The sequence below is a fragment of the Gemmatimonas aurantiaca genome, assembly GCF_037190085.1.
GTDB lineage: Bacteria > Gemmatimonadota > Gemmatimonadetes > Gemmatimonadales > Gemmatimonadaceae > Gemmatimonas > Gemmatimonas aurantiaca_A.
The window spans coordinates 171,800-229,470 of sequence record NZ_JBBCJO010000012.1 but is presented as its reverse complement, the minus strand read 5'-3'; the positions used below and the strand labels follow the sequence as shown (position 1 = coordinate 229,470).

Here is a 57,671-nt window from a genome sequence, read left to right as displayed (position 1 = left end):
GGTCGATTCCGCCATCGAAGCGGAGATCCGGAAGGCCGTCGCCACCCTCATGCAGGGGCGCACCACGGTGGCCATCGCGCACCGGCTCAGCACCATCGTGGACGCCGACGAGATTCTCGTGCTGCATCATGGTGAGGTCGTGGAACGGGGCTCGCACCGGGCGCTCGTGGCCGCGGGTGGCATGTATGAACGCCTGTTCCGGCTGCAGGCTGGCGCTATTGGTCTTCTGGAACGCTTGCCAAGCCCGGCGGCTTCCGGGTAGCTTCGCACAGTTTCGCTTGGCCGCGCTGCCGGGCGAAGGCGCGATCGCGTCGTTCCGCGTCATTCTTCGAGACGAACCACCCTTTCCACGTGCAGCTTTCCGTCGCCGCTGGCACCGACGTTGGACGCATTAGGGCAGGCAACGAAGACAGCCTCTATGCGGACGCCGATCGGGAGCGCGGGCTCTTCATCGTCGCCGATGGTATGGGTGGGCACGCCGCCGGCGAAGTCGCCAGCGAGATGGCCGTGCAGATCGTCGCCCGTGACCTGACCGATGTCCGTGACCTCTCGCAGACCGATGCGGGCACCCGCATGGCCGAAGCGCTCAAGGCGGCCAACCGGGCCATCTACGAGCGGACCATCCAGGAAGCCGAGAAGCAGGGGATGGGCACCACGGCCTCCTGTCTGCTGGTGGGCCAGGGCCGCTACATCATCGGCCACATCGGTGATTCGCGTGTATACCTGCTCCGCGATGGCGTGTTCCGGCAGATCACCAAGGATCACTCTTACGTGCAGGAACAGGTGGATGCGGGCTTCCTGACGCCGGAGCAGGCGCGTTACCACCCCTACAGCAACGTGATCACGCGCTGCGTGGGGGCCAATGCGGCCGTGGAAGCCGACGTGCTGACCGGAGAGATCCGCAATGGCGATCTGTTCCTCGTGGCCTCGGACGGACTCACCGGCATGGTCGAGGATCCGCAGCTCCGACGGATCCTCGAGTCCAAGCAGACGCCCGGCCGTATCGTCGACTCGATGATCACCGAGGCCAACCGTCGCGGGGGACTCGATAACATCACGGCCATCGTGGTGCAGGTGATCAACGTGCTGAGCGGCAACACGGGCGAGCAGGCCACCGTCGGCCGCGGCTGACGGCGGCTTCTTCTTTCCTGCCATGTCCGCCGGCGACGAATCGGTTGGCGATATCGCCACGCTCTACCTGGGAAACCTGCTCTACGCCATCGAGCGCTGTGCGGTCTCGCTGGAGGACGAGGGCAAACCGGTGGACGCGGCGTTCTATCGCGGAATCGGACGGAAGCTGGCGGACGCCCATGGGAGAACGCGAGCTTCGGGTTCGGGGTTTGGGGGTGAACCGCCGGGTGATAGGTCGTGAGTCGCACGACCCGTGACCGTGACGCGTGACCGCTACTTGTGACCATTGACCCGCTGCTCGGCTGGTAGTCCCAAACTCATCGCCCGCCTTCCCGGAACCTTCCCCCCCACTCCCATGACCCTCGCCCGCTCGCTTTCCTTCGCGCTGCTGTTGGTGTTGCCCCTGGCCTCCGCCGAGGCGCGGGCCATGGGCGTCGGTCTCCGTTCGGCGGGGGCCTGCGCATCCGGTGAACTCGCGGCCTTCGGCAGGCCCGGACCGCAGGTCCGGCCCGCCGTGGCCGATTCGGCCATGCTGTCGCTCTTCCAGAGCGGACAGGCGTTTCCCGATTTCCTCGCGGCCGCCAAGGCGCGCCGGGAAGGGTGGCATCGTATCGCCGACAGCGCGGTCATTGCCGACGCCCTGATCGCCCGCGCGCGCGCCGTGGGCGGTACATGGCACATGCTCGTCATTGCCATCGACAGCTGCGGCGATTCGATGAATTCGGTGCCGTACGTGGCGAAGCTCGCGTCCCAGGTGCCGGGGCTCGATCTCCGCATCGTGCTCCCGGCCGAAGGCAAGGCGGTGCAGGAGCGCTTCCGCACTCTCGACGGCCGACCCACGACCCCGACCTACGTGCTGCTCGATGCCGAGGGGCGGGAGCGGGGCTGCATCACCGAGCTTCCCAAGGGCATTCGCCGATGGGCGCACGACGCCCGCGGGGCCAAGGTGGCGTCCGATTCGATCCGCGCCGGGATCAGCGCCTTCTACGCGGCCGATCGTGGGGTGTCGATCGTGACCGAAACCATCGAACTGATGGAAGCGGCACGGGATGGGCGGATGGTGTGCGAACGGGGGGAGTGACGGGAGCTGGAACTACGGGAGCTGGAACTACGGGAGCTGGAACTACGGGAGCTGGAACTACGGGGACGGGAAACCCGTTACCCCCCTAGCACCCGGCCTCCCGTACCAAGCCTCTCCCGCAGCTCCCCGGCGCCCATCCGCAGGACCCGCAGAACCTCCGCTTCCGGAACCGGCGTCCGGCCGGCCGTGAAGACCCGCAGTCGCCGCGCGCTCTGGTACAGCTCATCGCTCAACCGGGGCAGATTGAGCGCCCCTTCGAAGCCCTCCGCGGTGAGGTGCACCACACGTCCGTCCCGCCGCAGCATCGGGATGTCCACGCCGAGCATCTGGGTCTTTGCGGGGTAGTCCAGCAGAACCGCGCCCGGGAGCAGGTCGAGTTCCCGCGCGATGGCGTCCTCCACCTGCCGGGTGAGTCGATAGTCGGTGGCGATCCATTCGCCCAGGTCCTCGCCCAGCGTGGCGGCGGGGCATTCGAAGGCCCGCTTGTGCAGGCGCCGCACGCGCAGCCCGTCGAGCATGGCGCGGGCCTCCGGAACCAGCGCCGGTGTGTCGAGATGTACCAGCAGTTCCTCGTCGGTGAATCGCGACACACGGTCGGTCGCCACCGCTCCCGTGTCGATGGCCACCGCCACCAGACGCTTGTACATCGCCGTCGCGCTCCGCACGGCATGATGCCAGTACACATTGCGATACATCTGGTACTTGGCGAAGAGCAGGGACTCCAGCGCCGACAGCCCCTTCTCGTGGACGCCGATGCCCATGCCTGCCTGATCGGGGGGCTCGACCACCACCAGGGAATTGAGCAGCCGGTCCACGTCGATTTCGCCGTACGGCACTCCGCACATCGTGGCGTCGCGCTTGAGGTATTCGATCTTGTCGAGATCGATGGAGCCGGAAATCAGCCCCTGCAGCGGACTGCGACTCTGACCGGTGATGAGCGCAAAGACCTCGTCGGGCGCGTCGGGACCGAGGGCCTGGCGGAGGATGTCGCCCACGACGCCCGCCGTGATGAGCGGCCGCGCGACCTCTTCATGATCGGTGACCCCGATCTCCTCGAGCGCATGGGAGAACGGGTAGTGCCCCACATCGTGCAACAGCGCCGCGGCCCGGACGATCTGTTGCTCCCGGACCGTGATCTGCGTGAGCGCCCCGCGCTCCTCGAGCAAACGCAGCGCCAGCCCCGCCAGATGCCAGGCACCCAACGCATGCTCGAAACGGGAATGTGTGGCGCCCGGGTAGACGAGGAAGGCCAGCCCCAACTGCCGTACATACCGCAGCCGCTGCAGGACGGGCGTTTCCAGCAATGCCAGCGCCAACGGGTCGAGCCGGATGTTGTTCCAGAGCGGATCGCGCAGAATTTCCATCCCGAAAAATAGAGCGATCCCAGCTCCCGGGCGTCATTTCATCGTACGGAACGGGTTCGTCCCTCGTTCGTGCAGCTCGGCACGGGGGACGAAACGCCCCTCGTGGGGTCCAACGAAATGCGTCACGACCGCATACATGCGGGTTATATGCGGTCATTTCTGTGACCGCGCAGGCACGGCCAATCGCTCCTCCCGATGTGCGTGTGCCGTTAACAAATGCCGAAGCCCTCCGTCTAAGCGTCGTGACCACTACCACGCCTTTTTTCCGAAAACTGATTGGCGCGTTGACCCTGCTTCTCGTGAGCAGTGCCACAGCGTTTGCCCAACAGATCGACATCATCCGCGGTCGGGTGACCGGCACCGATACGCTGGCCATCCAGGGAGTGCTCGTGACTGCCACGACACTCAGTGGCAATGTCAGCCGCACGGCCCGTACCGATCGTAACGGACGTTACACCATCTCGTTCCCCGGCGGCGAAGGGGACTACTGGGTGACCTTCTCCGGCATCGGTCTGTCTCCGCGACGGTACCAGGTGAAGCGCACGGCCGATCAGGAAATTCTCATCGCGGATGCACGGCTGGCGCCGGCGGCCATCACGCTCGACGCCGTGACCGTCACCGAACGTGCCGCGGTCTCCCGCAGCGACACGGTCTCCGACGTCAGCGGCACCGAGAAGTCGGTTGCCGATGAGGCGGCCGGTTTCCTCAACGTCGATCAGCTGGGCGACCTGGCGGCGATGGCATCGGCCATCCCGGGCGTGCAACTGCTGCTCGGCGCCGACGGCGCGTCAGACGCGTTCTCGGTGTTCGGACTCGGGGGTGACCAGAACAACACCCAGCTCAATGGTCTGAACTTCGGGGATTCCCAGTTGCCGCGTGACGCGAGCGTGATGACGTCGCTGTCCACCTCGCCGTACGATGTGTCGCGGGGCGGTTTTTCGGGTGGGCAGTTGCAGGTGCGGACCCGCTCGGGATCCAACTACGTGCGCCGCTCGCTCAGCTCCAACTTCATCGCGCCGCCCATGCAGTGGGCCGACCGGGTGGGCATTGCCACCGGTCAGCAGTACACGAACATGTCGTTCGGCGGCGGTGCCTCCGGTCCCATCAAGCCGGATCGGGCGTTCTACAACTCGTCGTTCCAGTTCGATCGCCGTCTGCAGGATTTCCAGACGCTGCTCAGCACGAGCGACATCGGATTCCAGACGGCGGGTGTCTCTTCCGACTCGGTGAGCCGCCTGCTCGATATTCTCGGGGGCGCGCATGTGCCGGTCACGGTCGATGGCTACTCGCCGCAGCGCATCAACAACCGGGTCTCGTTCCTGTCGAGCTTCGACTACGTGCCGCAGAATTCGTCGCGTGGCAACACGTACGCGCTGACCCTCTCCGGTAATTTCAATCGCACGTCGCCGGTGGGTGGCGGCGGCGGATTCGGTGGCGGTTTCGGCTTTGGCGGCGGCGGATTCGGTGGGGGTGGTCTCATGGCTCCCACGCGCGATGGTGAACGCACCAATTGGGGCGGGGCCGTGCAGCTGCGGCAGAGCGGCATGCTCGGATGGAAGGGGATCTTCACCGAGACCACGGTCGGGTACACCACCAGCCGCAACGACGCCGATCCGTTCCTCGTGCTGCCGTCCGGTTCCGTGCGCGTGAATTCACAGCTCGCCGATGGATCCGCGTCGGTGAACACGCTGCAGTTCGGTGGCGCCCAGGCCATGAACAACGGCAGCGCGTCGTCGTCGTTCGCGGGCAACAATACCCTCTCCTGGTTCTCGAGCGACAATCGCCACCGGGTGAAGCTCACCACCGAGCTGCGCCGCGATCAGTTCTCGAATCTCTTCAACTTCAACGAGTACGGGAGCTTCTCCTACAACTCGCTCGAGGATCTGCAGGGCAACCGGCCCGCATCCTTCACGCGGCTGCTCTCACCGCGCACGCGCACCGGCAGCCAGATCGTCGGCGCGATGTCACTCGGTGATGCCTGGCGCCCCATCAATGATCTCCAGGTCCAGTACGGAGTCCGGGTCGACGGCAACCGCTACAACATGGGTCCGGAAACCAATCCCGACGTCCTGGCGAAGTTCGAACTCGACAATGCGCAGGTGCCCAACCGCTTCTACGTGAGCCCGCGTCTGGGCTTCTCGTGGACAGTCGGGCAGGACAAGCAGATGACGCTCCTGCCGGGCATGGTGCGCGCGCCGCGCGCGGTCATCCGCGGTGGTGTCGGTGTGTTCCAGAACACCCCCGGCACGCAGCTGATCTCCAATGCCATCGACAACACGGGGCTGCCCAGTGGTCTGCAGCAGCTCAGTTGTGTGGGCGACGCCACGCCGGTGCCCGACTGGCAGTCGTATGCCGCCGATGTGAACAACATCCCGCGCACCTGTGCCGACGGCACCAACGGGTCGGTGTTCTCGAACAGCGCGCCCAACGTCGTGCTCTTCACACCCGAGTACAAGGCACAGCGCTCCATCCGAGGCAATCTCGGCTGGCAGGGTGCGGTGCTGGGCAATCGCGCGATGTTCTCCGTCGACGGGACGATGTCGCGCAACCAGCATCAGCAGGGGGGCATCGATCTGAACTTCCCCGGCCTCCAGCAGTTCACGCTGGGCAATGAGCTGAACCGGCCGATCTTCGTGACGCCGGAGGCCATCGTGCCGACCACGGGGCAGGTGGCATGGCGTCAGGCGCGCCTCGTCGATTCCTACGGCCGCGTGACGGCGCAGACCTCCGATCTGCAGTCCGAAAGCAAGCAGCTCACGTTCAGCCTGCGTCCGATGGTGTTCAACTCCAAGTGGGGCTGGAGCCTGTCGTATGTGCTGGCCGATACGCGTGAGCAGTTCCTCGGTTTCAACAGCACCGCGGGCGTGCCGAAGGGCATCGAGTGGTCGAAGGGCACGTTCTTCTCGCGCCATCAGATCCAGTATTCGTTCAGCTACAACGCCTTCGATGCCATCCGCATCTCCTGGAACGGCAACTTCCGCTCGGGTGTGAACTACACGCCGACGATCAATCAGGACATCAACGGCGACAGCTACAACAACGATCGCGCGTTCATCTACGATCCCGCGACGGTCACCGATCCGGCTCTCAAGGCCGGTCTCGAGAACTTCCTCGCCAACGGCACGCGCGAGGCGGTGGAGTGCCTGCGCAGTCAGATGGGGCAGTTCGCCGGTCGCAATTCGTGCACGGGCCCGTGGCAGATGACGGGGAACCTGAACATCTCCTTCAATTCCCTGAAGCTGGGGCTGCCGCAGCGCGCCAGCCTGCGGCTCCAGGTCGCCAACCCGCTCAATGGCCTCGATCGCCTCATCAATGGCGAAGACGGCCTGAAGGGCTGGGGCGCGACGCCGAACCCGGGCAACAACGGCGCGCTGCTCTTCGTGCGCGGCTTCGATCCGGTCACCAACACCTTCAAGTACGAAGTCAACGAGCGCTTTGGCTCGACGCGTCCGCAGCAGACCACGCAGCGCGCCAACCCGACCTCGATCACGCTCTCGATGAACTTCGACGTCGGTCCCACGCGCGAACAGCAGCAGTTGCTGCAGCAGCTCGATCGGGGCCGCACGCGCCCGGGCAACAAGCCCTCGCTCCAGCAGCTGCGCAACACGGCGAGTGTGGGCCTCATCAATCCGATGCAGCAGCTCCTGCTGCAGGCGGATACGCTCAAGCTCACGCGCAAGCAGGCCGACAGTCTGGCCACGCTGAATCGGTGGTACGTGCTCAAGAGCGACAGCATCTGGACGCCGGTGGCGCGTTTCCTCGCCGACCTGCCGGATCGCTACAGCCACTCCGATGCGTACGGCCGCTACCGTCAGGCGCGTGAGGCGTCGGTGGATCTGCTCATTGCCGTGGCGCCGGGCATCCGCCGGATGCTGACTGAAGAACAGGTGCGCATTCTTCCGACGGCGCTCGTGTCCTTCATGGACAAGCGCAATCTCCAGGGGCTCCGTTCCGGCAGCAGCGGCGACAACCGCTTCGGCGGAGGCGGTGGCTTCGGTGGTGGCCGGTGATCCCCGCTGACCAGACGAGAATCCCTTCCATGCAGACTATCATGATCGATGCATCGGTTGCCAGGCGCCTGGCCCGCTGGAGCAGTGTCGGTGTGCTCCTGGCCGCGCTGGTGCCTGCCGTTGCCCACACGCAGGAGCCGACGCCGGCGGCGGCGCAGCCCAATGTGCCCGTGCGCGACGTCTCCGCGGTGGTGGCGCGCTCCACGCAGCCGCTCGGCGGCGTGAATTCCGTGCGCGTGCTGTCCGACGGTTCGCTGTTCGTGAACGACACGCAGCGTCGTCGCCTGCTCAAGTTCGACGCATCACTCGGTAGCCCGGTCGTCGTGGCCGATACGGCGCCCGGTGGGCTGATGCCGTACGGACAGCGGCCTCTCGGATTGATGGCGTACCTGGGTGATACCACCATCGTGGTCGATGCCTCCACCATGTCGCTGGTGGCGCTCGATCCACGGGGACGTACGCTGCGCGTGATGGCGTCGCCGCGACCGAACGACATCAATACCCTCGCCAACACGCCGCTGGCATCGCATGCCTTCGATGCCAAGGGTCGGCTCTACTACCGGCAGGGTGGCATGGGTGGCGGCCCTGGTGCGGGCGTGATGTTCGGCAACGGCAACGACCAGCGCAATCGTGGCGGTAACAACAACAACAATCGCGGCGGCGGTGGTGGTGGCGGATTCGGCGGCCCGCCGGGTGGCGGTGGCGGCGGATTTGGTGGTCCACCGGGCGGTGGCGGCGGTTTTGGTGGTGGGTTTGGCGGGGGTGGCGGACAGGGCGGTCAGGGCGGCAATGGCCCTGGCGGCCGTGGCTTCAACCCCGGCAATCAGCCGGACTCCGTGCCCATCGTTCGTGTCGATTTCGACACGCGCAAGGCCGACACGGTCACCTTCGTGAAGGTGCCGAAGAACGAAACGCAGATGACGCGGGGTGAGGATGGTTCGACGCGTATCACGCTGAAGATCAATCCGCTTCCGCAGGCCGACGACTGGGCGCTGCTCGCTGATGGAACGGTGGCCGTCATGCGCGTGCTCGACTATCACGTGGACTACTATCGTCCCGATGGATCCCACGTGGCGTCGGACAAACTGCCGTTCGACTGGAAGCACATCAGCGACGAAGAGAAGACCAAGATGGTCGACTCGCTGCAGACGCTGGCCAAGGCCGCATCGGAGCGCGCCGGTGCCGGTGGCGGCGGTGGGTTCCGCATGCACATCGAGCCCATCGGTGCCGACAAGTTGCCCGACTACTTCCCGCCCATCCGGCAGGGGTCGAGCATCGCCGACAACGAAGGCAATCTATGGGTGGTGCCGTCCACCTCGAATCTCTCCGCGCAGTTGGCGCAGACCATGATGGGTGGACGTGGCATGGGCCCCGGAATGGGGCCTGGTGGACCGGGTGGCCCGCCGGGAGGCGCCACGGGTGCGAGCGCTCCGGGGGCGGCTGGTGCGCCCGGTGCCAATGGCCGACCGGCGCAGGGAGGACAGGGCCCGCAGGGGTTGATGGGTCTGCTCCCCATGGCCAACACACCACCGCTCGTGTACGACGTGATCAGCCCCGAGGGCAAGTTGGTTCAGCGCGTGAAGCTCCCCGGTGGCCGGCAGATCGTCGGGTTCGGCCCCAATGGCGTACTGTATCTTCAGGCGCGCGAAGGACGTGACGTCTATCTCGAGTCGGTGAAGGTGCAGTAAGACGCCGAGGAACCACGAGTCCGGTTCCTCACCCTGCATATCACGACAAAGCGCCCCCGCACCGGAAGTGCGGGGGCGCTTCGTTCATCCTGCGTGCATCCTCCTACATCGGGAGAGATGCTGGTCAGCCCTTCGGGCCCGCGCCAAGAATGGCCGGCGACACCGCATCGCCGAACTTCTTGATGTTCTCACGGAACATGCCGGCCAGTTTGCTGGCCTGCGCATCGTACGCGGCGCCGTCGGCCCAGGTGCGACGCGGGTCGAGCACGTCGCTCGGCACGCCTTCGACGGCCTGCGGAATGTGGAGCCCGAAGATCGGGTCCGTTCCGAACGACGCACCGGCCAGCGAGCCATCGAGCGCGGCCCGCACCATGGCGCGCGTGTGCGAGAGCTTCATGCGCTTGCCCACGCCATAGGCGCCGCCGCTCCAGCCCGTGTTCACCAGCCACACCTGCGAGCCATGCTGCTTGAGCAACTCGCCCAGCATCTCGGCGTACTTGGTGGGGTGCCATACGAGGAACACCGCGCCGAAGCAGGCCGAGAACGTGGCCTGCGGTTCGGTCACGCCACGCTCGGTGCCGGCCACCTTGGCCGTGTAGCCCGACAGGAAATAATACATCGCCTGCTCGGGTGTGAGCTTCGCGATCGGGGGCAATACGCCGAAGGCATCGGCCGTGAGGAACACGACGTTTTTGGGGTGACCGCCGCGGCCGCTGGGCACATGGTTCTTGATGTACGGCAGCGGGTAGGACGCGCGCGTGTTCTCGGTGATGCTCTGGTTCGCGAAGTCCACCGTGCGCGACGGCTGGTTCAGCACGACATTCTCGAGAATCGTGCCGAACATCTGCGTGGTCGCGTAGATGTCGGGCTCCCCTTCGGCCGACAGATTGATGGCCTTGGCGTAGCAGCCGCCCTCGAAGTTGAACGTGCCTTCAGGCGACCAGCCATGTTCGTCGTCGCCGATGAGGCCCCGCTCGGGATCGGCGGACAGCGTGGTCTTGCCCGTGCCCGAGAGACCGAAGAAGAGCGCCGTGTCACCCGCGGGGCCGATGTTGGCCGAGCAGTGCATGGAGAGCACGCCCTGCCTGGGCAGCAGGTAGTTCATGACCGTGAACATCGCCTTCTTGAGCTCACCGGCGTATCGCGTGCCGCCGATCAGGATGGTGCGCTCGGCGAGATTGAGCACGATGAACGTGCCGGTCCGCGTGCCATGACGGGCCGGATCCGCCTGCAACTCGGGTGCGTGATAAACGGTGAAGTTGGGCGCGAACGTCGCCAGTTCTTCGAGGGCCGGGCGGATGAACATGTTGCGCACGAACGCCGCGTGCCACGCGTTGGGCAGGATGTAGCGCACGCTCAGGCGCGAGGAGGGATCGGCGCCGCAATAGAGATCCTGCACGAACAATTCATCGAGACCATTCAGGTACTGCTGCACATCGGCTTTCAACGTGGCCCAGTGTTCCGGCGAGAAGGGCTGATTGACTTTTCCCCAATCGACATCGGCCTCACTGCCGGGCTCTTTGACCACGAATTTGTCGTTGGGCGAGCGGCCGGTGTGGGGCGAGGTCACGGCGACGAAAGGCCCCATGTCCGCGAGCGTTCCTTCCTGGCGACGGATCGCTGCCTCGATCAACTCGGGAGCGACGAAATTCCAATGCACGGTGCCTTTGGGCGTGATGCCCTGTGGCGCAAGGCCACCGGCACTCTCGCGAACGGGAGCAGACGGGGAGAGCTGCGTCGCCATGATGCAAACCTCACGGAAAGCGGACAGCAGTGCGATCGCCACGCTGGAGGAGCGCGGCCACGTCACCGCAACGGGTTGCCGAACGGGTATCGACGATAGAGAACAGTGAACACGACGCGGACGTCGTATCCGGATTTTCGGTTCACGTTCGGGGCGAGCTTGAACCGAAGGTCGAAACATGTCGAAGCAACAGGCCGTGCTCAAGCGCGCCGGGCGGGTGAATTGGAGGGGATGGACCGAAGAGCCTTCTCGAAGCGCCTTCTCGAAGCGCCGATCAAAGCGGCCGATCGGGTGTATGGGTGCACTGCGCGAGCGCCACGCAGGCATTCCATGCCCACCTCGTGAGCACGACGTGAGCATTGCGTGAGCCGCCCCATTCCGCAACGTTAGTAGTGATGACGCAGACCCCGAGGATATTCGAACGCTTCCCGCTGTTGCGGCGATTGCTGTTCGTGCTGGCCTGCCTGCAGGTGCTTGCACCGGCCACGGCAGCCATCGCGGATAGCCTGAGCCTCGATCGTCGGGTCGCGTATGCGCATATCGAATCGGAAACCGGGAGTGGCTGTGTCGTCGTGCACGCGCACGACTGTGTGTTGTGTGCCATTGCCACCACGCCCATGGCGAGACCGGCGACGCACCAGATGGTGCCGCCGGAGCGACGCTGTGGCTATGTGCCGCCCCGGGCGCCCGAGCTTCCGCGCGAAGTCCGCGCCGCCACGGGCAAGGCGAGCCGCGCACCACCCGCTGCACTGAGCTGAACTCTTCGCTGTCGGGCGTGTCGCCTGCCAGCGCCTCGGTGTGTGCATCGGGAGAACCGATGACAGACCGTTCACTCCGTCGCTTCAGGTGGACCCACTCATGGTTCGTTCGTTCTTCCGTCGTGCGGAAGGTCGGCGCGTATTGGCGCCGTCCCGCATGGCTTTCTTCGCGTTCCTGCTGGGCATTCTCGCCCAGTTCACCGTCGGCACGACCCTCGCTGCGCAGAACGCGTCGGTGATCGGTGTCGTCAAGGATTCCTCAGGCGCCCCGCTGGCCAACGTGCAGGTGGTGGCGTCCGGCAGCAATCGTTCGGCACTCACCGACGAGCGGGGCGAGTTCCTGCTGCAGGGGCTGCCCGCGGGGACGTATCATCTCGACCTCGTACGCATCGGGTATGCCAGTGCGCATCAGGTCGTGACCGTCCCCTCCACTGGAGAAGTGCGGGTGGCCATTGTGATGCGCGTGGCCACCGTGCGACTCAGCAGTGTCAACGTCACCGCCACCCCTACCGGCAGCGATCCGCTCGACGTCACGCAGGCTACGGTACAGTTGGGCGGCAAGGAATTGCAGCGGGCGTTGAGTACGTCCATCGGACAGACGCTTGCCAAGGAACCGGGCATGGCCTCCCGTTTCAACGGACCGATGGCTGCCACGCCGGTGATCCGCGGACTCACCGGCGAGCGCGTGCTCGTGCTGCAGGACGGCGAGCGCACGGGCGATCTCTCGTCCGCGGCGGCGGATCACATGAATGCCGTCGATCCCAGCAGTGCCGAACGCATCGAAGTCATCCGCGGTCCGGCTTCGCTGCTGTACGGCAACAACGCCCTGGGTGGTGTGGTGAACGTCATCTCGGCGGACATCCCCACGAACATTCCGTCGAAGGCCTCAGGATACATCATGGGGCAGGGCGAGTCGGCCACGCCGGGTGGGGTGGCGGGCGTGGGGCTCACCCTGCCGATCTCCTCACGGTTCGCGCTCACTGCGCGCGGGGGGCTGCGCAACTTCAGCGACATGCGCGTCGGTGGTGGAGACAAGCAACCCAACACCAACGGTGACACGCAGCAGTTCACCGTGGGTGGTGGGTACGTGGGCCCGAAGCTCTCGCTGGGCGGTGTGTACCGGCAGATGGACTTTGAATACGGCCTGCCGCACGATCCCGAGGAAGAGGCGGTCCGTATCGACGGGGTGCGTCGTGCGGGTTCGTTCCAGGGCACCCTCAACACCGGACGCATCGGGCTGTCGTCCATCCGCCTCGATCAGACGGTGCAGAGTTATCGGCACGCCGAGATCGAGGAGGACGGCGGGGTCGGTACGCGCTTCAGTCTCAACACGCAGACCACCAATCTCGTGGCGCGCACGCGAGCCGGTCGTGTGAATGGTGCGGTGGGTGTGCAGGGGATCTTCCGGCAGTACACACCGGTCGGTGAGGAAGCCTTCACGCCTGCGGCCGACAACAAGAATCTGGCGGCCTTCGTGTTCCAGGAGTTTTCGCTGTCCGGCAATCCCGATGCGGAGCACGCACCGCGCCTGCAACTGGGGGCACGCTACGACCGCTTCACGATCGATACACGTCCCGGTGAAGAGGCCGAACGGTTCGGGGCCCCACGGACGCGGGACTTCGACAATGTGGCCGCATCGGTTGGTCTGAGCATACCGGTCACCGACGGGGTGTCGTTGTCGGGGAACGTGTCGCGCGGCTTCCGCGCGCCGGCGGTGGAAGAGCTGTATGCCGACGGATTCCATGCGGCGGTCGGTACCTACGATGTGGGCAACCCGAATCTCGAGGCCGAACGCAGCACCGGACTCGAAGCAGGGCTGCGCGCCCAATCGCCGCGGGTCTTCGCGCAACTCAACGGGTACTACAACCGCATCGACGACTACATCACGCCGGTTGCGTTGGCGGAGCCGAAGGAGGTCGACGGAGAGGAGGTGCCCTCCGTGACGTTCGAAGGACGCAACGCGGTGCTCGCGGGCGTGGAAGCCCAGGTGGAGTCGAAGCTGGTGCATCACCTGGTGGGCGGATTCATGGGTGACTACACCCGCGCCTCCATTCGTGGCAGCGACGATGTCCTGCCGTACATTCCGGCCGGCCGTATCGGCGCTTCGTTGCGCTACGACAACGGCCGCATGTCCGTGGGTGGTGATGTGCGCCGCGTATTCGCGCAGAACCGCGTCCTCGACGACGGTCTGGATGTGCCAACCGGGGCCTACACATTGCTGGATCTGTCCGCTGGCTGGTTGTTCACGGTGGCGGGCCGTCAGGTGCATTCGGTGACGCTGCGCGTGGACAATGCGCTCGACGAGCAGTACCGCGATGCCACCAGCCGCATCAAGCGGTTCGCATACAACCCGGGCCGCAACATCGCGCTGGTGTACAAGCTGCTGTACTGAAGGTCCTTGACCGAAGGATCCATTCACTGCGCGGGGGCACGCCGACATCGGTGTGCCCCCGCCGGTGTATTGCTCAGCTCCGGGATGCGTTCGTGCGCTCCACCAGCGCTTCCAGCTTGTCGAACGAACCGGTCCAGCCCTGTGTCATCCCCCCACGTTCCGCCACGAACGCCGCGATTTCCTCCGGCGTGGCGGCACCGTACACCTCCCACCGCACCGTGACCCGTGTCGTGGCCGGTCCTTCTTCCGACAACAACACGGTGGTGAGCATCTTCTCCGGCCATGTGGGGGCGCCGGGGTGACGCGAGATGTTCTCCTGCGCGTCGGTGAAATACTGCACATACACGATGCGGTCGGGGCGGTGCAGATCGAGATAGGCCACCCGGCCGTACATCGTGAACTGGCCGTTGGTCATCGAATAGAATCCCTCGCCGCCGGGCCGGATGTCGAGACGATGGAATTCCATCGTGAAGTCCGTGGGCGGCAACCACTGCGAGAAGTGTTCGGGTCGGGTCCACATGTCGAACATCGTCCCGATCGGGGCATCGAAGCTGCGATTGATGACGAAGATTTCCTGATCCGACGTCTTTTTCTCCAGATACTCGGCCAGACGATCCCACGTGCCGTTACCACCCGCCGTCTTGATGAACGCGCGGGTCTGCTGCGCTTCCTCCGCCGTCGCCAGCGTCATGCGCATGTCGAGTTCCGTCTTCCCGTCCAGTTCCCGGAACTCGGCGGTGACCCGGAACAGCGGCTTCGCGTCGCTCGCGGAAGCGCCGTGATCGTACACGAGACGTCGTTGCGGCTCCACTTCGTGATAGCGCGTGAAGTTGGGCCAGTCCTTGCCATCGGGGCCATGCATGGTGTACACCCAGGTGCCTCCGACGCGCAGATCGCGGCTGTGAGTCGTCACGGTGAAACCACGGGGACCCCACCACTGGATCACCTGCGCCGGATCCGTCCAGGCGTCCCACACCATGCCGATGGGCGCATCGTACACACGGATGATCCGGATCTCGTTGGCGTTGGCATCAACTGTTGCAGTCATCGTTCGTTTCTCGCGGTGAGGCGCCGGTGGCGGCGTTGGGTGAAGCGTTGAGTGAGGCGTGAGCGGACGCGCCGCTGAGGGTCTTCAGATACTCGCCCAGTCGATCCAGACTCTCCTCCATGAAGGCGCGATAGTCCTCCATCCAGGCGGATACATCCTTCAGGGGATCGGGGTTGAGCCGGCACGGCCGCCACTGCGCCTCGCGCCCCTTCGTGACGAGTCCGGCCTTCTCCAGCACCTTGAGGTGCTTGGTCACACCGGGAAGCGTCATGTGCCCCAGGAAGGGTTCGGCGAGCTCCGTGACACTGGCCTCGCCCTGCCTCAGGCGTGCCAGTATTGCGCGTCGGGTTGGATCGGCCAGCGCCGAGAAGGTCTGGCTCAGGGTGTCGTGCATGATATACCTGAAAGTTAATTAACCTTTTGGTATAATATTGTACAAATGGCACGGCGCAAGAGGGGAGCGCAGAGACCGTCGACCACCCGGCCACCCGGCTATGTCGTTCGCCTATTCGCGATCTGCAGGGCCTACACTCGCCGCCGCATCCCCGGCCGCATAGGCCCGCAGCCGATGCAACATGCGCCCATCCGTCTCCGCCGGCGTATCGCCCTTGGGCGTCTCGATCACCTTCGGAATCGGTGCCAGCCGTTCGTCGGTCATGATGCGGCGGAACATATCCGCGCCGAGACTGCCTTCGCCGATGAGCTCATGGCGATCGAGATGTGAACCGAGGCGGGCTTTCGAATCGTTGAGATGCAGACAGCCCAGCGCACTGAATCCGATGGTATCGCCGAAGTGCGACCAGACCTCGTCGTAGTGCGCGACGAGATCGTACCCGGCGGCCCACACGTGCGCGGTGTCGAGACACACTCCCACCCGATCGCGCAGTGCCGTGGGAATCTGCGCGAGCAATGCGGCCATTTCTTCGAAGGTCGATCCCAGGACCGTCCCCTGACCGGCGGTCAGCTCCATGAGCAGACGTGTGGGGCCGGGCTCCGCTTCCAGAGCCGCCACGATACCATCGACGTTGCGCGCCAGACCACTGGGACGATCGTCGATGAAGTTGCCGGGATGAGACACCAGCGCGTCGAGGCCGAGCGCATGACATCGCCGCAGCTCCGTGCGGAAACTCTCCAGGGAACGGGCGCGCAGTTCCGTGTTGGGCGAAGCGAGATTGATCAGATAGGAGTCGTGCGCACAACACCACCGTACCGACGTTTCCGCCATCGCCTCGCGGAATCGTAGGGCTTCGGTGGCGTCCACTTCACGTTCCGCCCATCGATTGGCCTGCTTGGTGAAGATCTGCGCGGCCGTGGCGTCGATTTCACGGGCCCGTGTGGCTGCTTCCCAGGTGCCCCCGGCAATGGAGAGATGGGCTCCCAACGGTGCACGATCCCGGCGGGCATCGCCGGCATCCACCACGGGAAACGTTCGTGATGTCAGCGCTGTCCGCGCAACCATTCCAACGGATCCACGGCCCGCCCCTTGGGACGGATCTCGAAATGCAGATGTGGCGGCAACTCGGGATCTGTGTCACCCACGGTGCCGATCACCTGTCCCTTGCTCACCTGCTGGCCTTTACGCACATCGATGCGCTGCAGCGAACCGTACACGGAATAGTCGCCCCCGCCATGCTGCACGATCACGGTGGGTCCGTACGTGCCGACGTTGTCGGCGAGCACCACTTCACCCGCCGAAATGGACTTCACCGCGGCGCCGGTATTGGCGCCGATGCCGATGCCATTCCAGCGCGTCGTGGTGTTGTTGGGATTCACGACCCGCCCGAATCGATAGAGAATCGTGCCGTCCACCGGCCAGTCGAGTTTGCCGAGATCCGAGGTGCGGATGGACGACGGCGCGGCGGGACGGGCATTGGGTGTCATCTCGGCGCGGCGCCGCGCGGTTTCGAGCGCCGCGATCGCGCCGGCAATACGGGATTCGTCACGGGCGAGCTGCTGCAGACGCGCGCGGGCCTGCTCCGTCGAGCGTTGCACCGTCGCGAGGTTGCGCTGACTCCGTGTCTCGAGATCGGCCAGACGCCGGGCTTCGCGGTCCTTCTCCTGACGATTGCGCGCGACGTCCTCCTGCAGACGCACCAGCAGCATGCGCTGGTTGATGATCTGGTCGCGCAGCCCCTCCACCCGCCGCACGAGACTGCGATCGCGCAGGGCGAGTTCGTGCAGATACTTGTAGCGCGCCACCAGGCTGGCAAAGGAGTGCGCCGAGAGCATCGCTTCCACATCGTAGAGACTGCCGCGCTTGTAGATCTCCACCATGCGTCGCTGCAAGGCCGAGCGTTTGTCGCCCAGCTCCTGCTCGGCCTTCACCAATCCCGCACCGGCCTTGGTGACTTCCTCGTTGATGGTGTTGAGTTGCCGATCGAGCGCCAGCACCAGACGCCGCGTGGTCTGACGCTGCGCCTCGAGGTTGTTCACTTCTTCGGCGAGCGTGCGGGCCGAGCGCTGCAATTGGTTCATGCGCGCCTCGAGATCGCCGCGTTCCTTGCGCAGCTTGTCGAGTTCGCTCTGCTGTTGACGCAGGCGTTGATCGGCGTTGGGGGGCGGTTGATTGCCCGTCGCCTGCGCCGCGAGCCCGGCGGTACCGACAACACACCATGTCGCCACGCTCAGGAGCGCGCACCTCCATCCCCACGACCGGGTTTGCACCGGGCGCCCCATCAGGGTTCGCGCCACACCTGGCGCAGATGGCGGCCCACGGAGAGCCAGCTACCGACCAGGCCCAGTGCGCCACCGGCAAGAATGCCGAGCGCGATCTGCTCACCCGTGAAGAACGTGGTCTGCATGAGATTGCGCGAGACCAGTTGCGCCGTGGCCCAGGTGAACAGCACGGCGAGTGTGCCGCCGAGCAGTCCTTTGATGGTGCCATCGAGGAGGTAGGGCAATCGCACGAACCAGTTCGTTGCGCCGACCAGGCGCATGATCTCGATTTCCCTGGTGCGCGCGAGAATGGCCATGCGAATGGTGGCTCCGATGATGATCACGGCCACGAGCGCAAAAACCCCGCCCAGCACCGAACCGGCAAGACCCGCGATGTTGCGGATCTTGTACAGCTTCTCCACCCACTCGCGACCGTATCGCACTTCTTCAACCACGGGGTAGGTCTGCAGCTTCCGGGAGAGTTGCTGCACCGTTTCGGGATCGCGGTACCCTTCCTTGAGGCGCAATTCCACGGAGCCGGGCAGGAACGTGCCTTCCATCACGTCGCGGAATTCCTCCAGCTCGGCCCGCGCGCGTTGCAGCGCGGAGTCTGGCGAGACGTATCCCACGTCGGCGACTTCGGGGAGGTTGTTGATGCCGCGGATCAGTTCCTCCACCTGGGCATCACGCGCGCCTTCCACGAGGAAGGCGCGGATCTCCACCCGGTCTTCGATCTCGCGCAGCGCCGAGCGGATGTTGAGCGCCACGAGTCCGAACAGCCCGAACGCAAAAAGCGAGAACGCGATGGTGACGACGCCCAGCACGGCCAGCAGCGGCGCACGGCGAAACGCCAGCACCACTTCACGAAGCGCGAGTCTCATCGCCGCCCCCGCATGTCGGCCAGCAGACGGGCGGTGTCCGTGCCATCGAACACCAGCTCGCCCGCGGCGAGTTCGAGGAACCGCAGGTTCGCGCGCTGGATCATGCTCACGTCGTGCGTGGCCATCAGTACGGCGGTACCACGCGCATTGATCTCGCGCAGCAGCAGGAAGATGGCGTGCGTGGCCCGATCATCGAGATTGCCGGTGGGTTCGTCGGCCAGCAGCAGGAACGGATCGTTGGCCAGCGCGCGCGCGATGGCCACACGCTGCTGCTCGCCACCCGACAGTTCATGCGGATAGGCGGTGGCCTTGGAGGCCAGTCCCACCTGCGTGAGCAGACGCGCCACCCGGGGGGCGATCTGTGCATGCGGAGCGCCGGTCACTTCGAGCGCGAACGCGACGTTCTGTTCCGCCGTGCGATCGGGGAGCAGACGGAAATCCTGGAAGACGATACCGATGCGTCGCCGGAGGTGCGGGATCTCACGCTGCCGGATGGTCTTGCTGGAGAAGCCCGAGACGCGCACTTCTCCCTGCGTGGGACGTTCGGCCATCGACAGCAGCTTGAGCAGCGTGCTCTTGCCGGCTCCGCTGTGGCCCACGAGAAAGACGAACTCCCCTTTACGCAGTTCGAACGACACGTCGCGCAGTGCGGTGCCGGAACGGGCGTATTCCTTTGATGCGTTCGCGACACGGACGATGCCCGCGGTTTGGGGCTCCACCACTATGCGAGTGCCTCCGTCAATCGTTCGATGAGCAGGTCCGGCGCTTCGAGGCCCACCTGGAGACGCAGGGCCGACGTCCCGGGCACCGGCTCGGCGAGAGTCGTGTACGTGCCGGGCCACGGTGCGGGGCGGGAATCGCCGTGCTCGAGGAATCGCGACGCACTGTGGATGGCGTGCTGCGCCGACGCGAGCGTGAGACGCAAGGTGATACCAACCACGGGCGCCTGTGTGCCTTCGGTGTCGCGTTCGACGCCTTCCGGAATGGTCGGGAAATCGACCTGCGTGATGGCAGGGTGTTCCACGGCCCAGGCGGCTAGGGTGAATGCGGTGGCGCTCTGTCGACGGACACGGACATCGAGCGTCTCCAGTCCGCGTTCGAGTGCGACGAGGGCGTGCGGATGCGGCACCGCTCCCCACACCTGCATCTTCGCGCGCACTTCTTCCACCAACCCTTCCGAACCGCACACCACGCCCGCGGCATAACCGCCGGCGCCGTCGAGCAGGAAGCTGGCGTCGTGCAGCACCACGTCGGCGCCATGACGGATGGGACGCAGCAGCACCGGAGACGCCGCGGTGCTGTCCACCAGCAGAGCGATGCCCAACTCCCGTGCCAGCGCCCGCGGCGGCTGACAGTCCACGAACCGCGCTTCTTCCAGCGAAGGGGTTTCCAGCAGCAATGCCCGGGTGGTGCGTTCGATGCCGCGGCGCCATCCGCGGGTGTCCTGCGGATCGATGAAGGTGACCGCGACCCCCAGGGCGGGCAGTTCCTGCTCGAGAAAACGGCGCGTCGATTGCCGCACGCCGCGACTGGCCAGCAGATGATCGCCGGGACGGAGCAGCGCCAGGATGGTACACGCGGTTGCCGCCATATCGCTCGCCAGAACGAGCGCCGCTTCGGCGCCCTCGAACTCGGCGAGGCGCCGCGACAGAGTATCAGGCACGTGGGCGGGAGTCGGTATCCACGCGAAGGATCCGCACGATCTCGGACGGCGACGCGCCGGCGACATCGCGCAGCACGATTCCTCCTCGCGGGAGCGTCTCGTCGAGCTCGAGCACTGCCAGCTCCGACCGCCGCTCCGATACCACACGCACCAGCTCCCCTTCGGTCACGAGACGGACCAGGGCATCGTCCGGGCGCATGCGCACGAGCGGGCCACGCTCGGCGTCGCTGGCCCGCGTGGCGATGAAGCCCACCACCTGCAGGGGCGGCGCGAAACCGCTGAACACCCCCAGCTTGCGTGTCCCCGTGGGACCGTCTTTCTGACTCATGGAGTTCCTCGCACCGTACGGGATCCCGTATGGGGCACTGTGCCGGGCACCGCATAGCCGGCATCGTCGCACATCAGGAGGCGGCGGTGCACCAGGTGATCGAGCTGCGCGCGCGTCTGCTCCACGAGCCGCGTGTCCAGCACCCGGGCATCGGCCGCCGATTGATCGACCGTGGCCTGCAGATGACGGGCCACGTCACTCGCGGAGAGGGGGCCGTGATCCCGCACCACGTCCCAGTGCACACGTTCGATCTCTTCCACGTGTCCGAAGAGTTCCGCCTCGCCCTCATGCCACGATACCAACGCCAGCGCGTGACGTTCCAACACGGTTTCGATGGGATCGATGTGCCCTTCGTGGATGCCGCGGAAGGTGAGATATCCCTTGGGGCCTTCGTCGCTCGTGAAGCGCAGCAGCAGCTTGGCCACGATCTCGTCGGCACAGGAAAAATCGAGGAGATTCACCTGCGAGAAGTCGATCGTGGTGACGATGGGGGTGGCGACCTCGTTCACCTGCTGCTCGATGGCCGTGCGCACGGCGGCGCCCGTGGGCCGCGTGACCAGATTCGAATAGAGATCGCAGACCGTGCCGCGCAGCACCGTACCGACGTCGATGTGCATGCTCATCGCACACTCCGGCCGCGGGGGCGCGCCGTGCTGCCGGCCGGGCGCGCCTGGTCCGCGGCATCGCCGATGCGCTCGGGCACGATCACCTGCATCTGCGCCCCGGGGAAAAAGGGCAGCGATTCCTGGAGGGGAATGTCCTCGTCCCAGTCCGGCGTGATGGCGATGCGCGCCGTTCCGCTGCGGACGGTGAGTTTGCCATTCCACCGGCTGATGAACCGACGGATGCCCGCGATGCCCTGACCGCGGCCATTGTCGCGGAACCGATGCCGACTCACGGCGCGCAGCACCGCATCCTCGAGCGCCATGGCATCGTCCCAGCGGTCGCTCCGGCGGTGCGTGGGCGAACTCTCCAGCGACTGCCGGAAGCCGATACCCGCGTCACACACCGCGATCACGACCACGCGGCGACCCAGACGGCGCGTGTACTTGTAGGTCTGCACCGCGACCCAGCCGCCCAACTCGGCGTGCTCCACGATGTTCTGACAGGCTTCACTCAATGTGAGCCCGAATGCGCCCGTGGCCGCCGTCTCGAGATTGAGCTGTCCATGGAGAATGTCGGCCGCCTTCTGGTGAATGCGGCCCACCACGCCATGCACGTCCTCGGTCTGCGTGATCGGCGTGATCTCGAGCAACACATCGCTCTCGTGGGCTTCGCGCGCCCGCGGCACCGCTCCGTGCAGTTCGTACAACTCCGCGGCATACCGGAAGAACCCCGTGCGCGACCAGTACGACAGCGTGTCCGGATGTTCGGGCACCGCGAAGTCCATGCGGTCGGTGCGCGATTGCGCCACGCACAGCAGCGCCGTCAGCCCGTACGGTGAAGCCCACCGGGCATGACGGGCATCGACCAGGATCTTCTCGCCCGGCGGCACAGAGGCCAGCTGCTCGATGACCTGCTCGAAGCTCTGCTCATCGAGTGACGGCGGCACGCTGATGACGGTGGTCACTTGGTGCTGAGCTCTCCGCGAAGATGATTCGCGAGCCCCGTGGCTCCGCGATGTTCGACGTTGCGCGCCGCCGCCCTGTTGGCGGCGAGCATCGCATCAGTCAACATATCACCGGCAAGCAGCCGTGAGAAATGGGTGGCGCCCCAGACATCACCACATCCGGTGGGATCTCCCGGACCATCCACCCGCGCGATCTCCGCCGGCACCAGCGCCGTTCGCAGCGCGCCCAGCGCACCCGCTCCGCCCCGCGGTGATGTGGAGAGCGCAATGTTGTGACCTCGTCGAGTGGGAAGATGCGCCAGTCGTTCGAAGCCCGGGGCCGCGAAGTAGGCCGCGCCCCGTTTGCCGAGTGTCACGCAGAGCGCGGACACACCCGCCGCCATGGCCGTTGCCGCCAGCGCCATCGAGTCCGGCGCCATCAGACGCATCTCGTCTTCGTTCACCTGCAGGATGTCGAAACACGCGCACCACGCGGCCACATTGGGCAGTGGACGGGGCACCCGCAGCCCGTCCGCCTGCACGGCCATCACCAGCATGTGCAGATCGCAGTAGATGGGGCCGTGGAAATGCGCGCGGATGAGCTGCATGGTCTCGAGATCGAGTTCCCAGCCACTCAGCAGATTGATGTACAACGCGTCGATGCGCGCGTGTTCCAGCACCGGCTTGAGACCGAGCCAGTTCCATCCCGGCACGCCGCCGGTGAGATGCTCACTGCGGCGCTCGTCGTCGAGATAGCGGAGTTCGACGCGATTGTTGGGGTAGGGGACGCCGATCAGTTCGATGTCGGGTGCCATGTGCCGCAGACCGCGGCAGAACACACGCGCCCGATCCACGAGATCGTTGCCCACCTTGGCGATGGGCACGATCTCCCAGTCGTCCGGCAGCGCGGCATCGAGGGCGGAGAGGGAGTAGGTGATACCGCCCCACTCTTCGATGGGAACGCTGCGTCGGTCGCGTCCGTGCAGCACGTCCCAGACGAACGACCCGATGACCCCGAGACGTCGTGTTCGACCCGTTGTGTTCATCGACCAGCGCGGAACGGGAATCAGACGGGAGGCCGGCCGGTGGTCTGCGCGATGAAAGCGGCCACGGCGCCCACCACACCGGCCGTGCCGGGAAGCGTGCCGGGCACGATGCGGCAACTGTCGGACACACTCTTGAACGCGCGTCGGCGCACTTCCTTGCGCAACGGTTCGAAGAGCGCGTCACCGGCCTGCGTCACGCCGCCCGCGATCACCACCACATCGGGATTGAAGATGTTGAGCAGGTTGGCGATGCCCGCTCCCAGCACACGCGCGGTGTCCCGCACGATTTCCAGCGCCACGACGTCACCTTCGGCGGCGGCCGCGTACACCAGCGCCGCCGTGATGCGGGAGAGGTCGCCGTCCACCATGCGCCGGAGCGCGGACGACTCGTCGCTGGCGAGCGCCTCCTGCGCACGACCGGCGATGGCCGTGCCCGAGGCATAGGCTTCGAGGCATCCGTAGTTGCCGCAGCCGCACCGACGACCATCGAGGTCGATGGTCGTGTGTCCGATTTCGCCCGCGGCATAACTCGAACCGCGATACAGTCGGCGGTCGATGATGACACCGCCGCCCACACCGGTGCCGATGGTCACGCCGATGACGTTCACGCCGCCACGCGCCGCCCCCAGCCACCACTCGCCGTACGTCGCACAATTGGCGTCGTTGTCGATCTCCACCGGCAGTCCGGTGAGCCGGGCCATCGGATCGTTCAGCGGACGGTCGTGCCACCCGAGATTGGGCGCCTTGAGCACACGCCCCGTTTCGCGGTCCACGGTACCCGGTGCGCCGACCCCGACCCCGATGAATGCCTCGCGCGGCACGCCGGTTTCGCGCATCGTGGCCTCGATGGTGTCGTTCACCATGCGCGCCATGCGCGCGATCACGGCATCGGCGCCTTCACTCGCGTGTGTTGGCACGCTCTGCAGCCCATGCAATTGCGCGCCATCGAACGACATGGCGCCCACGACGATGTTGGTGCCGCCCAGATCGACGCCGACGGCATACTGCGGAGCGTGTGCTGACAAAGATGCTGACGCGGGTGCGGACATGTACCGGAAAGATAATCGGCTATCGGTGAGGCCGTTGGAGGACCAGCTCCAGCGCGGCGTCGGCCACCGCAATGGGGGACAGCGTGCGCATGCACTGCCAGTGCCCCAGTGGACACTGCTGCGGACCATGGGCATGACAGGGGCGGCAGGGCAGCGTGACGCCCATCGACACCGAACGTTCGGCCAGCGGGCCGAACCCGAACGCGGGCACAGTCGGGCCGAAGAGCGCCACCGTGGGGGTGTTCATGGCCGACGCCAGGTGCAGTGGCGCGGAGTCGTTGGTGACCAGCACGCGGGCGCGGGCCAGGAGCGCCGCCGAGCCGAGCAACGTCAGCGCGCCGGTGGCGTCGATGAGGGTGGGGACGACCGTCCCGATGGCCGCCGCGAGTGGCGCGTCGCCGGCAGCGCCGATCACCACAAGCCGCGCCTGCGGCCAGGTTGTCGGCAATGTCTCCGTCAGGCGCTCCATCAGCAGGGCGGCCAGGTCGGGGAAGTGCGGCCAGCGCTTGGTGGCCCAGACGCTGCCGGGCGCCAGAACGATCAGCGGCGTCTCGCTTTCCACTCCCGCCTGGGCGAGCAGCGCGTCCACCTGCGCGATGTCGGCGGCGCCGGGATGAAGGGAAGGGCGCAACGGCGACGGATGTGACCCGGGCGGGAGGGGCTCATCGACCACCGACGCCAGTGAACTCCCCAATGACCACAGCCGCATGGCGTGATGCCACGATGCCTGATACGGCACACGACGGGTGTACAGCATCCGTCCCGCCGATCGATCGAAGCCGATGCGTTCGGGGATGCCGGCCATCAGCGCCAGCGCGGCCGTGCGCAGCGATCCCTGGGCGAGATACGCGCGCCGGGCTCCAACCGCGCGGAGACGGCGCGCCACCCGTCGGAAACCGCGCCATCCGGCGTCGGCACCGCGTTTGTCGAACACGATGACACTGGCCACCGCCGGATGATTGGCCAGGATGCCGGCATTGGCTGGCGTGGCCACCACATGGACGGGGCCCTCACGCGCCAACCGCTCCAGGAGCGGCGTCGTGAGGACCATGTCCCCCAGAAAGCTCGTTTGCAGGACGGCGCTGACCACCCGCGTGGTTACTCGACCTGCAGAACCGCGAGGAAGGCTTCCTGCGGGATCTCCACACTGCCCACCTGCTTCATGCGCTTCTTGCCCTCTTTCTGCTTCTCGAGGAGCTTGCGCTTGCGGGAGATGTCGCCGCCGTAACACTTCGCCAGCACGTCCTTCCGCAGCGGCTTGACGGTCTCGCGGGCGATGACTTTCTGGCCGATCGTGGCCTGGATGGCCACTTCGAACAGCTGACGGGGAATGAGTTCCTTCAGCTTCTCGGCGACTTTACGTCCCCATTCGTACGCCTTGTCCTTGTGCACGATCACGGAGAAGGCGTCGATGGCATCGCCGTTGATGAGCATGTCGAGACGCACCAGCTCGCTCGACCGATATTCCAGCATCTCGTAGTCGAGCGAGGCATAGCCGCGACTCACCGTCTTCATCTTGTCGAAGAAGTCGAGAATGATTTCGCCCAGTGGGAACTCCCAGTCGAGCTCCACACGCACTGTGTCGAGAAAGCGCGTGTTCTTGTAGATGCCGCGACGCTCCATGCCGAGCGTCATGATGGGCCCGATGTACTCGGCCGGGCACATGATGCGCGCGCGCACGTACGGTTCCTGCACGTCGTCGATGACGACGGCGGCTGGCATGAGCGCCGGATTTTCGACCAGCAGCTCCGTGCCGTCCGTTTTGGTCACGTGGTACTCCACGCTCGGCACCGTGGTGACGAGATCGAGGTCGTACTCACGCTCGAGACGTTCCTGCACGATTTCCATGTGCAGCAGTCCGAGGAAGCCGCAACGGAAGCCGAAGCCGAGTGCCGTGGACGTTTCCGGCTCGTACTGCAGCGACGCGTCGTTGAGCTTCATCTTCTCGAGCGCGTCACGCAGCGTTTCGTATTGCGTTGTGTCGGTGGGGTAGATACCCGCGAACACGAACGACTTGACTTCCTGATAGCCGGGCAGCGCTTCGGCGGCGCGGTTGTCCTTGTCGAAGATCGTGTCGCCGGCGCGCGTTTCGCGCACGGAGCGCACGGCGGCGAGCACGTAGCCCACTTCGCCGGCACGCAGCACATCTGTTGGAACCTGCCGCAACTGCAGATATCCCACTTCGGCCACCTCATACACGTTGTCCGACGTGCCGAAGGTGATCTTCATCCCCTTCCGCAGTTCGCCGTCTACCACGCGGATGCTGGGAATGGCGCCGCGGTACTTGTCGTAGTACGAGTCGAAGATCAGCGCACGCAGCGGTCCGTCGAGCTCACCTTTCGGCGGCGGCACCCGCTTCACGATTTCCTCCAGCAATTCCGGCACGCCCGTGCCCTCCTTGCCGCTCACACACAACACGTCCTCGGGCATGCAGCCGATCAAGTCCACCACTTCCTGACGCCGACGTTCCGGTTCGGCACCAGGCAGGTCGATCTTGTTGAGCACGGGAATGATCTCGAGCCCCGCGTCCATGGCCAGGAACAGGTTGGACAGCGTCTGGGCCTGGATGCCCTGCGAGGCGTCCACCACCAGAATGGCCCCTTCACAGGCGGCCAGCGAGCGCGAGACCTCGTACGTGAAGTCGACGTGTCCCGGGGTGTCGATGAGATTGAGCTCGTACGGCTGTCCATCGCCGGCCGTGTAGCTCATGCGCACGGCGTTCAGCTTGATCGTGATGCCGCGCTCACGCTCGAGATCGAGCGTGTCGAGCACCTGCGACTTCATTTCGCGTTTCTGCAACGTGCCCGTCTTCTCGATCAGCCGGTCCGCCAGCGTGGACTTGCCATGATCGATGTGTGCGACGATGCAGAAGTTGCGGATGTGACTGAGATGCAACGGAGGCCGGGCTGATAGGGAACAGATGAATAGCCCTGAAAGCTAATCAGCCCCCGTTGCCGACCGGTAATGCACGGGTTCGGATACGGTCCCGGCGCCGCGGGGCGCTCGGGCCGCCCACGATGCCGGGCGTGAAACCGCCCCCGCCGGTACACGGTGGAGGCGGATGGGAGGCAGAGTGCGGTCAGTTCTGCCGTGAATCCGGTTGGCCCCCAGGTTGACCTGTGGATTGCCCCGCCGGCGAGGGTGGGATGATCGCTCCGTCGGCCCGGGCCGGTGGTGGTGCGGGCTCGGCCCGTTGAGGCGGCGCTTCCCGACGGCCACTCTCCCAGCCCTCGGTTCTGGTCGTCTCGGGAGTACCACGATTGGGAAACTCACGGCCCCGGGTGGGCGAGGCCGCGCGGGGCTCTCCATGTGCTGCCGACGGGAAGCGCGATCTGCCGTTGCGGTCGAACGAACGATCGCGATCAGACCGATCGTAGACCCGATCGGTGTTTCGGTCGGTGTTTCGATCGGTCCGATGATCCACGCTACGGTCGGCGTTCTGCTGCCACGCTCTTTCGCGCGCGGTCGCATTGGCCGATGTCCCTGTCCATTGTGATGGCAGGGCCCGCGTGACGTTCCACGGACGCTCCTCCGCCATCACGGCAGGGAATCGCTTGTTGCTGCCCGTCTCTCCACGACGCCAGGCAGAGGCCTCGAAGCGGCCGGCCGGGTTCTCCGAGCGTTCCGCCCGGAGCCCGCGCATCTGCTGGGCATGGCGAGCCCCGGCCCCCGACGCTCCGGGGGTTCCCGGTGTTCCATTCCCCGAATCGGACGGCACGGTCACGGAATCGGACGGTATCCGGGGCGGAGGGATCACCGGGGCGATGATCGGCGCCCAGGCAATGCGATAGTCCCGGCAGAACTGGGTGCCCATGGTCACCGGCGCCACCATCGAGAACAGCCCACCCGGGAACATGGAGAAGGCGCCCAGCGACGACAGGAATGAACCGTAGCCCTGGAATGCCCATCCCGGCTCACGCGCCAACATGAAGTCGTTGATCATCACGCCGCCGAACCAGCCGAGTGCCGAACGTCGTCCGTAGTAGCTGGAATAGCCCGCGCACATGTTGTCGAAGTACCACGACTCGGCGTAGCGGCTCAGTGGCGTGGGATTGGGGGCCGTCGCCACGGCCACGCTGAACTCGGCGTCCGGTCCGAAAACCGTTCGGCCAAGCACTTCCAGCAGTTCCTCCTGGCTGGAGACCAACGTGTCCAGCAGAAGATCATCCGCCCATTCGGGGCCGAACTGGAATTGGTCGAGATCGGGCTTCACCGTCGACGCAAATGCCACCACCAGCGGTGCTTCACCGAAGTTCACGAGATGCAACATCTCGCGACGCCCCAGCGGGCGCGCCTGGACGGTGCGGCCCTCACGCACGCGGGTGTCGAGCCGTGGTCGCCGTGGGGACAGCACCTGCAGCGGAATATCATGACGACCGCGGGTCACCGCGAACATCACGACATGGGACTCCCGGTTGGCCGTGATCGAGACACCGGGCCATTCGGCCAGGGAGCGCACCGTCTGCACGCCATTGATCCGTACGGCCGGTTGGAGTGCTTCCTTGTGAACCGCCGGAATGACGGGGGGCTGCTGCGCCTTCGTGTTGGCGGGCAGCGCGACCAGCAGAGCGGCCAGGGCAATGGTGCCGGCCTTCCGTGGTGGATGCAGTGGCGGGATACCCAGGGGAATACGCATTCGTGCCTCCGCAGACCGGCGGGGAGTGTTGCGTGGACGACCCGTTACGCGACGGTGGGCCCAATGTACGACCTTGGGCTTATCTGTCAATTGGACCTCATCGATACGCCGTTCGTCACATGGACGTGGGGACGAGCCCTGAAGGCTCCCACAAAACGGGTGCCCCCCGCGTATCCTTCGATCATGACACAGCCCCGCGCCGACCAACTCGATCCTGCCGTCCTGGCGGCCCTGGGTCATCTCGAACTCGTGGCCCGCTGGGTGGTGGACGGGTTCATCACCGGGCTGCACCGGTCGCCGCGCAAGGGGTTTTCGGTGGAGTTCGCCGAACATCGCCCCTACATGCCGGGCGACGATCTGCGGTATCTCGACTGGCGTATCGCCGGCCGGGCCGACCGCTGGGTGGTGAAGCAGTTCGAGGAGGAGACGAACGCCCGGGCCATGCTGGTGCTCGACGTGAGCGCCTCCATGCAATGGACGGGCGATCCGGCGCGGCTGACCAAGCTGGCGTACGCCGAACGGCTGGCGTCGGCCATGGCGTTGCTGCTGCTGCGTCAGCGGGATGCCGTGGGCCTGATTCGTTTCGACGCCGAGTTGCGGGACGTGGTGCCGCCGCGCTCGCACCGGACGCAATGGCGTCGACTCGTGGCCGCGTTCAGTGAACCGGGTGGCGGCTCGGAGTCGCAGGTGGCGTCGGCGCTGCTGCAAGCCGGCAAGCTGGTGCGGCGCCCGGGGTTCGTGGTGCTGCTGTCCGATCTGCTCACCGATCCGGAACCGGTGGCCGACGCCGCCCGCACCCTGCGCGCGCGCGGCCACGAGGTGCTGGTACTGCATGTGATGGATCCGGCCGAACGCGATTTTCTCGAGGCCGGTGAAGCCAGGTATCGCGATCCGGAGTCGCGGGCCGAGGTGCCCGCGTCACCGGGTGATGTGCGCACGACCTATCAGACCACGGTGCAGGAGGCGTTGGCCGACTGGCGCGCCGCCCTGGGCCGTGCCGGTGCCCGCTATGCGATGGCCTTCACCGACGAGCCGTTCGGGCGTCCGTTGCGGCATCTGGTGGGTGTGAATGGGCGGGGCGCACTGGTGTGAAATCACTGCACGACGGGCATGAGATCCTGATCTCCGCCCGGATGCAGGAATATGTTCGGCGCGAGATCAGGGCCGGGAAAAATTCCCTGATTCCCTGATTTCCTGCTGGTGTCGCACCAGGGATGAGATTCACCAACGTCCTGAACGACAATGTCTTACGACGTCATTGTGAATTGGCATGGGGGTTGCCCTACACGAACGGGGAATGGAGAGACCGATCGGTTTCCCCCATCACAACACGCCAATTCTTTTGTAGCCGGAGGCTATATGCACAAGGGACTTTCTGCCGGACTCGCCAGTGTCTCGATGGCGGCGGTGCTGTTTGCGGGCAACGCGTTGAGTGCCAAATCCGCGCCCGTCGTATCATGGGATGCGTGCACCGCAACGCCTGCTCAGCAGGTGGCCGTGCGCACGGGGGAACAGGATGTGCGCGTGACGGTTTCGGAAGCACTGACGGATTCCACTGTCGTCGCGAACGTGGCACGGGAAAGCAATCTGCGCGTCATCAGTGTCACCAGGGACTCGGACATGAGTGTCACCCTCAAAGTCGATGCGAGCGCGGCGACCGCGGGGGCGTGGGCACTGACCCTCACTGCGGGCACGACCGTGTGCACGGGTGAAGTGAAGGTCGCCACGGCCGAATAAGCCAGGTGGCCACGAGTCGAACGTGGCGTCGTTTCCGCTCGATGGGAATTGGCGCCACGTCTTTCGTGTCCGCTATTCCGGCGGTCTCGCGGGACGGGAAAGATCGATGGCTTTGAGGCGCTCGAGCTCCGAACGCAACGTGCCCAGTTGATTCTCCCGGTCGCGAAGGTCGGACTCCAGGCGTGTCACCAGACGCTGCAGCAGCACCCGTTCCGCTTCGTTTGTCGCGCTCACGGTGCGCAGCTGTTCGCTGTCGCGCTGCAGCCGCTCCATCTCCATGCGCTGATCGTCGAGTGAATCCCGGAGACGGAGGTGCTCTGCCTCATGGGTGCGGCGTTCACTCACGATGAGTTGCAGAAGACGCTCCAACCGCACGTCGCCCTCGGGCACCGTGCGTGTTTGAAAATACGTGCGCGATGCGCGCAGCAGTTCGAGCGCGCGCTGGGGATCCCAGGTACTGCTGTCCGGCATCGCATGAATACGGGCCACGCGACGAATGGCCCCGACATCCCGCAGCAACAGCGAATCGTTGCGGAATATCGTCGCGGCCTCCTCCCAGCGGCCGGCCCGCAATTGTCGTTCGAACGCGCTGTGGGCACAGGCGGCGATCGCACCGCACAGTACGACGACGATCGTCCAGCGCGCGGCAGGAGCAATGAATCTCATGCGGCCGCCTCCCGTGTCGCCGGAAGCCGGGCACCCGGGAGTTCCACCATGAAGACGCTGCCACCGCCTTCACGTGGTACCACGGCAATGCGTCCGCGATGTGCCTGAACGACTTCGCGGCAGATGGTGAGGCCGAGGCCCGCGCCCCGGCCGCTCACCGCGCGTCCGACCGAGGTCTGATGGAAGCGCTCGAAGATGCGTTCCGCGTCGTCGCGATCGACACCGGGGCCCCGGTCGGCCACCGAGAGCAGCAGACGATCGCGCTCGATGGTCGCATCCACGTCCACGGTTTCTCCCCGGGGCGAGAATTTCACGGCATTCTCCAGCAGATTGTCGATCAGTTGCCGGAGACGATCGGCATCGGCCCGGACTTCCAGTGCTTCGGCGATATCGTCGGCCAGGCGGACCTGCACGCCCCGCTCCCGTCCGGAGACCTGCGCGTGCCTGACCGCATTGTGCAGGAACGACCGTACGCCGATGGGCTCGAAGCGCAGCGAAAGACCTGCTTCCATCCGGGACAGCTCGAGCAGCTTGACGATCATCACGCCGAGTCGGTCGGCGCTCTCCCGCTGCAGCAGCAGGACGCGGCGCTGCGACTCCCGCAATGGACCGGGCACTTCGTCGAGCAGGAGCGAATTGGTCTCGCGCAGGGAGGCCAGTGGTGATTTGAGATCATGCGACACATTGGTCACGAACTCCTGCTTCATGCGGTCCAGTTCCCCCAGCCGTGCCGTCATGGCATTGAACGCCGTGGCCACCTGGCGGAACTCGTCACTCCACGTCGTCTGCAGCCGATGATCGAACTGACCGCGGGCCACGGACCGGGTGCCGGTACTGAGCGCCCGGAGCGGCTTGGTGATCGATCGTCGCAGCAGCAACCCCGAGATCAGCGCGAAGAGCAGCGCCGCACCGGCCACGATCCAGGACACCTGTTCCATCGTGTCGACCTCCACCATGGTGGCGGCAAGGCCACCCCGCATCGTGGCCTGCGAGGCATCTCCCAGGGCATCGATCGCCACACGCAACGTATCGAACGCCGCGCGCAGGGCACCCGGGCTGCCGTTCATCGTCGCCCGCGGCGTGCCTCTTTCATACCGGGCCGCGGTCTCGTCCACGTGGGTCCATGCACGCTCCACGTCGGCGAGTGCGCGACGTTCGTCGGCGTGCATGGGCAACGTGTGCATGCGCGCGAGTTCTTCGGCGAACTCGATGCGCAACGTCGTGGATTTGTCCAGATACCCCCGATCCCGCGTGATGACGTACTTGGCCAGCGTTTCATCCAGCGAGGCGACACGCTCGCTCTGACGCGCCTGCGACAACACGACACGCGCCGAGACATCGGTGAGTTGCTCGGTGGTCCGGACCACACGATGCAGCGCACGCAGATGGTACAACTCCACCGCGCCCAGCAGCAGCGCGTTGCACCCCAGGACCACCCAGAGTCGACGTGCGACGGTCATGATGGGGTCACTCCTCGCGGGACCAGCTGCGCAGTTTGTTCCGGACGGTCTTGACATCCAGTCCCAACTGACGGGCGGCTTCCGCCTTGTTGTTGCCCGTGCGTTCGAGTGTGGTGCGGATCAGCAGGCGTTCGGCTTCGGCCAGCGTGGTGTGGGCCGGCAATTCGAGCGTCCGGCCAGTCGATCGGGCCGAGGTGATGTAGGGCGGCAGATGGGAGAGGTCGATCCAGCCCTGCCGGGCAATGACCACCGACCGCTCGATCACATTGCGCAGCTCCCGCACATTGCCCGGCCAGTGCCACTGTTGCAGACGATCCATCGCCATGTCGCGGATGGCGCTCACCTGGGCGGCGTGTTTCCCATTGAAGAGATGGATGAAATGCCGGGCCAGCAGGGGAATGTCCTCGATCCGGTCTCGGAGCGGCGGCAACGTGATGCTGAACACGTTGAGCCGGTACATGAGATCGGAGCGGAGCTGACCGTCCTGCACGGCGAGCATCGGATCGCGGTTCGTGGCAGCGATGACGCGGACATCGAATGTCGTTTCGCGTGAGGCGCCCAGTCGACGGACCCGTCCATCTTCGAGAATGCGCAGCAATTTGGGTTGCAGTGCGATGGGCATCTCGGCCAGCTCGTCGAGCAGCAGGGTACCCAGGTTCGCGAGTTCGAAACAACCCGCGCGGGTGCTCACGGCCCCGGTGAACGCCCCGCGTTCATGGCCGAAGATCTCGGACTCCATGAGTCCTTCGGGAATGGCGGCGGCGTTGACCGCCACGAACGGTTGGCTCGCGCGGACACCGAGTTCGTGAATGGTGCGGGCGGCCACTTCCTTGCCCGTGCCGCTCTCGCCGGTGATGAGCACCGCCGCGTCACTCGAAGCCACGAGGGCCAGTTGCGCGCGTACGTCACGCATGCCCCGGCTGCCGCCGAGCAGCCCTCCGAGCGTGGGCTCCTGCAGCATCGTGTCCAGTGAGTGAGCCGCTTCACGTTCACGATGATCGGCGCTCACGGATTCGAGGACCGCCCGCAGCGTGGCGGGGTCGATCGGTTTGGTGAGGAAATCGGTGGCACCTGCTTTCATGGCTTCCACGGCGGCATCGACATTGCCGTGCGCGGTGATGAGCACCACCGGCAGGGCGTTGTTGCGCGCCTTGAACCGGCGCAGCAGATCCAGCCCCGACAGTCCGGGCAGGACCACGTCACTGAGCACGAGATCGGGCTCCGCATGCTCGAGCAGCGCTTCAGCCTCCCGCGCATCAGCGGCGGTGGCGACCCGATATCCCCAGCCCGTCAGGCGCTGGGACAGCACCTCGCGCAACGCGGGCTCGTCATCGACGACCAGAACATACATGAGTACGACGGCTATGGCGGAATGCGGCTACTCGATCGATACTCCTTACCACAGGGTTGATACCGTCAATCGCCGTGATCGAGGCCGCGATTCGGTGACAGGAGGCACGTTCGCGGTGATGTTGGCCCGATCGTTCGGGACCGCGGGTTTCTTTCGCGGCCTGCCCGGTCGGCAGGGCGCGCAGCTGCCACGGTCTCGCCTTGCCCGCCGCCGCGCCCCGTAGGCACTATTGGCGGATACCCTTTGTTCCCGCTGATGGCCTTTCTCGCTCCCGCCTTTCTTGCTCTCGCCGCTCTGGCGGGGGTGCCGCTGCTGGTGCACCTCCTGCGCCGCCGCATCGGGCGCACCGTCGACTTTCCGGCGGTGCGCTATCTCATGCGCATGGAGCAGGAGCACAGCCGGGATCTCAAGCTGCGCAACCGGCTGCTGCTGCTGCTGCGCATTCTGGCCGTGCTGGCCCTGGCCCTGGCCGCGGCGCGCCCGATCGCACGGCTGTTCGGGGTGGGTCATGCTCCCATGGCACTCGCCGTGGTGCTGGACAACTCGATGAGTACGGGTGTCGTGCACGACGGACGCATGCTGTTCGATTCCCTGCGGGCCGATGCCGGCGCGGTGCTGGGGCAACTGGCCAGCAACGACCGGGCATGGATCGTGACGGCTGATGGACGGGTCATCGGCGGCACGCCCAATACCCTGCAGGAAGCGCTGGCCACCCTCACGCCGCTCGGAGGACGGGGAGACCTCGCCCTCGCGACGCAGCGTGCGGTGGGGCTGGCGCGCAGCGGGGCGCCACGCACGCCGGTCGTGGCCATGGTGAGCGATGGACAGCCGTCGTCGTTCCGCACGGACTCCGTCGTCGACGTGGCCAATGTCCCCCTCGTCCTGCTGCACCACGGCGTGACCAGCGCGCACAACCGGTCGATCGTGTCGGCCGAGCCGTCGCCGATCCGCTGGACGCCGGGAGGTGATGTGTCGCTGGCCATCGTGTCGCCCGATTCGGCCGCCTGGCGACTGACGCTGGATGGCCGCACCGTCGCCCGGGGCACCACCCCGGCCGCCACGGCGCAGGCGCCGGCCCGTGTGACGCAGCGTCTGGCCAGCACCGCCAATGGGTGGGTGCGGGGCAGTGTGGAACTCGACGCCGACGATCTCCGTGCGGACGATACGCGCTGGTTCGCCGTGCGCGTGGCGCCGCCGCCCGCCGTGTCCGTGCGCACGCAGGGTGGGCCCTTCCTGTCCGCCGCGTTGGGCACTCTGGTTGACGAAGGACGACTGGCCCGCGGCGCCGACGGTGACCCGCGTGTCGTCAACGTGGCCGGCGCCGACGCCGACGGTACCCGCAAGCCGGTGTTACTCACGGCGCCCGCCGATCCCTTGCAGGTGGGAGCGGCCAACCGGCAACTCGTGCGGCTCGGCATCCCCTGGCGCTTCGGCGCTCTGGCACGCGGTTCGGTCGTGGCGCGGGTCCCGGCACGTGGCGCGACCAGGGCCACCGCCGATTCCACCAGCCCCACGGCGCTGGCCTTCGACGGCACGCCCGTGCGCTGGCGTTTCCCCCTGGTCTATTCGCCGGGGTCTGCAGCCGCATCGGTCGCCCCCGCTCCCGGCGCAGCGCCCCAGACCGCGGCGTCGGCGGCCCCCACGGCTCCCGACACCGTCGCCACCGCCGGCGGCACGCCCTGGGTCGTGGCCGGCGACGGCTATGTGCTCATCGGCTCGCCGCTCGATCCCGATGCCACCGATCTGCCGCTCAAGGCCGCCTTCGTGCCGTGGCTGCTGGAGGCGCTCGCCCGGCGGCTCGGCGACGACGGCCGTCTCATCACCGCGGCACCGGGCGCCACCGTGACTGGACTGCGCGATGTGACCGCCCTCGAACGACAGGACGGGACCCTGATTCCCACGTCCGGCGATCGTGTGACGGTGCCGGGGCAGGCGGGGGTGTATTTCCTCCGCCGGCAGGCCGCGCGGGTGGGAGCGCTGGTGGTGAACGGGGAGCCGGCCGAATCGGAGCTGTCGCCCGTCGGCACCGCGCCTGTGTCGGGAGGCACCCTGCTGGCCTCACTGGCACGGGGCAAGGATCTCCGTGCAGAGACGACCGTCGGGGCCTGGCAGCGGACCGTCTTCTCGCTGGCAGAAGGGCAGGCGTTGTTGCTGCCGCTGGTGGCGCTGGCGCTGCTCGCATTGATTGCCGAAGCGTGGATCAGCGGGCGCTAGTCGGTCTGTGCGGTCGGTGCCGCCGGTCGCTGATCCGGACTTCTCGATGAGTGGGTGATGGGACTACCGCGGTTGGTTGATGCGATCGCCGGGTTGCCGGCGTTCGATCGTTTGCTGAAGGGGTTGCCGGGAGCAGGGGCCTCGCTGCGTCTTGGTGGACTGGCGGGTTCGTCCGATGCGGTGCTCGTGGCCGGCCTCGCCCGCGCACTGCCGCACCGGCTGGTGGTCGTCATCACCGACCAACTCGGCGACGCCGAACGCTGGCTGGCCGATCTGCAGGCGCTGCTCGACGACGTACCGGTGGCGCTCTACCCGCCGCGGGAAGGGTTCGGCGAGGTCGAGCCGCATGCCGAGGTGGCGGGCGAACGGGTCGAGACGCTGGAGAAGCTGGGACGCAGCGCCGTACGCATCCTGCTCACCACGTCCCGCGCCGTGCTCGAACGCACCGCGCTGCCGAAGGCGCTGAGCGGCGCGCGACTCGAACTGCGCAAGGGTGATGTGCGTCGTCCCGAAGAACTCGCGCAGCATCTCGAGTCCATCGGGTTCGAACGGGTCCCGATGGTGGAGGACGTGGCGCAGTTCTCCGTGCGTGGCGGCATCTTCGACATCTACTCGTTCGGCATGGCCGAGCCGGTACGCCTCGAGTTCTGGGGCGACGACATCATCGAACTCCGGCATTTCGATCTCAACACGCAGCGTTCCACGCGGGATGCCGACCTCGCGCTCATCCTGCCGGTGGACGGCCGCGTGGAAGGGCAGACGGAAAGTGACGAACGGGTGTCGCTGCCGGCGCTCTGGCCTTCCGATTCGCTGGTGGTGATGCCCGCGGGCAGCAGTGTGCTCCCCGAATTGGTGCGCACCTGGGACGAGGCCGCGCATCACATCGAACTGGCTCTGCGTCGCGGCGACGAGTACACCCACCGCGACCGGCTGTTCGTGCCACCGCCGGAGATGGCGAGCACGCTCGCGCGGTTCGGCACGCTGCGCATCAATCCGCCACCGCAAAAGGCCGCCAGCACCAACGCCGCCGATCTGCAGCCGGTCGGTCCGGAACCCGACATCACCTTCCCGGTGCGTCATCCGGAGACGATCTCGCGCGATCTGCGCGTGCTGCGCCGTCTGCAGCGGGATGGTCTGCATACGGTCATTCTGTGCGACAACGCCGGTCAGGCCGAGCGTCTCGAAGAACTGCTGGGGGAAGACGGTCCCGTCGCGGCTTCGCTGGCCATCGGCGTGCTGGGCGGCGGCTTCGTGGTGCCGAACGTGGTGCGGGTACTCACCGACCACGAGATCTTCCGTCGTGATCGTCGTCTGCGCCGTGCGCGCCGCTACAGCACCGGTGCGTCGCTCGATACGCTCGGCGCGCTCAAGCCCGGCGATTATGTCGTGCATCTCGAGCACGGCATCGGCATCTATCGGGGCATCGAAAAGGTGTTCGTGCGCGAGAGCACCATCGAGTCGGTGGTGATCGAGTACGAAGGCGGCGACCGGCTCAACGTGCCGCTCTATCGCATCGATCAGATCGAACGCTATCGCAGCGCGCACGACGTCAATGACGACGCGCCGGCGCCGCGCCTGCACAAACTCGGCGGCAAGCAGTGGAAGGCGCAGCGCGAGAAGACGCGCATGGCCATCCTCGAGATGACGCAGGAACTGCTGGAGCTGTATGCGCGTCGCAAAGTCACCACGCGACCGCCCTACGGCCCCGACGGCGCCTGGCAACGGCAGCTCGAGAGCAGTTTTCTATTCGAGGACACGCCCGATCAGCGCAAAGCGACCGAGGATGTGAAGCGCGATCTCGAAGGCGAGCGCCCCATGGACCGGCTGCTCGTGGGCGACGTGGGCTACGGCAAGACCGAGATCGCCATCCGCGCCGCCTTCAAGGCGGTGCAGGGGGGACGGCAGGTGGCGGTGCTGGTGCCCACCACCATCCTGGCCGAACAGCATGCCCGCAGCTTCGGCGACCGCCTGGCCGATTTCCCGGTGACGGTGGAGGTCATGAGCCGCTTCCAGACCGCCAGTCAGCAGGCGGCGGTGGTGGAAAAGCTCAAGAAGAAACAGATCGACATCGTCATCGGCACCCATCGCCTGTTGAGCCCCGACGTGGCCTTCGCCGACCTCGGACTCATCATCGTGGACGAGGAACACCGCTTCGGCGTGAAACACAAGGAGCGTCTCAAGCAGCTCAAGCTCAGTACCGATGTGCTGACGCTGACCGCCACGCCCATTCCGCGCACGCTGCATCAGTCGCTGGCCGGGCTGCGCGATCTCACGCTCATGCAGACCCCGCCGCGCGATCGGTCGCCGGTGCTCACGTTCGTGGAGCCGTTCGACGACGCGCTCATCGAGGAAGCCATCTCCCGCGAACTCGATCGCGGCGGACAGGTGTTCTTCGTGCACAACCGCATCGAGACCATCGAAGCCATTGCCGATCATCTGCGCCGCATCGTGCCGCGGGCCAGCGTGGCGGTGGGCCATGGGCAGATGAAGGAGCGCGAACTGGAGAAGGTGATGCGCCAGTTCGTGGAGGGGCATGTGGACATCCTGGTGTCCACGCTGATCGTGGAGAGCGGGCTCGACGTGCCCAACGCCAACACGATGTTCGTGAACCGGGCCGATCACCTCGGACTGGCGCAGCTGTATCAGCTGCGGGGGCGCGTGGGGCGGTCGCATCGCCGGGCCTATTGTTTCCTGCTTGTGCCCGACCGGGTGGACGAGGACGCGGAGCGCCGCCTGGCCGTGCTGGAACACCACACGGAGCTGGGCGCCGGGTACCGGGTCGCCCTCAAGGATCTCGAGATGCGTGGGGCCGGCAATCTGCTGGGGCCCGAACAATCGGGGTTCGTGCACGCGGTGGGTTTTGATCTCTATCTGCGGCTGCTCGACGAGACGGTGCGCCTGCTGTCCGACGGCGGCGGTCAGAAGCCGTGGATTCCGGCCGATGTCAGCCTCGATTTCCCGGCCTACCTCCCCGACGACTACATCACCTCGCAAGAGGCCAAGCTGGACGTGTACCGTCGACTGACGGCCATGCGGGACGTGGGGGCCATCGAAAGCCTCAAACGGGAGGTCCGCGACCGGTTCGGGGCGCTCCCGCCGGCGGCCGATGCGCTCTTCGGCAGTGCCATGCTGCGGGTGCTCGGGGCGGTACTGGCCGTGGACGGGGTGCTTGTGCGAGCCTCCGAGGCGCGTATTACTTTCAGGGCTGACGCTGTTCCGCGGCTCAAGGGGCTGTCGGCGGCCTTCCATGAAGTCCAGTTCCAGGTGGAAGTCCGACGGACACAACCGCTTGCGCTCAAGTTGACCCGCCTAGGCGGAGCCGAGATGCTCGAAGGGCTGAACCGGGCCCTCCGGGCACTGGTGCCCTGATCTGGCTTTGAAGGCAACCGTCCTGCGGTCGCCGGGGTCTCAACTTCACCCAACTTCTCCGTGGTCGGAGTTCGCCTGATGAAATCGTCCCGTTTGTCCGTCCTTGCGCTCGTCGCGTTTGCCGTCGCCTGTGGCGCCGCGTCCAACCCCGACGTAGCCGCCAAGGCCGGCGACCAAGAGCTCTCGGCGACGCGGCTCGCAGAGGTGATTGCCCATTCCGGTGCGCCCCTCGAAAAGGATGTGGCGCGCAACATCGCGGAGCTGTGGGTCAACTATCAGCTCGCCGGCCTCGCGGCGGCCAGCAACGACTCGCTCAGCGACGCCAAGGTGATGCAGGACGCGCTGTGGTCGCAGATCGACAACATCCGCGTCAAGAAGTTCTACGAGAACGTCTCGAAGGGGTGGGATTCGCTGTCGCCGGGTTCGGACGAACAGCGATATGCCAACGGCGAAGCCTTCGCAGCGCGCCACATCCTGGTGAAGATCGACCCGAATTCCACGCCCGAGCAGATCGGCGCGGCCAAGAAGAAGGCCGAGAGCATCCTGGCGGAAGCGACGCCGGCGAACTTCGCGGCGCTGGCCGCCAAGAGCGACGAGCCGGGCGCCAAGGAGCGGGGTGGTGATCTGGGCCTGTTCGGCCGGGGCATGATGGTGCCCGAATTCGAGAAGTGCGTCGTGGCCATCAAGCCCGGTGAGATCTCGAAGGAAGTCTGCCAGACGTCGTTCGGCTTCCATGTCATCTACCGCTCGCCGTTCAGCGACGTGGCCGACAAGTTCGCGCCCATCGCCAAGCAGCGGAACGTGGCCATCGCCGAGAGCACCTACCTGGCCAAGCTCGAGACCTCGCGCAACGTGAAGGTCGAGGGCAGCGCGCCGGTGAAGGCCAAGGCCATCGCCAAGAACCCCCTCGGCTACATCAAGGACAACTCGGCGCTCGCCACCTATAAGGGCGGCAGCCTCACCGCGGCGCGTTTCGCGCAGTGGGTGATGGCCTATCCGGCCCAGGCCCAGATCCGTCCGCAGCTCGTGGCCGCGCCCGACACCCTCGTCGACAAGTTCGTGAAGCAGATCGTGCGCAACGAGCTCGTGCTCCAGCAGGCCGACAGCGCCAAGGCCCAGGCCGACACGGGTGAGCTCCAGGTGATCTTCATGAACTTCAAGAGCGACGTCCCGCGTGTCTGGGCGGGCCTGGACGTCGACCCGACGAAGCTGGTGGACAGCGCCAATGCGAAGGCCGGCAAGCCGCAGATCGCTGCCGCCCATGTGGATTCGTTCTTCAGCAAGCTGGTGAAGAACGAAGTGCCGTTCGTGGAGATCCCCTACCCGATGGCCCACGCCCTGCAGCAGAAGTACTCGTTCTCGATCAACGAAGCCGGACTCGACAAGGCCATCGAACAGGCCAAGACGCTCCGTGCGTCGGCCGACTCGGTGAAGGCGCAGGCGGCGCCGACGGGCGCGACCCCGCCGGACACCACCCGGAAGTAATCCCTGAACCTCGATTCCCTGATCGGGTACCACTACGGCATGAACCGATCCTCGTTGTACTCGCTGTTGACCGGCGTCGCGATTGTCGCGGCGCCGGTGTCGCTTTCCCACGCGCAGGACACCACGGCGGCCAAGGCCGCCAAGGCGGCCGCGCACGACACGGTGCGGGGCATCCCCGTCGACGGCATCGCCGCCGTCGTGGGAGACCAGGTCATTCTCGTGTCCGAGATGATGGCCTCGGTCAATTCCGCACGCGCACAGGGCGCGAAGGTCGAAAACGCGCGCGATCTCGCCCGTCTCGAAACGGATGCGCTCCAGCAGCTCATCGAAGCCGAGCTGCTCGTGCAGAAGGCCAAAGCCGAGAAGGTGGAAATCAACGACAACGATCTGCAGTCGCAGGTCGATGCCCGTGAGAAGCAGGCGCGCGCCAACTTCGCCACCGAGTCCGAATTCCGGCAGGCGCTCAAGGAGAACGGCTTCGGCACCATCGAAGAGTGGCGCAAGATGCAGATGGATGCGGCCCGCCGGAACAAGCTGCAGCAGGACGTCATGCAGAAGCTCCAGCGCGACGGCAAGGTGACGGCCGTGAACGTGACCGAAGCCGAGATCAACGAGGCGTACGAAGAAGCCAAGAGTCAGTTGCCGCGCAAGGAAGCCCGCGTGGGCATGCGGCAGATCGTGGTGGCCACGAAGCCCACCGAAGCGGCCAAGAAGAAGGCCCGCGCCAAGATCGATTCGTTGCGCGCGGAGCTGGACAAGCACCCCGAGGATTTCGAGAACATCGCCAAGCGCGAGTCGATGGACGGTACGCGTGAACTCGGCGGAGATCTCGGCTGGAATCGCCGCGGGCGCATGGTGCCCGAGTTCGATCGCATGATGTTCGCGCTCAACCCGGGCGTGATCAGTCCCGTGGTGGAGACGGGCTTCGGGTACCACATCATCCGTGTGGACCGGGTGCAGCCGGCCGAAGTGAAGGCCCGCCACATCCTCATCCGTCCGTCCGTCGATTCCGCCGACGAAGCGCGCACGCGTGTCCTGGCCGATTCGGTGGCCAACGCCTGGCGGAAGGGCGGCAGCTACGACTCCCTCAGCGTGCGGTTCCACGACGAAGCCGGCGGGGAGGAGAAGAACATCCCCGAGTATCCGCGCAGCGAGCTGCCCGAGGCGTATCGCAACGCCCTCGAAGGCGCGAAGCTGAACGACATCATCGGTCCGTTCGCCATCCCCGATCCGGCCGCGGGTGCCAACAAGTTCATCATCGCGCAGGTGACGTTGCTCGATGAAGGCGGCGAGATGACGCCTGCGGAGGCGCGCACGCGTATCCGGGAGCATCTGGCCGGCGAAAAGAAGATGCGCCGTCTGATCGACTCCCTGAAGGCACAGACGTATGTGTCCATCCGGTACCACCCCGACCAGCAGGGCGCGCCCTGAGGGACGCCTGAGGTGACGGCAACCCCGGCACGGCTGGGCATCACCCTCGGTGATCCGCGGGGGATCGGGCCGGAGATCGTGAGCAAGGCGCTCAGGGACCCCCGCGTGGGCGCCCTGGGCGCCTTCTGGCAGGTGATCGGGCCGTCAGAAGCCGGCGTGCCCGTCTCGGTCGATCTCGGCCCCTGGCGGCCTTCCGGACACGCCGCCGACGAGGCGACCGGCGGACGATTCGCCGGGCAGGCGGTGGAGCGCGCGGCCCGCTTGGCACTCGAGGGACAGCTCGACGGGATCGTCACCGCTCCACTCGACAAGGCGGCGCTCCAAGCGGGCGGATACGACTACCCCGGCCATACCGAGATGCTGGCCGCCCTGGCCGGCGTGCCGACCACGATGATGCTGGCCTCCGACCGGCTCCGGGTGGTGCTGGCCACCACCCACATCGCGTTGCGGGAGGTCCCGGCGGCGCTGACGGCGGATGTCATCCGGCAGGCTGCCGTGACCACTCTGGCCGGCCTGCGCGACGACTTTGGTATCGCCGAGCCCCGGATCGCCCTCTGCGCCCTCAACCCGCACGCCGGTGATCATGGCCGATTCGGGCAGGAAGATGACGTCCTGCTGACGCCTGTCGCCCGGGAATGCGGGCTGTCGGGACCGTTTCCGGCCGATACGGTCTTCGTGCGGGCACTGCGGGGGGAATTCGATGCGGTGATCGCGCCGTATCACGATGTGGGCATGACGGCCATCAAGGTGGCGAGCTTCGGCAGCGCGGTGAACGTGACCCTGGGGCTGCCGTTCGTGCGCACGTCGCCGGATCATGGCACCGCGCTGGATATCGCCGGCCGGGGCGTGGCGAGCGCCGAGAGCCTGGTGCGGGCAATGATGATGGCGGTGGAGCTGGTGGGCCGGCGTCGGGCCCGGGCGGAGCATCAGGCCGTGCCCCCGACCGCGCCGGGCTGAACGCCGGGCTGAACGCCGGGCTGCATAGCGGGCCGCATACCGGGCTGAACGCAGAGCGGGCTGACGCATGTTGCGCCAGCCCGCCGATTCCATCGCGGAAGGTGGAAATGGGGAACCCGTGTGTTACGAGCTCTCCGGTGGGCGTTCGCCACGGGTCTGCTCGTACTCCGGTCGAGCGCTGTAGCCGTAGCCTCCGAACACTTCGCCGCCACGCATGTAGTCGTGGCCGTAGCCTCGTCCCAGCGGGTATCCCGACGCCATGCGCGCGGATTCTGCGCTCTGTGGCTTCCGGGGGTCGCTGGCACTGCTGCCGTGCTGCTCGTCGTGCATCGGTCCCTCCAGCAAGGGTGTTCAGGGAGGGTACGACGTATTTCGCCGGAGGGCAAGCTGAACCGCGCCGGCGGCCGGGAAAGGGCGCGGCAAGGGGTGAATCGCGCGGATCGTGATGCCAATGTGATGGGACTGTGATGGGATTGTAGTGGAATCGGGGGAATCCACCCAGTTGAATCCCTGTCCAGGAGCTTGCTATCTTCAAGGGCTATGGAAATTCGCAACGTCGCCATCATCGCGCACGTCGACCACGGGAAGACGACCCTCGTCGACAAGATGCTCCGGCAGGCCGGAGCCTTCCGGGAAAACCAGGTCGTCGAAGAACGCGTGATGGATTCGAATCCGCTCGAAAGGGAGCGGGGCATCACGATTCTCGCCAAGAACACCTCCATCCGGTGGAAGGACACGAAGATCAACATCGTGGACACGCCCGGACACGCCGATTTCGGCGGTGAGGTGGAGCGTATCCTGCGCATGGTGGACGGTGTGCTGCTGGTCGTCGACGCGTTCGACGGGCCGATGCCGCAGACCCGCTTCGTGCTGCGCAAGGCGCTCGAACTGGGCCGCACGCCGATCATCGTGATCAACAAGATCGATCGGCCGGGCGCCGATCCCCTGCGGGTGCACGACGAGGTGCTGTCGCTGTTCATCGAACTCGAGGCCAGTGAGGAGCAGCTCGAGTCGCCGGTGGTGTACTGCAGCGCCAAGCAGGGCATTTCCACACTCGACATGGATGTGCCGGCCGTGGACTTCGATCCGCTGTTCGAGACCATCGTGAAGACGGTGCCGCCGCCGCCGGACGATGCGGCCGGCCCGTTCCAGATGCTCGTCTCGACGATCGACTATTCGGCGTATCTGGGACGTCTGGCCATCGGGCGTATCGAACGGGGCACGGTGAACATGGGCGATGCCATCACGCTCGTGACCACCGACACCACCAAGGCGCCGGTTCGTGGCCGCGTGACCAAGCTGTACGGCTACGAAGGCCTCGACCGCGTGGAGATCGCGTCGGCCTCGGCCGGTGAGATCGTGCAGCTGGCCGGCTTCGAAGATGTCGACATCGGCAACACGCTGACCGATCCGGCCACACCGGAAGCCCTGGCGGGCATCAGCGTGGAAGAGCCCACCATCAGCGTGGACTTCGTGGTCAACAACTCGCCGTTCGCCGGTCGCGAGGGGAAGTTCGTGACGTCACGGCAGATCCGCGAGCGCCTCTACAAGGAGCTCGAGCGGAACGTGGCGCTGAAGGTCGAGGACAGTGACACCACCGATGCCTGGAGTGTGTCGGGACGTGGTGAACTGCACCTGTCCATTCTCATGGAGACCATGCGTCGCGAAGGCTTCGAGTTCCAGGTCTCGCGGCCGCGGGTCATCACGCGCGTGGACGAGCAGGGCCGGAAGCTCGAACCGTTCGAAGAACTGTCCATCGACGTGCCGGAAGACTACATGGGCGTCGTCATCGAGAAGCTCGGTCCCCGCAAGGCCGAGATGATCGAGATGAAGAACCCGGGGCAGGGGCTCGTGCGCCTGCTGTATCGCATTCCGGCGCGCGGTCTGTTCGGCTTTCGCAGTGAATTCCTCACCGATACCCGTGGCACGGGCATCATGCACCACCGGTTCCTGGAGTACGGGCCGTGGGCGGGGGCGCTCAGCGGCCGCTCGCGCGGTGTGCTGGTGTCGATGGAAGCGGGCACGATCATCGCGTTCGCACTGTTCAATCTGCAGGATCGTTCCACGCTGTTCGTCAGCCCCGGTGATGCCGTGTACGAGGGCATGCTGGTGGGGGAGAACTCGCGTCCGGGCGACATGGACGTGAATCCCACGAAGGAAAAGAAGCTCACGAACATGCGCTCCAAGGGCGCGGACGAAGCCATCGTGCTCGAACCGCCCCGGCAGCTCACGCTGGAAAGTGCGCTGGAATACATCGAGGATGATGAGCTGATCGAAGTCACACCACAGAGTATTCGGCTGCGCAAGCGTATGCTGGCCGCCAGCGACCGCAAGCGGGTGAGCCGCGAAGTGAAGCGCGACCGCGACCGCGCGTCGGCGTAATCAGGTTCGCCACGGCGGCCGCCACGTCGGTCGTCAGTCCCTGACGATGGCAGGGGTGGGAAGACGGCCGGACCTCCCGGCCGTCTGAACATTTCGCGCACATAGCCGTATCACTGGCACGCGGTCGCCGACCGGACACCCATCGGGGCGTTTTTTCGGGTACGCGTGCAACGTTTCGGGTTGCGGACTGGAGTTTCCCTGCCGATACTCCCGGTCGGTTGCCCCATTCTTTCTTCACACTCGCAGGAGAATCGTCCCATGTTGGAGCTGTTCGGGTCGTCGTCGCTGGACGCGCTCGAAGAGAAGGTATCGTCGACCGTCTTCGCGCTGGCGTCCGACGATGAGGATTTCGATGACGAGGACCTCGCCGAGGACGAACTCGACGAGGATGATGACGACGACGTCGATTTCGACGACGACGATCTCGACGAGGATGAACTCGACGACCTCGACGACGATGACGACTACGATGATGAGGACGACGACGAGGAAGATGAGGACTTCGAGGAGTACGACGACCTCGATAGTGGCTTCGGCGACGAAGACGATCCGGACGCCTGAGGCTTGATGCCTCGGGCAGTGGTTATACCGGTGGCCTTGTCGACGGCGTGAGCGGTGGCTACATTATGCGGCTCTGGTGGATCGGCGTAGCGAATTCGGAAACGAAGCCGTTGCGCGGTGCCCCCGGGCCTGTAGCTCAGGTGGTTAGAGCGCACGCCTGATAAGCGTGAGGTCGGAGGTTCAACTCCTCCCAGGCCCACTTGCTGTGATTCTTGCGGTAAACTGTGCAAACGGCATCGCTTCGGTGATGCCGTTTGGCGTTTCCGGTCGGTTCTTCCCAACTCCACCATGAGTGTCTATCACCAGTGGCTCTCCGCTCCGGTGCGGGTGGAGGATGTGGCCGTCACCGTGGCCACCAAACCCGGTGTGTTTGCCCACGGAAGCGAAGACCCGGCGGCCCGCATGCTGGCTGGGGCCATCGCCAATGCCGAATCGCCAGGCGGCGCACCCGCCGAGCGCACGCCGCTCTGCAGCGTGCATCTGCACGCGGGGAATGGGCTCGTGCCGGCGGTGGCCGCGGCCCGCGGCTATCGGGTCATTGCCTGCGACCGTTCAAAGCCCAACGCCACCGCCACCGAGCGCACGCTGGCTCTCTCCGCAGCCCCTGCGGCATCGCAGAATGCGGGGAATGCGGCCGAGGCGCAGGTCCATCATATCGCTGTTCCGGGGGCCTGCATTCCCGATGGTGTGGCCTCGCTGGTCACCGTCCGCATTCCCACGGACCGTCTCGGTGTGCAGATCGCCGTGGCCGAGGCATTCCGGGTTCTGGCCGTCGGCGGACACTGTCTGCTGGCCGGCGCGAATGACGAAGGGGCGAAACCGGCCGCACGACTCCTGCAGTCGGTGTTCGGCAATGCCATCGTCGAAGCCCAGCACAGCGGGCATCGACTCGTCCGGGCCACGAAAGAAACGGCCACACCCGCCGACGCCACGATCTTCGCGCTGCCCTGGCTCGATCCCGAACGATTCCACGAGGTGCCGCTCGATGTCCCGTTCGAGGCGGAGTTGGAACGTACGCCGCTCGTCCAGTTCACGCGCCCCGGCGTCTTTTCGTGGGAGCACCACGATGAGGCCACGGCGCTGCTCATCGACACGATGAATATCCGGCGCGGTGATCGTGTCCTCGACCTCGGCTGCGGCGCCGGTGGACTGGGCGTCGTGGCCGCGTTGCAGTCGGGCGCACGGGTGGTGCTGGTGGACGCGGATGCCGATGCGGTGCGCTGTGCACGACGCACGGCACATCATGCGGGCGCGTCCAACATCGACGTGCGTGCCAGTGATGTGGCCGAAGCCGTGGATGGCGAATCGTTCGACGTGGTGCTGACGAATCCGCCGTTTCACGTGGGCAAGGCCACCGATCTGACGGTGCCGCAGGCGTTCATCGACGATGCGTATGACGCACTCGCCCCCGGTGGCCGTCTCTATCTCGTGGCCAATCGCACGCTGCCGTACGAGCGGCTCATTCAGGCCCGCTTCGGGGAAGTGCGCACCGCGCACGATGGGCGTCGCTTCAAGGTGCTCGGCGCGGTGCGCACATGAGCGATACGCGCGTGAACGGACGCTGGCCAAAGTGGCTTCCGGCCTGGTTCACGTGGCCCAATCTGCTCGTCCTCGTGGTGGGCATCTGGGCAGCGCCCCGCTGCTGGCCGCACGTGGAAGCGTTGGTGGGGGTCTCGGCGCGCGAAGCGAGACGGCCGGTGTATACCGTGACCACGCGCACGGGCCGCGTGTTGACCGCGGACAGTCTGCGGGGCCACGTGGTACTCGTGAACGTGTGGGCCACCTGGTGTCCACCATGCCGCGCAGAGATGCCGGCCCTGCAACAACTCGCCGATGCCTATGCCGCCGAGGGGGTGATCGTGCTCGGACTGTCGGTGGATCGTGGACCGGCGGCCCAGGTGGATGCCTTCCTCGCGGAACGGGGCATCACGTATCCGGTGGCCATCGTGGGCGACCGGATCATCCAGGCGTTCGGCGGTGTGCGTGGTTATCCCACCAGCCTGTTGCTCGATAGACGGGGCGTCGTGCGACACGCCGTGATGGGGCCGGTGGGACCGCTCACGCTGCGTCCGGCGCTGCGTCGTCTGCTTGCCGAGTCGGATTCAGTGCCGAATGCGGGAGATGCCGGAGAGTTTACACCGGACTCCGGGGCGTACTCTGCGTCGCATTCTGTGTCGCACTCTGCGTCGCGTTCCGCAACGCCGTCACTTCCGGCTCACTGAGTACGCGCCAGGCGCCCGCGGGCAGCCCGTCGAGTGTGAGCGGACCGAGCGCGATGCGCTCCAGGGCCACGACATGATTGCCCGTGGCCGCGAACATGCGGCGCACCTGATGGTATCGTCCTTCGGTGATGGTGAGGTCGGCGAGGCATGGCCCATGCACCACCAGCGAGGCCGGCCGGAGCGCGGTCTCCTCGCCTTTCAGTACGAGAGTGCCGCTGGCGAACAGCGCGTCTTCCGAGCCGGTGAGCGGCTCTGCGAGGGTGGCCCGGTAGGTCTTGGGCAGATGAGTGCGCGGAGACGTGACCCGATGATTCAGCGCACCGTCGTCGGTCAGCAGCAGCAGCCCGGACGTGTCCGCGTCGAGGCGCCCCACCGTGGCCATGACCGGCGAACGGTGGGGAAAACGCGCGGGCAGCAATTCGTATACCGTGGGCGACCGGTCACGTGTGGAACACACATATCCCACGGGTTTGTGGAACAGGACCACCGATCCTTCGGGGGGATCGAGTGGGGTGTCGTCCACCAGAATGTCGTCGTGCGGCGGGACCTTCCCGTCGCTCAGCGTGATGCCGCTGCGTGAGGTGACCCGTCGGCTCGCCAGCAGACGTTCCACTTCCTTCCGGCTGCCGTAGCCGAGACGCGCGAGATAGCGGGCGAGAGACATGCCAAGAGACATGCGGAAAAGTATCGCCCGCCATCCCGTGCGAGGTACTCGGAGAGACTCAGCGATCGAGGCCGTACACCACGGTGGTCACGACGCGCACTTTCTTGACGACCTGGCTTTCTTCGCTGATGCCCATGGCCTGATCGCGGGGCAGGATCTCGAAGACACCCTGACTCGCGGTACGGATGCCGCTCAACGAGCTCTGGGAATCCTTGGCGAATTGTTCCGCGCCTTCCCGCGCGCGAGCAGTGGCTTCGGCGATCATGGCCGGCTTGAGATCGTTCAGCTTCGTGAAGACGAACGTAGGTCCGCCACCACCGTATTCCTGACCGGAGGAAAGCACCACGCCGTTGCGCACGAGTTCGGGCACCCGCTGACTCGCGGCCTGCACGACGTCCACATGAATGGATCGCACGACCAGCGTCTGCCGGATGACATAGCGGGCACTGTTGCCATAGCCCCCCATGGTGCGCCCGTCCTGCACAGAGAACTCCTGCATGGTGACTTCGGTGCCCGCGGAATCGAGTCCGCTTTCCTTCAGGAAGGCGCGGACCTGTTGCACGTTCCGTTCGAGCGTGGCGTTGGCGCGGGCCAGATCATCGTCGGTGGCCACCAGGCGCAGCGGCCAGATTGCGAGATCGGCGCGGGCTTCACGTTCCGCAACGCCTTTCACGGAAACCGTGCGATCGGCCGTGCGCATGCGCGCAAACCCGTTGCCGATGAGAAAACCACCGGCGAGCACGCCGATGGCGAGGATCGCCGCGGCGAGTGGACTGCTGCTGCGGGGAACGGAGTCGGATGTCATTGCAGGGGAGAAATTGAGTGTGTGACTGCGGGCGGTGTGCGTGGGTATGGCCTCCACCTGATCGCCGACCTCGACCGGCAGGAACTGCGGGTCGTTGGCGCGACTATCGATACGAATTACCCCGAGGGGCTCATGTTGTCACGTCCCGTGAAGTCATTGTGTCGTTCCCTGTGCATTTCCCTGGTTGCGGCGCCGCTGCTGGCTGCCTGTGCCGGCCACACGGGCGCCACGCTTGGCAGCGGCGTCGGGGATCGCATGCTCCGCGATGCGCCCTGGGTGGCCGGCCGGGCGCTGCCGGCACAGCGGAACCCCCTCGCGGTGTTCCCGGTGGCCTGGCAAGCGGGCGCCACGCAACCCGTGTTCATGGAGCCGGAAGCCGATTCCACCGCACCGCTCGGGCAATTGCGGGTGGCGGTGCAGCGGCATCTCGATTCGCTGACGGTGGGAGCGGCGACGGCGCCCCTGGTGGGCACCGGCCTGATCCCGCCCGACGTGCGGTTCGGGTGTCCGTCGACGAATCAGCAGGAGTGTGATGCGTCGGCCTCCGACGCCGCGATCGGCCGCGGGGCCACCTGGCACCGGCTGGCGGTGGCCAATCCGTCGCCGGCCTGGCGGGCCGCGCTTCGGCAGCGCCTGGACAGCCTGCAGGTCACCCACGCGGTGTTTGTCACGCTGGAGATCGGGCAGTATCTGCCACGCCAGCGGGGAATCACGGGCAGCAAATATGTCACCCTCGGCCGCGATCACGAGGTGGCCTTGCCGTGGCTCACCTCACTCGAAACGCCGGTGAGTGTGATTCAATTGACGGGCGTCGTGGTGGACGCCGACGGCAGGGCGGTACGTATCGCGGCCGAGGGGTTGTCGGTCAAGCGGACACCGCTGTTGCTCAGCGCGGTCGATGCCCAGGCGTTGATTCGCGATGACGACGTGCGCACGCTGCTGCGTGCGCCCCGCAACGACCTGCCCGGGCAACCGCTGGTGTGGCAGGCGGGACTCGAGGCGTTGTTGCGCAGCCTCGCCCTCCGCTGACGGCGGGATCTCAGCGCTGCTCCATCGGCAGGCGGATTTCCACGCGACACCCCCCGGTGGGCAGGTTGCTCATACGGAAGGCATACCGGTCGCGATACAGCATGGTCAATCGCGACCGGGTGTTGGTGAGGCCGATGCCCAGGCCGTCCACCGAGGGCACCGCGGCGAGAAATCTCCCGCTGGTGGTCAGTAAACCATCCAGGCCCTTGCCGTTGTCTTCCACTACGATGTCGATGCTGTTTCCCTGCCGGCCCACCCTCACCTCGATGCACTGATCCCGATGTCCCGGAGCGAGACCGTGCTTGAGGGCATTCTCCACGAGCGGCTGGAGCAGAAAGCTGGGGACCATCTCGTCGACGATGGAAGGGTCGACGGTGATGTCGGCTTCCAGCCCGCTGCCATAGCGCACGCGCGCGATCTGGAGATAGAGCTCCACCAGTTCGATCTCCTGCCAGACGGGGATCATCGACTGGCCGGCGGAGCGCAGCGACAGACGCAGCAGATCGCTCACCCGGGTGAGGGTGCGTTGCGCTTCCCGCACGTCCATCTCCATGAGCTCGGCCACCGAGTTGAGCGCATTGAAGAGGAAGTGCGGATTGAGCTGCATGCGCAGCGCCTCGAGCTGGGTGTGCGCGAGTTTCTGTTCGAGTTCGGTGGCGGCGCGGTCGCGTTCGCGGTAACGGCGGACATACTCGACCATGTACGCGGCGCCGAGCACGGCCCAGTAGAGCACCACCTGGAAGTCGAGGTGGTTGACCAGCACGACCCGCAGCGTGAACGCGTACGAGGTCACCTGACCCACGGCGCTGAAGATGTGATCGAGCCAGGCGATGACGAACACATCGACGATGCACACGAGCGCGCTGGCGCCGATGTGGACGGTGAGCCACGGCAGGATGCGCGCCGTATCCAGTTTGACGCGATCGACGAGCGTGAGAATCAGCAGCGACCAGAGGCTCCACAGCAGCCACGTGGCGCCCTGCCAGACGAACGCCGTGGCCAGCGTGTAGTGCGCACCGGACGCATCGCCCACGAGGGCCATCTGCAGCGAGGCCAGCACCGCCGGCACGATCCAGACGACGGCAAAGAGCAGACGGGTCAGCCGACGGAGGCGCAGGCCTTCGTCGGCAATGGTCAACGGCTGAGTGGGAGAGGCCATGAGGGCAACAGGAGGCAACGGCGTCGCGTGAAAAGCGGCAGTCGGGAAGGGAGCCCGGGCGTGAAAAAAACGAATCATGCGCCGGTCTGGAACCCGTACCGTTCCGACAACGTAGTACGACTCGGAGAGGTCCGTGCAGTCCGGCCAGCGCGTTCCGTGGTGATGCCGACCAGTCAACCGGAGGAGAGAAAGTGAGCGTTCGAGTCCTGATTGTCGACGACGAGGCGTTGGCTCGTCAACGCGTGCGGCGACTGCTGCAGAACGAAGCCGATGTCGAGATCGTGGGGGAAGCCGAGAGCGGCCATGAGGCCGTCGGGATGATCCGGGATCTCCAGCCCGATCTCGTCTGTCTCGACGTGCAGATGCCCGGGCTCGACGGCTTCGGCGTGCTGCGGGAGCTGGAGGGGGGGCATGTCCCCATGGTGCTGTTCATCACGGCGTATGACGAACACGCGCAGCGGGCGTTCGATGTCCATGCCGTGGACTACGTCCTGAAGCCGGTCGATGCCGATCGGTTCCGGGCGGCTTTCGACAAGGCGCGTCGGCAGCGGGCTCACGCCGTGGCCGCGGAACGGCTCGGTGAGCTGCTCGAGACCGTGCGTCGTCTGGCCGACGGCAACGCCGACGGACCGAACGCGCTGCTGGGCGGGGCGCTGGGTGGTGGGCTCGGGCTCTCCGGTTCGGGTGGCGGAACGGCGCTGGCCCCGGCGCCCGCGGCCACCGGCGCGGCAGCGCCCGCCGGAAACGCCGCCGGCACCGGACGGTATGCCAGCCGCATTCTGGTCAAGCAGGATGGACGCATGTTTTTCGTGAAGACCACGGAGATCGACTGGATCGAAGCCGATCGCAATTATGTGCGGCTGCATGTCGGCAAGCAGGCACACACCATCCGCGAGCGCATCAGTCACCTGGAAGAAACGCTCGATCCCCGTTTGTTCGCCCGCATTCACCGCTCCACGATCGTGAATCTCAATCGGGTGCGCGAGATGCAGCAGTGGTTCTCGGGCGACTACGTGGTGATTCTCGAAGACGGCACGCGGCTGCGCCTCAGCCGGCACTATCGCGATCGGGTGGAGAAGCAGGTCGGCGTCTGATCGTCCGCCCAACGGTCGCGTTGGGAAAGGATCGCACGCGAAGACGCGCCTCCGAAGAATCGCACTCGAACGATCGTTGTCCCGAGGGTATCATGGGGCATGGCGACATCGGCGAGTTGGCAATCGTATTGGATCCGTTTGCTGGTGCGGGCGCGTATGCGTCCGCACGCGCTGCGTCCGATCGACCCGCAATGGGTGCGCGCGAACATGGGTCGCCCCCGGGCGGCCCGCCGTTTCATGGCCCGGTCCACGGGCGCACGGTGTGTGATGCTGAGTGCCCGTGCGTCCTGGGTGGGTGGTGAACAGCTCACCGCTGCCACGTTCGACGAACAGAACGGACCGGTGGTGCTGTACCTGCATGGCGGCGGATTCATCGGATGTTCACCCGAGACGCATCGCTCGCTGGCCGGATCGCTGGCGCAACGTCTCCGGGCGCGCACATACGTGCCTGCGTATCGGCTGGCGCCGGAACATCGATTCCCCGGTGCGCTCGAGGATGCCCTGAGCGCGTACCGGTATCTGCTCGACGATGAACACATTGCCCCTCATCGTGTGATCGTGGCAGGTGATTCCGCCGGTGGGGGATTGGCGCTGTCGATGCTGCTCGCGGCCCGCGATCGGGGCATGCCACTGCCGCGCGCGATCGTCACCTATTCGCCGTGGACCGATCTCGCCGCCACCGGTGCGTCGCTCGAAGAGAACAGCGAACGATGTGCGATGTTCGCGGCCATCACCATCAAACGGGCCGCCACGTTCTATCTTGGCGATGCCGATCCGTACTCGCCGTATGCGTCGCCGTTGTATGGCGACTTCCGCGGATTTCCCCCGATGCTGATTCACGCGAGTACCGACGAAGTATTGCGCGACGATTCGGTGCGTCTCGCCGAGCGTGCGCGGGCCGTTGGCGTGTCGGTGGAACTCCGGCTCTGGCCACGCGTGCCGCATGTCTGGCAATTCTTCCCGGCCGTCCTGCCCGAGGCACGTCAGTCCCTCGACGACACACGTCGATTCGTCGAGCATATATGCGCCACGCATGTGTGCCCCACACCACACTCCACGCACGCCGCGGTCACCGTCTCCGAACACCCTCGGCCCGTTACGTGACGATCCGTGACCTGCCTTCGCGCGATGCGTCCAGCGGGCAGGTTATGGGTGACTCCGACATCTTTCCCGTGTACCGGCCGCCGGACTGGTATCCACTGCAGCGTGTGCTGACGGTGGTGTTCGGTGCCGCCGCCGCCGAAGCCGCGGCCGCCTTCTGGTTCGTGGGGTTCGTGGAGGGACCCGTGGACGTGGGGGAACTGCGATTGTACGAGCACTCCACCACGCGCCGGCAGATTGCGCTGGATCGCGATGGTGGAGCGTACCGCTGGCTCGACGAGGTGCGGGGATACATCCGGGTCGACGAGGAGTCGGCGCTGATCGAAGCGCTGGTCTGACCGGGCTGGTCTGACCGCGCCGCGGAGCCCCCCGGGGCCGGCCCCGGAAGCTGGGGATGACCGGCTATCGGGTACAGGTTCGTGGGGCCGGCGTCGATACTGCTCCGTATGTCCTCCAACCTGAACGGCGTGCACGGCCTGCGCGGCACACCGATCACACCGCCCTCCCCTGCGAGAGCGGTGGGGACTTCGCGCGCCGTAGTGCGTGTGACGCCGGCGGCACCGGGTCAGGGAGTGGACACCGGTCAGCCACTCTCCCGCAGCGGGCTTTCGCTGGAAGCGCTGCTCGGGGCCGACGATCTCCTCGAGGCCCGGCCCGAAGTCCGGCAGGGCGCCACGGCCATGGGGCTGTCGCAGGCCCGCACCGCGTTGCTCCGGCAATTGCCGGGTGATGCCCTGGCCGCACTCGACGACGTGTGGAGCGGCGCGCAGCGGAGCGAAGAGGGATGGTACCTGCGCGCCGGGGCCCTCACCGTGCTGGGACTTCCCGGTGAAGGCGATCGGGTGGCTACCGAAGGACTCGCGCAGCGACCGGCTTCTCTCGCGCTGCGCTATCTGCAGTCGGTGGCGCGGTCGGTGAACGGCGACTGGCAGGGTGCGCGCGCCGCGCTTGCGGAGGCACTCGACGCGGCGCCGGCGGACCCGGTGCTGCGCCTCCAGCAGGCGGTGGTCCTCGGCCGGCAGGGCCATCTGGCCGATGCGAGCGAGATCATCGCCGAGGTGCAGCAGCAGGGCATCGAACACCCAGCCGTGGATTGGGCACGTGGCATCGTGCGCGGACTGACCGCGGACCGGGCCCGGGGTGAGGCGCGGCAGACCATGCGCATGGCCAGTGGCGAGTTCGCCGTGATCGATGTGGATGACCTGAACGGATCAGCCGGTACTGCCGCGACGGGTGGCGTTCGGGAGGCCCAGCCCGGTGTGCGGCCGGACATGCAGGACGCGGTTCAGGATGTTCTCGCCGACGACACCGTGCGCTGGTCGCCCGCCGATGGCGGAGATCTCGTGGAGCATGCGTTTGCATCGCTTGGTGCGCGCATCGTTCAACGAGGCGATGGATTGCCGGCCAACGACATGCGTGTCCTCATGCGGGCGCTCTCGGCGGGCGGCACGCTCATGGGCAGCTGCACACCCGATCAGGCCCACGCAGCGCGCACGTTGCTCGGCCAGTTGCTCGAGTCCATCCGGCAGCTCGAAGCGTCCACGGTGATCCGCCCCACGCCATCGGTGGGATTGGCCGCATTGTTGGCGGCCCTGCGTCGTGATGATCACGCCGAAGCGGGGCGACTGTGGCGCCGGTCGAGCATCGCCGTGCCTCCGGGGGCGCGGCGTCTCATGCAGGCGCTGCTCGATGGTGCACGCATGGTGCGTGAGACATCGACATCCGGCGCATTCGATGCGACTGGCGCTACGGACGCCACGCGCGATCGGGACGCGGAAATGCGTCGTCGTTTTCGACAGGACGGTATTTCGTTCGCGTCGATCGTGCGCAATGAGCGGGACGATGGCGTGCTGTTGCCGGTGCGATTCGGTCTGTCGTTGCTCCGCGAGGCGGCCGATTCGGTCGTGGGTGAACATGGCGGTGATCATCGTGGTGGATATCGCGACGAATCCGTGGCATCCGCAGCCGCCATGCACGGACGTGTCGGCACGCCGCCGATGTCGCTCGAAGGGCTCGCCGGTGGGCGCATGACGCCGGTCAGTGTAACGGGCACGGACCTCTCCGCGGCCGTGGTGAGGGGCGAGGCCACGGGCATGGGCTGGGGTGCCGCGCGGGCGGCCAACGCATTGACGGGTGAGTCGCAGCGGGTTGGCGACGTGGAGGGCAGTGGGGTTCGCATCGTCGCCGTGCTGTGTGTCGCGCTGGCGGTGGGAGCGAGCATGCTGGGGTTCAACGCCGTGGCGATTGCACTGGCCGCCGGAGCGGTGTGGCTGGGTATGCGTCGGAGCACGAAGGCGACCCGCCGCTATTAGATTGGAGCCACATGGCGCCGCCCGGCTGCCGTCTCCGTGGCCCCGATACCGAACCTCACTATGGCACCGTCTTCTTCCGCGCCGGTTTCGGCGTTTCTCCGTCATCACTACCGGCATTTCAACGCGGCGGCCCTGATCGACGCGAGTGATGCCTATGTCCGCCACCTCGAGCAGGGTGGCAAGATGATGGTCACGCTCGCCGGCGCGATGAGCACGGCCGAGCTGGGCCTGTCGCTCGCCGAGATGATCCGTCAGGACAAGGTGCACGCGATCACCTGCACGGGCGCGAACCTCGAGGAAGACATCTACAACCTCGTGGCGCACGATCACTACGAACGGGTGCCCAACTATCGCGATCTGACGCCCGAGCAGGAGCAGGATCTGCTCGACCGGCATTTCAATCGGGTCACCGATACGTGCATTCCCGAAGCCGAGGCGATCCGCCGGATCGAGAAGGCCATCCTCGACGAATGGACGGCGGCCGATCAGAAGGGTGAGCGGTATTTCCCGCACGAGTTCATGTATCGCATCCTGCTCAGCGGCAAGCTGGAGCAGTACTACCAGATCGATCCGAAGAACTCGTGGATGCTCGCGGCGGCGCAGAAGAACCTGCCGATCATCGTGCCCGGCTGGGAAGACTCGACCACCG

Annotated in this window: 48 protein-coding genes and 1 tRNA gene (2 of these 49 running past the window's edge); 26 read left to right on the top strand and 23 right to left on the bottom strand. The window is 66.2% G+C overall.

All coding sequences use genetic code 11. The annotated features are described in order from the left end of the window. The 4 genes from WG208_RS15680 to WG208_RS15665 all read left to right on the top strand — a co-directional run. A protein-coding gene (locus WG208_RS15680) for an ABC transporter ATP-binding protein (RefSeq protein WP_337172317.1) crosses the window boundary here: on the top strand, positions 1–262 show its 3' portion. 1,691 nt of this gene lie to the left of the window's left edge; the window shows 262 of its 1,953 coding nt (coding positions 1,692–1,953); its start codon lies off the left edge, out of view; the stop codon is at positions 260–262. An 89-nt stretch (positions 263–351) separates the two neighbouring features. Next, entirely contained in the window at positions 352–1,131 is a 780-nt protein-coding gene (locus WG208_RS15675; protein WP_337172316.1) for a Stp1/IreP family PP2C-type Ser/Thr phosphatase, read from the top strand. 22 nt (positions 1,132–1,153) lie between these two features. After that, positions 1,154–1,372 carry a hypothetical protein gene (locus WG208_RS15670; RefSeq protein WP_337172315.1) on the top strand — a complete coding sequence of 73 codons (219 nt, stop codon included), beginning with the start codon at positions 1,154–1,156 and terminating at the stop codon, positions 1,370–1,372. Between the two features lie 114 nt (positions 1,373–1,486). Then, positions 1,487–2,212, top strand: coding sequence for a thioredoxin family protein (locus WG208_RS15665; RefSeq protein WP_337172314.1), 726 nt, complete (start codon positions 1,487–1,489; stop codon positions 2,210–2,212). A 77-nt stretch (positions 2,213–2,289) separates the two neighbouring features. Here the strand turns inward: WG208_RS15665 and WG208_RS15660 are convergent, their stop codons facing one another. Further along, on the bottom strand, positions 2,290–3,576 hold the full coding sequence (locus WG208_RS15660; protein ID WP_337172313.1) for an HD domain-containing protein: 1,287 nt from the start codon (positions 3,574–3,576) through the stop codon (positions 2,290–2,292). A gap of 299 nt (positions 3,577–3,875) precedes the next feature. Between WG208_RS15660 and WG208_RS15655 the strand changes: the two genes are divergently transcribed. Both WG208_RS15655 and WG208_RS15650 read left to right on the top strand, forming a co-directional pair. Continuing rightward, positions 3,876–7,586: a carboxypeptidase-like regulatory domain-containing protein gene (locus WG208_RS15655; protein WP_337172312.1), complete on the top strand. Its 3,711-nt coding sequence runs from the start codon at positions 3,876–3,878 to the stop codon at positions 7,584–7,586. Between the two features lie 29 nt (positions 7,587–7,615). Then, the gene (locus WG208_RS15650; protein ID WP_337172311.1) at positions 7,616–9,274 is read left to right on the top strand and encodes a hypothetical protein; all 1,659 of its coding nucleotides are present in this window, start codon (positions 7,616–7,618) and stop codon (positions 9,272–9,274) included. Between the two features lie 124 nt (positions 9,275–9,398). Here the strand turns inward: WG208_RS15650 and pckA are convergent, their stop codons facing one another. Continuing rightward, entirely contained in the window at positions 9,399–11,018 is a 1,620-nt protein-coding gene (pckA, locus tag WG208_RS15645) for a phosphoenolpyruvate carboxykinase (ATP) (protein WP_337172310.1), read from the bottom strand. A gap of 395 nt (positions 11,019–11,413) precedes the next feature. Here pckA and WG208_RS15640 point away from each other — a divergent pair, with 395 nt between their 5' ends. Both WG208_RS15640 and WG208_RS15635 read left to right on the top strand, forming a co-directional pair. Then, the gene (locus WG208_RS15640) at positions 11,414–11,776 is read left to right on the top strand and encodes a hypothetical protein (protein WP_337172309.1); all 363 of its coding nucleotides are present in this window, start codon (positions 11,414–11,416) and stop codon (positions 11,774–11,776) included. Positions 11,777–11,876: 100 nt separating this feature from the next. Next, the gene (locus WG208_RS15635; protein WP_337172308.1) at positions 11,877–14,168 is read left to right on the top strand and encodes a TonB-dependent receptor; all 2,292 of its coding nucleotides are present in this window, start codon (positions 11,877–11,879) and stop codon (positions 14,166–14,168) included. Positions 14,169–14,241: 73 nt separating this feature from the next. Here WG208_RS15635 and WG208_RS15630 read toward each other — a convergent pair whose 3' ends face one another. From WG208_RS15630 to WG208_RS15560, 15 genes are all read right to left on the bottom strand, one after another. Continuing rightward, positions 14,242–15,216: an SRPBCC family protein gene (locus tag WG208_RS15630; protein WP_337172307.1), complete on the bottom strand. Its 975-nt coding sequence runs from the start codon at positions 15,214–15,216 to the stop codon at positions 14,242–14,244. Further along, positions 15,200–15,610: a metalloregulator ArsR/SmtB family transcription factor gene (locus tag WG208_RS15625; protein WP_337172306.1), complete on the bottom strand. Its 411-nt coding sequence runs from the start codon at positions 15,608–15,610 to the stop codon at positions 15,200–15,202. Before WG208_RS15625 ends, WG208_RS15630 begins: the two co-directional genes overlap by 17 nt. A 111-nt stretch (positions 15,611–15,721) precedes the next feature. Further along, positions 15,722–16,675: a deoxyribonuclease IV gene (locus WG208_RS15620; protein ID WP_337172305.1), complete on the bottom strand. Its 954-nt coding sequence runs from the start codon at positions 16,673–16,675 to the stop codon at positions 15,722–15,724. After that, on the bottom strand, positions 16,654–17,838 hold the full coding sequence (locus WG208_RS15615; protein WP_337172304.1) for a peptidoglycan DD-metalloendopeptidase family protein: 1,185 nt from the start codon (positions 17,836–17,838) through the stop codon (positions 16,654–16,656). The genes WG208_RS15620 and WG208_RS15615 overlap by 22 nt, the downstream gene beginning before the upstream one ends. A gap of 53 nt (positions 17,839–17,891) precedes the next feature. Beyond that, positions 17,892–18,752, bottom strand: a complete 861-nt coding sequence (locus WG208_RS15610) for a permease-like cell division protein FtsX (RefSeq protein ID WP_337172303.1) — start codon at positions 18,750–18,752, stop codon at positions 17,892–17,894. Then, positions 18,749–19,471 (bottom strand): cell division ATP-binding protein FtsE, encoded by a 723-nt coding sequence (gene ftsE, locus WG208_RS15605; RefSeq protein WP_337172302.1) that lies wholly within the window; start codon positions 19,469–19,471, stop codon positions 18,749–18,751. Before ftsE ends, WG208_RS15610 begins: the two co-directional genes overlap by 4 nt. A 2-nt stretch (positions 19,472–19,473) precedes the next feature. Beyond that, complete coding sequence (locus WG208_RS15600) at positions 19,474–20,415, bottom strand: PLP-dependent transferase (protein ID WP_337172301.1); 942 nt, start codon at positions 20,413–20,415, stop codon at positions 19,474–19,476. Beyond that, positions 20,408–20,743, bottom strand: coding sequence for a hypothetical protein (locus WG208_RS15595; protein WP_337172300.1), 336 nt, complete (start codon positions 20,741–20,743; stop codon positions 20,408–20,410). The genes WG208_RS15600 and WG208_RS15595 overlap by 8 nt, the downstream gene beginning before the upstream one ends. After that, positions 20,740–21,366 (bottom strand): hypothetical protein, encoded by a 627-nt coding sequence (locus WG208_RS15590; RefSeq protein ID WP_337172299.1) that lies wholly within the window; start codon positions 21,364–21,366, stop codon positions 20,740–20,742. The genes WG208_RS15595 and WG208_RS15590 overlap by 4 nt, the downstream gene beginning before the upstream one ends. After that, positions 21,363–22,313 carry an ATP-binding protein gene (locus tag WG208_RS15585; protein ID WP_337172298.1) on the bottom strand — a complete coding sequence of 317 codons (951 nt, stop codon included), beginning with the start codon at positions 22,311–22,313 and terminating at the stop codon, positions 21,363–21,365. Before WG208_RS15585 ends, WG208_RS15590 begins: the two co-directional genes overlap by 4 nt. Beyond that, positions 22,310–23,338 carry a hypothetical protein gene (locus WG208_RS15580; RefSeq protein WP_337172297.1) on the bottom strand — a complete coding sequence of 343 codons (1,029 nt, stop codon included), beginning with the start codon at positions 23,336–23,338 and terminating at the stop codon, positions 22,310–22,312. Before WG208_RS15580 ends, WG208_RS15585 begins: the two co-directional genes overlap by 4 nt. A 20-nt stretch (positions 23,339–23,358) precedes the next feature. Beyond that, positions 23,359–24,363, bottom strand: coding sequence for an ROK family protein (locus WG208_RS15575; protein WP_337172296.1), 1,005 nt, complete (start codon positions 24,361–24,363; stop codon positions 23,359–23,361). 43 nt (positions 24,364–24,406) lie between these two features. Continuing rightward, the gene (locus tag WG208_RS15570; RefSeq protein ID WP_337172295.1) at positions 24,407–25,438 is read right to left on the bottom strand and encodes a glycosyltransferase family 9 protein; all 1,032 of its coding nucleotides are present in this window, start codon (positions 25,436–25,438) and stop codon (positions 24,407–24,409) included. A gap of 47 nt (positions 25,439–25,485) precedes the next feature. Beyond that, the gene (gene lepA, locus WG208_RS15565; RefSeq protein WP_337172294.1) at positions 25,486–27,282 is read right to left on the bottom strand and encodes a translation elongation factor 4; all 1,797 of its coding nucleotides are present in this window, start codon (positions 27,280–27,282) and stop codon (positions 25,486–25,488) included. Between the two features lie 184 nt (positions 27,283–27,466). Further along, positions 27,467–29,023, bottom strand: a complete 1,557-nt coding sequence (locus WG208_RS15560; protein ID WP_337172293.1) for a hypothetical protein — start codon at positions 29,021–29,023, stop codon at positions 27,467–27,469. A 183-nt stretch (positions 29,024–29,206) separates the two neighbouring features. Here WG208_RS15560 and WG208_RS15555 point away from each other — a divergent pair, with 183 nt between their 5' ends. Continuing rightward, positions 29,207–30,115 carry a DUF58 domain-containing protein gene (locus WG208_RS15555; RefSeq protein WP_337172292.1) on the top strand — a complete coding sequence of 303 codons (909 nt, stop codon included), beginning with the start codon at positions 29,207–29,209 and terminating at the stop codon, positions 30,113–30,115. 267 nt (positions 30,116–30,382) lie between these two features. Next, positions 30,383–30,760, top strand: a complete 378-nt coding sequence (locus WG208_RS15550; RefSeq protein WP_337172291.1) for a hypothetical protein — start codon at positions 30,383–30,385, stop codon at positions 30,758–30,760. Positions 30,761–30,832: 72 nt separating this feature from the next. Here WG208_RS15550 and WG208_RS15545 read toward each other — a convergent pair whose 3' ends face one another. Genes WG208_RS15545 through WG208_RS15535 form a run of 3 tightly spaced genes read right to left on the bottom strand, consistent with a single transcriptional unit; the run spans position 30,833 to position 34,237 of the window. Then, on the bottom strand, positions 30,833–31,426 hold the full coding sequence (locus WG208_RS15545) for a hypothetical protein (RefSeq protein ID WP_337172290.1): 594 nt from the start codon (positions 31,424–31,426) through the stop codon (positions 30,833–30,835). Next, positions 31,423–32,886 carry a HAMP domain-containing sensor histidine kinase gene (locus WG208_RS15540; RefSeq protein ID WP_337172289.1) on the bottom strand — a complete coding sequence of 488 codons (1,464 nt, stop codon included), beginning with the start codon at positions 32,884–32,886 and terminating at the stop codon, positions 31,423–31,425. Before WG208_RS15540 ends, WG208_RS15545 begins: the two co-directional genes overlap by 4 nt. A 7-nt stretch (positions 32,887–32,893) precedes the next feature. Next, positions 32,894–34,237, bottom strand: coding sequence for a sigma-54 dependent transcriptional regulator (locus WG208_RS15535; protein WP_337172288.1), 1,344 nt, complete (start codon positions 34,235–34,237; stop codon positions 32,894–32,896). A gap of 255 nt (positions 34,238–34,492) precedes the next feature. Here WG208_RS15535 and WG208_RS15530 point away from each other — a divergent pair, with 255 nt between their 5' ends. The 10 genes from WG208_RS15530 (at position 34,493) to WG208_RS15485 (ending at position 48,858) form a co-directional block, all read left to right on the top strand. Beyond that, a complete protein-coding gene (locus WG208_RS15530) occupies positions 34,493–36,451 on the top strand; it encodes a VWA domain-containing protein (protein ID WP_337172287.1) in 1,959 nt (652 codons plus the stop codon). A gap of 57 nt (positions 36,452–36,508) precedes the next feature. Next, positions 36,509–39,820 carry a transcription-repair coupling factor gene (gene mfd / locus WG208_RS15525; protein WP_337172286.1) on the top strand — a complete coding sequence of 1,104 codons (3,312 nt, stop codon included), beginning with the start codon at positions 36,509–36,511 and terminating at the stop codon, positions 39,818–39,820. 78 nt (positions 39,821–39,898) lie between these two features. After that, entirely contained in the window at positions 39,899–41,305 is a 1,407-nt protein-coding gene (locus tag WG208_RS15520; protein ID WP_337172285.1) for a peptidylprolyl isomerase, read from the top strand. A 39-nt stretch (positions 41,306–41,344) separates the two neighbouring features. Continuing rightward, on the top strand, positions 41,345–42,736 hold the full coding sequence (locus WG208_RS15515) for a peptidylprolyl isomerase (RefSeq protein ID WP_337172284.1): 1,392 nt from the start codon (positions 41,345–41,347) through the stop codon (positions 42,734–42,736). 12 nt (positions 42,737–42,748) lie between these two features. Then, positions 42,749–43,693, top strand: a complete 945-nt coding sequence (pdxA, locus tag WG208_RS15510) for a 4-hydroxythreonine-4-phosphate dehydrogenase PdxA (RefSeq protein WP_337172283.1) — start codon at positions 42,749–42,751, stop codon at positions 43,691–43,693. A gap of 540 nt (positions 43,694–44,233) precedes the next feature. Next, positions 44,234–46,075, top strand: coding sequence for a translational GTPase TypA (typA, locus tag WG208_RS15505; protein ID WP_337172282.1), 1,842 nt, complete (start codon positions 44,234–44,236; stop codon positions 46,073–46,075). Positions 46,076–46,333: 258 nt separating this feature from the next. Further along, the gene (locus tag WG208_RS15500; protein ID WP_337172281.1) at positions 46,334–46,636 is read left to right on the top strand and encodes a hypothetical protein; all 303 of its coding nucleotides are present in this window, start codon (positions 46,334–46,336) and stop codon (positions 46,634–46,636) included. A 125-nt stretch (positions 46,637–46,761) separates the two neighbouring features. Continuing rightward, a tRNA-Ile gene (locus WG208_RS15495) sits at positions 46,762–46,835 on the top strand. Between the two features lie 89 nt (positions 46,836–46,924). Beyond that, a complete protein-coding gene (locus tag WG208_RS15490) occupies positions 46,925–48,175 on the top strand; it encodes a methyltransferase (RefSeq protein WP_337172280.1) in 1,251 nt (416 codons plus the stop codon). Continuing rightward, a complete protein-coding gene (locus WG208_RS15485) occupies positions 48,172–48,858 on the top strand; it encodes a TlpA disulfide reductase family protein (protein WP_337172279.1) in 687 nt (228 codons plus the stop codon). The genes WG208_RS15490 and WG208_RS15485 overlap by 4 nt, the downstream gene beginning before the upstream one ends. On the opposite strand, the gene WG208_RS15480 is transcribed toward WG208_RS15485, so the two are convergent. Both WG208_RS15480 and WG208_RS15475 read right to left on the bottom strand, forming a co-directional pair. Continuing rightward, on the bottom strand, positions 48,770–49,522 hold the full coding sequence (locus WG208_RS15480) for a pseudouridine synthase (RefSeq protein ID WP_345787012.1): 753 nt from the start codon (positions 49,520–49,522) through the stop codon (positions 48,770–48,772). The two genes, WG208_RS15485 and WG208_RS15480, sit on opposite strands and share 89 nt — an antisense overlap. A gap of 58 nt (positions 49,523–49,580) precedes the next feature. Further along, on the bottom strand, positions 49,581–50,327 hold the full coding sequence (locus WG208_RS15475; protein ID WP_337172277.1) for an SIMPL domain-containing protein: 747 nt from the start codon (positions 50,325–50,327) through the stop codon (positions 49,581–49,583). A gap of 21 nt (positions 50,328–50,348) precedes the next feature. Between WG208_RS15475 and WG208_RS15470 the strand changes: the two genes are divergently transcribed. Beyond that, on the top strand, positions 50,349–51,356 hold the full coding sequence (locus WG208_RS15470) for a hypothetical protein (RefSeq protein WP_337172276.1): 1,008 nt from the start codon (positions 50,349–50,351) through the stop codon (positions 51,354–51,356). 10 nt (positions 51,357–51,366) lie between these two features. On the opposite strand, the gene WG208_RS15465 is transcribed toward WG208_RS15470, so the two are convergent. Then, positions 51,367–52,515: a histidine kinase gene (locus tag WG208_RS15465; protein ID WP_337172275.1), complete on the bottom strand. Its 1,149-nt coding sequence runs from the start codon at positions 52,513–52,515 to the stop codon at positions 51,367–51,369. A 191-nt stretch (positions 52,516–52,706) separates the two neighbouring features. On the opposite strand from WG208_RS15465, the gene WG208_RS15460 reads away from it, so the two are divergent. The 5 genes from WG208_RS15460 to WG208_RS15440 form a co-directional block, all read left to right on the top strand. After that, the gene (locus WG208_RS15460) at positions 52,707–53,609 is read left to right on the top strand and encodes a LytTR family DNA-binding domain-containing protein (RefSeq protein ID WP_337172274.1); all 903 of its coding nucleotides are present in this window, start codon (positions 52,707–52,709) and stop codon (positions 53,607–53,609) included. 99 nt (positions 53,610–53,708) lie between these two features. Further along, complete coding sequence (locus tag WG208_RS15455) at positions 53,709–54,713, top strand: alpha/beta hydrolase (RefSeq protein WP_337172273.1); 1,005 nt, start codon at positions 53,709–53,711, stop codon at positions 54,711–54,713. A 44-nt stretch (positions 54,714–54,757) separates the two neighbouring features. After that, positions 54,758–55,048, top strand: a complete 291-nt coding sequence (locus tag WG208_RS15450) for a hypothetical protein (protein WP_337172272.1) — start codon at positions 54,758–54,760, stop codon at positions 55,046–55,048. 108 nt (positions 55,049–55,156) lie between these two features. Further along, positions 55,157–57,022, top strand: a complete 1,866-nt coding sequence (locus tag WG208_RS15445) for a hypothetical protein (RefSeq protein ID WP_337172271.1) — start codon at positions 55,157–55,159, stop codon at positions 57,020–57,022. Positions 57,023–57,082: 60 nt separating this feature from the next. After that, positions 57,083–57,671, top strand: partial view of a deoxyhypusine synthase family protein gene (locus tag WG208_RS15440; RefSeq protein WP_337172270.1) — the 5' portion only. 398 nt of this gene lie beyond the right edge of the window; the window shows 589 of its 987 coding nt (coding positions 1–589); it begins with the start codon at positions 57,083–57,085; its stop codon lies beyond the right edge, outside the window.

What these genes read in the sequence shown, in the direction of transcription:
- WG208_RS15520 (WP_337172285.1), top strand. Translation starts at nt 39,899, where the DNA reads ATGAAATCGTCCCGTTTGTCCGTCCTTGCGCTCGTCGCGTTTGCCGTC.
- WG208_RS15635 (WP_337172308.1), top strand. Translation starts at nt 11,877, where the DNA reads ATGGTTCGTTCGTTCTTCCGTCGTGCGGAAGGTCGGCGCGTATTGGCG.
- WG208_RS15530 (WP_337172287.1), top strand. Translation starts at nt 34,493, where the DNA reads ATGGCCTTTCTCGCTCCCGCCTTTCTTGCTCTCGCCGCTCTGGCGGGG.
- WG208_RS15540 (WP_337172289.1), bottom strand. Translation starts at nt 32,886, where the DNA reads ATGACCGTCGCACGTCGACTCTGGGTGGTCCTGGGGTGCAACGCGCTG.
- WG208_RS15625 (WP_337172306.1), bottom strand. Translation starts at nt 15,610, where the DNA reads ATGCACGACACCCTGAGCCAGACCTTCTCGGCGCTGGCCGATCCAACC.
- WG208_RS15670 (WP_337172315.1), top strand. Translation starts at nt 1,154, where the DNA reads ATGTCCGCCGGCGACGAATCGGTTGGCGATATCGCCACGCTCTACCTG.
- WG208_RS15580 (WP_337172297.1), bottom strand. Translation starts at nt 23,338, where the DNA reads ATGAACACAACGGGTCGAACACGACGTCTCGGGGTCATCGGGTCGTTC.
- WG208_RS15445 (WP_337172271.1), top strand. Translation starts at nt 55,157, where the DNA reads ATGTCCTCCAACCTGAACGGCGTGCACGGCCTGCGCGGCACACCGATC.
- WG208_RS15455 (WP_337172273.1), top strand. Translation starts at nt 53,709, where the DNA reads ATGGCGACATCGGCGAGTTGGCAATCGTATTGGATCCGTTTGCTGGTG.
- WG208_RS15630 (WP_337172307.1), bottom strand. Translation starts at nt 15,216, where the DNA reads ATGACTGCAACAGTTGATGCCAACGCCAACGAGATCCGGATCATCCGT.
- WG208_RS15500 (WP_337172281.1), top strand. Translation starts at nt 46,334, where the DNA reads ATGTTGGAGCTGTTCGGGTCGTCGTCGCTGGACGCGCTCGAAGAGAAG.
- WG208_RS15610 (WP_337172303.1), bottom strand. Translation starts at nt 18,752, where the DNA reads ATGAGACTCGCGCTTCGTGAAGTGGTGCTGGCGTTTCGCCGTGCGCCG.
- WG208_RS15640 (WP_337172309.1), top strand. Translation starts at nt 11,414, where the DNA reads ATGACGCAGACCCCGAGGATATTCGAACGCTTCCCGCTGTTGCGGCGA.
- WG208_RS15595 (WP_337172300.1), bottom strand. Translation starts at nt 20,743, where the DNA reads ATGAGTCAGAAAGACGGTCCCACGGGGACACGCAAGCTGGGGGTGTTC.
- mfd (WP_337172286.1), top strand. Translation starts at nt 36,509, where the DNA reads ATGGGACTACCGCGGTTGGTTGATGCGATCGCCGGGTTGCCGGCGTTC.
- WG208_RS15515 (WP_337172284.1), top strand. Translation starts at nt 41,345, where the DNA reads ATGAACCGATCCTCGTTGTACTCGCTGTTGACCGGCGTCGCGATTGTC.
- WG208_RS15555 (WP_337172292.1), top strand. Translation starts at nt 29,207, where the DNA reads ATGACACAGCCCCGCGCCGACCAACTCGATCCTGCCGTCCTGGCGGCC.
- typA (WP_337172282.1), top strand. Translation starts at nt 44,234, where the DNA reads ATGGAAATTCGCAACGTCGCCATCATCGCGCACGTCGACCACGGGAAG.
- WG208_RS15545 (WP_337172290.1), bottom strand. Translation starts at nt 31,426, where the DNA reads ATGAGATTCATTGCTCCTGCCGCGCGCTGGACGATCGTCGTCGTACTG.
- WG208_RS15570 (WP_337172295.1), bottom strand. Translation starts at nt 25,438, where the DNA reads ATGGTCCTCACGACGCCGCTCCTGGAGCGGTTGGCGCGTGAGGGCCCC.
- WG208_RS15665 (WP_337172314.1), top strand. Translation starts at nt 1,487, where the DNA reads ATGACCCTCGCCCGCTCGCTTTCCTTCGCGCTGCTGTTGGTGTTGCCC.
- WG208_RS15535 (WP_337172288.1), bottom strand. Translation starts at nt 34,237, where the DNA reads ATGTATGTTCTGGTCGTCGATGACGAGCCCGCGTTGCGCGAGGTGCTG.
- WG208_RS15450 (WP_337172272.1), top strand. Translation starts at nt 54,758, where the DNA reads ATGGGTGACTCCGACATCTTTCCCGTGTACCGGCCGCCGGACTGGTAT.
- WG208_RS15485 (WP_337172279.1), top strand. Translation starts at nt 48,172, where the DNA reads ATGAGCGATACGCGCGTGAACGGACGCTGGCCAAAGTGGCTTCCGGCC.
- WG208_RS15465 (WP_337172275.1), bottom strand. Translation starts at nt 52,515, where the DNA reads ATGGCCTCTCCCACTCAGCCGTTGACCATTGCCGACGAAGGCCTGCGC.
- WG208_RS15620 (WP_337172305.1), bottom strand. Translation starts at nt 16,675, where the DNA reads ATGGTTGCGCGGACAGCGCTGACATCACGAACGTTTCCCGTGGTGGAT.
- WG208_RS15480 (WP_345787012.1), bottom strand. Translation starts at nt 49,522, where the DNA reads ATGTCTCTCGCCCGCTATCTCGCGCGTCTCGGCTACGGCAGCCGGAAG.
- WG208_RS15490 (WP_337172280.1), top strand. Translation starts at nt 46,925, where the DNA reads ATGAGTGTCTATCACCAGTGGCTCTCCGCTCCGGTGCGGGTGGAGGAT.
- pckA (WP_337172310.1), bottom strand. Translation starts at nt 11,018, where the DNA reads ATGGCGACGCAGCTCTCCCCGTCTGCTCCCGTTCGCGAGAGTGCCGGT.
- WG208_RS15660 (WP_337172313.1), bottom strand. Translation starts at nt 3,576, where the DNA reads ATGGAAATTCTGCGCGATCCGCTCTGGAACAACATCCGGCTCGACCCG.
- WG208_RS15650 (WP_337172311.1), top strand. Translation starts at nt 7,616, where the DNA reads ATGCAGACTATCATGATCGATGCATCGGTTGCCAGGCGCCTGGCCCGC.
- WG208_RS15560 (WP_337172293.1), bottom strand. Translation starts at nt 29,023, where the DNA reads ATGCGTATTCCCCTGGGTATCCCGCCACTGCATCCACCACGGAAGGCC.
- WG208_RS15550 (WP_337172291.1), top strand. Translation starts at nt 30,383, where the DNA reads ATGCACAAGGGACTTTCTGCCGGACTCGCCAGTGTCTCGATGGCGGCG.
- WG208_RS15590 (WP_337172299.1), bottom strand. Translation starts at nt 21,366, where the DNA reads ATGAGCATGCACATCGACGTCGGTACGGTGCTGCGCGGCACGGTCTGC.
- WG208_RS15475 (WP_337172277.1), bottom strand. Translation starts at nt 50,327, where the DNA reads ATGACATCCGACTCCGTTCCCCGCAGCAGCAGTCCACTCGCCGCGGCG.